This is a genomic window from Thioalkalivibrio sulfidiphilus HL-EbGr7, from assembly GCF_000021985.1.
Classification (GTDB): domain Bacteria; phylum Pseudomonadota; class Gammaproteobacteria; order Ectothiorhodospirales; family Ectothiorhodospiraceae; genus Thioalkalivibrio_A; species Thioalkalivibrio_A sulfidiphilus.
This window is the reverse complement of sequence record NC_011901.1, coordinates 2,609,028-2,663,665: the sequence shown is the minus strand read 5'-3', so window position 1 is coordinate 2,663,665 and position 54,638 is coordinate 2,609,028. Positions and strand designations below refer to the sequence as shown.

Sequence of the window (54,638 nt, the reverse complement as noted above, 5' to 3'; positions counted from 1 at the left end):
CTGTTCGTGGGTGGCAGTCACCTGCTGACGCTCACACACACCCCCGCCGAGCGGGGCAAGACCCAGGGGGCCAATGACCTGGCCATCTTCGCCGTGGTGGCCTGCGCCTCGCTCCTGTCCGGCGTGCTCATTCACCAAGTGGGCTGGGCGATACTCAACCTGGCCATGATGCCCTTCGTGCTGATCGTTTTGCTGGCAGTGCTGTGGTTGCGGGGCAGGGGATTGGGTGTCAGGAGTGAGGGGTGAGAAGAGAGAAGCGTGTATGGAAGCGTGCGAAGCAAAAAGCCTGACATGTTGTCGCGCGTGGCAGGCCGCATGAGTTGCTTCACACCTTTCCCCTGATGCATCACGCCTCCCTCTCCCCCCAGCCGTTATCGCTCTCTCATCATGGGCCCACCCATTCCCGGCATCATCCCCATGCCGTGGGGACCCGAGCGCAGGCGCTCACGTTGTTCCTCGGTGAGCAGGGCGCGCATATCGTTCATGGCCTTGACGCGCGCCTCGATGAGGGGGCGCTTGAGTTCGGCGATGCGTGCGTGGCCCTGACCTATAGCTGCGGGATCAGGCGTCTCGGAGGCCATGAGTTCCTGCAGATCCTCTTGGGCCTCCATGAGCCGGCCCATGTTCTCCCATTGCTGGCGGCGCATCTCCCGCTGAATGCGGCGCATCTGTACCTGTTGCTCACGCGTCAGGTCCATGCTGTAGCCCATACCCATACCCATACCCATACCCATACCCATACCCATACCGGGTCCCATGCCCATACCGGGTCCCATGCCCATACCGGGTCCCATGCCCATGCCGGGTCCCATGCCCATGCCGGGCCCCATGCCCATGCCGGGCCCCATGCCCATGCCGGGCCCCATGCCCATGCCGGATCCCATCATGGGGCATCCGCCCATCATGCCCATCCTGCCCTGCATGCCGGGCATCATGCCCATGCCGCCACGTTGTTGTTGCTGCATCATGGGCATATCGTCGCGCTCGCCCATGGGCATGCCATGCTGGGTGGTCAGCGCCGTTGCCGGTGCGAGGATCAGTGCGAGCAAGCCACTGGCGGCCAGGTATCTGATCTGTCGGTTGGTCTTCATGTGGAGATCTCCTCTTGTGTCGTCAATGTCAAGGAACACTGGCGGCGGTGCCGCCGGTGATCCGGGGCTCATCTCGGTGGATGAACATAGGTGAATCGCACGATTGCCGGCGTGTCTGCACCGGGTCGTGCGATCGTGATCTGGATGTCGTAAGGACCTTCGCCGCGCAGGGTGAAGTAGTTGCCATAGGTGATGGTGTCGTCGATGCGCATGGACTCGAGCGGTCGGCTTACGCCGGCCAGACCCAGGGCCGCAACACGCGCCTCCACCTGCGCATCCTTGATCTGGTCACCGCTTTCGGCGTCGAACACGGCCGCCATTACGTGAAAGACGTGTCGACCGCGCGGGATGCCGTTGTGCATCACCGCCTCGGGGTGATCCTCGTGATGGCCTCGAACCATTGCCGCCGGCAGCACCCCCAGGTACACGACAGTACCGTTCGCCACCTGTCGGTATCCGGGATCAGCTGTGGCCGTATGGAAGCCCAGCAGCGCCACCCAAAGTGACACGGCGATCATGCTGGAGAAGATATGCCGAATATTCATGGTGTCCTCCTCGATTGTCTGAAAACATCGCTCCGGCCCGTGCTTCTCTCATCGCGCAGGGAGGTTGTGGCCGCGCGTAAGGCGGCTTCAGAACGATGCGACACGTACCACAGATACGACAGCACCACCGGGCAGGAGAGCATCACGGCGACCAGGAGCAGGGTCCAGAGCGACCAGCCCCACCACCACACCACCAGCGCGGCGGTACCGGGCATCAGCACAAGACAGACGACTTTGTTGACGGTGCGTATCGAAGGCATGGGAATCACCCTGTCGACAGTCTTGCGCGCTTGAGCAGCATCGAGTTGCCGATCACCGAAAGCGAACTGGCGGTCATGGCAATCACGCCGATCATGGGGTGCAGCAGGCCGACGGCGGCGATGGGGATCGCGGCGCCGTTGTAGAACCAGGCCCAGAACAGGTTCTGCACGATCTTGCGGAAGGTCAGACGCGAGAGCAGGATCGCCTCAACCACCTTGGTGAGTTCGCCGGACACCAGGGTGACATCGGCGGCCTCGATGGCCACGTCGGCACCGGCGCCGATGGCGATGCCCACGTTGGCCTGCTTCAATGCCGGGGCGTCATTGATGCCGTCGCCCACCATCGCCACATGGGGACCGAAGCGCGCCTGAAGCTTGCGGATCTCGTCCACCTTGCCCTCGGGCAGGACGCCCGCGAGCACCTCGTCGATGCCCACCTCCTCGGCCACGGCGCGCGCCGCCCGCTCGTTGTCGCCGGTGACCATGGCCACCTTGAGACCGAGGGCGTGCATGGCCTCGATGGCGCGCTTCGACTCGGGCTTCAACGCATCGGCCACGGCGACGATGCCGACGGCATGGCCGTCCCGGGCCACCAGCACCGCGGTGCGGCCCCTGGATTCCAGTCGGTCGAGCGCCGTGTCCAGTGTCTCCAGGCCCCGGACGCCGGATTCCTCCAGCAGGCGCCGGTTGCCGATCAGGATACGCGCACCCTCGACGGTGCCTTCCACGCCCCGGGCGGTGACGGATCTGAAGCTCTCCACGGGCGCGATCTCCACGCCGCGGCCTTTCGCGCCATCCACAACGGCCCGGGCGAGGGGATGTTCGGAGGCGTTCTCCACGGCAGCCGCGAGCCGCAGCACCGCCTGTTCATCCCTGTCGGCGGCCACCACGTCGGTGAGTTCCGGCTCGCCCCGGGTGATGGTGCCGGTCTTGTCCAGCACCACCATGCGGATGTCCTTCAGCGTCTGGATGGCCTCGCCGGAGCGGATCAGCACGCCGCGTTCGGCGCCGAGCCCCGAACCCACCATCAGCGCCGTGGGCGTGGCGAGCCCCAGGGCGCAGGGACAGGCGATCACCAGCACGGCGATGGCGGCGAGCAGGGCCAGGATCACCGGTCCCCGTCCCGGGTCCACCCAGGGCAGGAAGCCCGCGCCCCAGTCGAGGATCGGACGCAGGGTTTCGGGCAGGAACAGCCAGGCAAACAGACTCGCCAGTGAGATCACGAGTACCGCCGGGACGAAGCGGGCCGTCACCCGGTCGGCAAACTCCTGGATGGGCACTTTCGAGGACTGGGCCTGCTCCACCAGCTTGATGACCTGGGAGAGGAAGGTGTCCGCGCCCACCCGGGTTGCGCGCACCTTGAGTCGGCCCTCCTTGTTGATGGTCGCCCCCAGTACCGGGGCGCCGGGGGACTTCTCCACCGGTATGGACTCCCCGGTGGCGATGGACTCGTCCACGTGGCTGTCGCCTTCCACCACTTCACCGTCGGTGGGGATCTTCTCGCCCGGACGCACGATCATCACGTCGCCGATGGCCAGTGCCTTGACCGGGACTTCCACCTCCTCGCCGTCGCGCTCGACACGTGCTGTCTTCGCCCCCAGGGTGAGCAGCTTGCGGATCGCCTGGGAGGCGCGGCCCTTGGCGCGGTTCTCCAGGTAGCGCCCCAGCAGGTGGAAAGTCATGATGGTGGCGGCCATCTCGATGAACGAGGTCATGGGGTAGACAAAGCCCACCAGGCCGATGAGATAGGGCGGCAGGCTGCCCATGGAGATGAGCACGTCCATGTTCGCGGTGCGGTTGGTCAGCGAGCGCCAGGCGGAGACATGAGTGGCCCAGCCGCCGTGGAGAAACACCACCGGGAAGGCCAGTGCCGCGATCACGGCGAGATATCCGGGTATGGGGGCGACGAACATGTGCACCATCATCAGCACCATGATCAGCGTGGCGGGCACCGCCGCGATCACGAAGCGCCGCCAGGCGCGGGTCAGGTAGGCCGACTCCACGTCCGCCTCTTCGCTGGGTGCGTCGGTGGAGACCGAGGCCACCTCGTAGCCGGCCCGCTCCACGGCCGCCCGCAGTGCCTCCGGCGCGGGACCGTCGTCTGTCAGCCTCACGATGACCTGGTGACTTGAGATGTTGGTGCGGATCTCACCTACGCCGGGGAGGCGTCGAAGGGAGTCCTTGACCAGACCCGCGCAGTGGTCGGAGCCCATGCCGGGCACGATCAGCCGCACTTCGGTGCCGGAAGATGCCGCCTTGCCGGAATCGGGGTCCGTGGCCACTTCGTAACCGGCTCGCTCCACCGCCTTGCGAAGCGCGTCGTGGTCGACGAGTGTCGGATCGAAGTCTATCTCCACATGGTGGTTTGCGATGTTGCTGTGTACCTCGCTCACGCCCGGCAGCCGTCGCAATGAAGCGGAGACGATCCCTGCGCAATGGTCGGAACCCATACCCGGCACGCTGAGCGAGGTCCTCTGGTGCGGCCTGTTCGATTCTCCGGAATCGGAGCGGACTTTGCGGGTGTCCAGATCGATTCTGTTCATTCAGCCTTGCTCCTCGCCCGTCAGGGCGGCGGTGGCCTGGTCAGCGGGGCACCACGGCCATCTGGTGGCCTTCACCCGCCGGCAGTGCGATGGTCGCGGTGACCTCGAGGGATTGCTGGTCGATCACCCAGATCACGGGATCCTGACGGCTGGACACATACACGAAACCGGTGCCGGGGATGGCATTGAGGTGATAGGGCGCGGGCGCGAGCGGCACCGAGCGCATCTTCCCGCTGCCGGTGTCCAGGGCCGTCAGGGTCTCGGCCTTCTGGCTGCTGATGAACAGCGTCCTGCCGTCATCGCCCATGTCCAGACCGTGCACGTTGGCACCGATCTCGTAGGTCGTGGTCACCTGCCCGTTGTCCAGTGATACCGCCGATACCGTGCCGGCCCGCGGGTTGCTCACGTAGAGGGTGCGTTGGTCGGATGCGAAGACCATGTGTTCCGGGGACGGGCCGGCCTCCAGTGTGCGCAAAGGCTTCCAGGTCGCCAGATCGATCTCGGTGATCGTGTTGTTGCCGCTGTTGCTGACATAGGCGCGATCGCCTTCCCGTGTGATCAGTGCGTAATTGGGCGCCGGGCCGGTGGCGATGCGCTGGATGATCGTGTTGTTCGTCAGGTCGAGCACGCTGATATCGCCTCGGGTCGTGTGGGTGGAGATCACGTAACGCCCGTCCGGGGTGATGGCCTGGTGATGGGTCCAGCCGGCCACGGCTATGGTAAGCATCACGTGTCCGTGTGCCGGGTGAATCAGGTACAGGCGGCTCGTGGGCGTTTCGTGGGCGGTGCCCGGAGGCGCCGCTGTCTCCGCAAGGCTTCCGGCGATCAGGTATTCGCCGTCCGGTGTCACCACGAGCCCGTGAGGATTCTCGACGCCCTCGTAGCGCGCCGTGATCCGATGCGTGGCCGCATCCACGGCGATCACCAGGTTGCCAGCGCCCAGCGGAATGTAGACGGTGGGGCCCCCCATGGCGGCGAGTGGCCAGGCAAGCGATGCGAGCAGGATGAGAATGCGTAGGGAGGGAATCATGGCCGTCTCCTGTCCCTGATTCGGGACTTGGGGTCGACCACCCGGTGGTCGACCCGTGAGGGCGTTCACTTGTCGCTGAAGAGGTACTTGATCACGGCCGCAAGTCCCAGGACGAGCAGCGCGAGGATCAGGATCCAGATCAGTGAGTGTCCGAGGCCGAAGCCCCACATCCAGCCGGTGCCTTGTTCGTGCATCATGGTGTTGTCCTCTGTCACGTAAGAGTGCGCCCCGAACGGATGACCCATGGGGCGGTGATCTCGGTGGATGCATCACCCGGTGTTGCCGGGTGCGAATCCGATTGGATCAGAGGGATCTGGGTGGACGCTGAATGCGTTCGGGGGTGTATCCGGCGTGAGTTCCGGGAAGGGAGGTGAAGCTGATGGAACGGCTCTCGGTGCCGACCGGAGGCTGGCTTGGAAGGCTCAAGCCGGGACAGTGCCCGCATTGACCGCAGGGCAGATCACAGCAGTGCAGTTGGGACTGATTGTCTGTTGCCTGGGTGTTGTTGGCATCACTCGATGCGCCACTTTGACCCAGGGCAGTTTCCGGGCAGTGGGCGTGGGCCGCAGAGTGGGAGGACTCGCTAACAGGGACGAGGGCCAGCGCGCCCGTCACCGGCGCCAGCACCAGGGCGCAGGTGATCAGCAGACTCAGTAACTGGCGGGCAAGGTCGATGGACAAGGCACTCGATCCGATAAGCTGTGGTCAGTATAGAAGTCTAGCAAGCGGGTAGGACATTGCCAGTCGAAAGGCAGCTAATCATGACCTGGATCATGATTCACAAGACCGGCGCAAACAGATAGGCGGCGCGTGCGGCGATGCGATGCCACAGGGGCAGTTGGTGCAGTTCGGCCAGCCGCATCTCCCGCGAGCGGGCGTAATCTGTCTCGAACATCGCCTCCAGCTCCCGGGCGAAGTCCGGATCCATGACCAGGGCGGTGACCTCGAAGTTGAGCCGGAAGGAGCGATTGTCCAGGTTCACGGTGCCCACCGCGCCGCCCACCTCATCCACCACGAAGGCCTTGCCGTGCAGGAAACCGTCCTGATAGCGGTAGATGCGCACGCCCGCCTCCAGCAGCGGCCCGACGAAGGCGTAGGCGGCGTAATAGGTGAGTAGGTTGTCCGGACGCTCGGGGATGAGGATGCGCACGTCCACACCGCTCAGGGCCGCCAGCTTGAGCATGCCGATCACACCTTCATCGGGGACGAAGTAGGGACTCGCGATCCAGATGCGATGGTGGGCGGCGTGAATGGCCTGCTGCATCATCAGGCTGGCGGTCTCGAAACGGTCCGCCGGGCCGGAGGGCAGGATCAGCACGGGATCGCCATGGTGGGAGCGCACGACCGCCTCCCAGAGCAGGTCCGGGATTTCCTCCGTCGCCCAGTGCCAGTCCTCGATGAACACCGACTGCAGGGCCAGGGCGGCGGGGCCCTGGATGTGCAGGTGGGTGTCGCGCCAGGGACCGATGCGGGGATCGCGGCCCAGGTATTCCTCGCCCACGTTGAGCCCGCCCACCCAGGCGTGTACGCCGTCGGCCACGACGATCTTGCGGTGGTTGCGGAAATTGAGCTGGAAGCGGTTGCCCCGGCCACGGGTGGAATGGAAGCGGTGCACGCGCACGCCAGCTGCCTCCAGGCCCTGCAGGTAACTGGATGGCAGTCGATAGCTGCCGATCTCGTCGTAGAGGAAATAGACCTCCACACCCGCCTGGGCCCGTTCGATGAGACGCCGCTGCAATTCAAGTCCCAGGGCATCGGCGCGCACGATGTAGAACTGCACCAGCAGATAGCGTTCGGCGGCATCGATGCCCCGGAAGATGCTCTCGAAGGTGGCCTCGCCGTCCACCAGCAGTTGCACCTCGTTGCCGCCCAGGATGGGCCACTTGGCCAGCGTCTCCACGCCGTAGAGATGCTTGTCCGGCTGTGCCGGCTGGTGCCGGTGGGACCAGAGTTCCGCGGTCTTCGGGGCAAGGGCCATCGCCAGGGCAGAGTCCTCGTCCCGGCGGGCGATCATGTAGCCCTGGAAGCGGTCGCGGCCGAAGACCCAGTAGGCGGGCACGGCCACGTAGGGTACCGCATTGAGGGAGACGATCCAGGCCACCGCGCCCTGGGGCGTGCGGGTGGACATGAGCGCGTCGATGGAGGAGGCAAAACCTACCAGGTGAGCAATCACCAGGACAGCCACCCACTTGCGCCAGCGTCGACGCCGGTGTGCCGAGGGTTTGCCCGCAAGGGAGGTATCGGCGGTCATGGGTCGGATTGTAGCCGCGTCAACGGCGTGCCCACCACAGGCCGGCGATCGGCAGCATGATCCACTGGAGCATGGGCGTGAGCCCCGCGTTGACCAGCGGTACGACGGGCATGAGGTCCCGGTAGGCCCAGGCCTCGCGCACTTCCACGTTGAGCCACTCGCTGAAGATCGTGTAACCGAGGCCCACGATCACCGCGACGATGCCCACGCGTATATAGCCTTCGCCTGGCCACGCCTGTGTGCCGAACACGAACAGCGCGATCACCAGCGCGCTCAGGGCGATGAGGACGTCACCCACCGTGCAGTGCAACCCGTAGAGAATCATCTGCGCCGTGGTGCCCGTTTCCCAGACTGTGTAGAGCGGCATGTGGGCGAACTCCCACACCAGGTTGCCGAGCGCCATGAACAGAAGGTATCGCTTGAGCACCTGCAGCCAGTTGCGTGTGCCGGACAGGGAGATCACCGCGAACCATGCCCCTGGCAGCGCCGCCGAATCAGCCAACTCACGGCCGCGCCCACAGCCAAGGTCAGGAGTGACACGATGATCAGGGCGGGCACGGCCTGCCAGGGCAGCCAGTGTTCGAGGGTCATGCCGGGGTCATGGGACATGTCCGCTGCATCCTCCGTGCTTCAAGCTTTCAGTCAGTGAATCCCTGCGGCCCGCTGTTCCTGGCGGATCCAGGCGATGATGTGCGCGGCGTCCTCGCCGTCCACGGCGGGGATAGGCGGCATATCGCCGAAGTTCCAGTGATGTTGGTGCACGCCCCGCGCCATGGCGATATAGAAGGCGAGGTCGGAGTGGTGGGAGGGCTCGTAGATGCGATGGATCAGGGGTGGGCCCTGGTCCGTGCCCCGGGCCTCGGCGCCGTGGCATTGCATGCAGTTGGCCTGGAACAGTTCCCGGCCCCGACGTGGGTCGGTCTGGAATCCCTCGGGGGGGATTCGGAAGTCGGCGCGTGGGGTGACGGTCTCGGCCGGTGAGGTGGTGCGTGTCGGCTCGGTGCTCGTCGCCGGTGGGGTGTTCTCGGGCGATTCGCCGCAGGCAACGAGCAGGCCGAGCAACGCGCTGAGCAGTACGGTGGTGTGAATCTTCATCGACATCATTCCTGTGCTGGGTAGTCAAACCGATCCGGCTGGCAACGGGCAGCGCGCGACCGCCCGGGCCGGACTAAGGCTCTATGCATCAGGCGATGTCGGGTGGCCTGAGGCTGCCCGGCGGGAGATGTTCGATCGTGGATTGAAACAGCTTGGAGGCGATGACGAAGCGGCCCGGGTGCGGGTCGTTCAGCAGGGGCCACAGGCTGGCGGACAGGCAATGTCCGCAGGAGCCGCAGTGATCGCAGGCGTGATCGGTGGTGACCTCTCCGTCGGTGAGTTGTCCGTTCGGCACCTGTGCCGGGTGGTCAGCGCAGTGCACCGTGCCAGCCGTGGGATCCATGCTCGATGCCATGGACCACGCGCCGCCCACGGGGGCCAGGATCAGCGTCCAGGCGATCAGCAGACTGAGCAGGATGCGAAGGCGTCGGGACATGAACGGTTCGGTCGATGGGATCTCGGATCACGCCACTGTACCACAGCGGCCCGACAACTCAGGTTTCCTCGTGTCCTGATCCAGACCCCAAGCAAAAAGCCCCGGCGCGAATGCGCCGGGGCTTTTTGCTTGGGCGTTAGGGACGTCCCAGTCCCGGACTGGATCAGGCCGCGTGACGGGCCTTGGCTTCCCGGGCGGCCTTGGCCTCCTCCTCGGAGTAGCCCTTGCCGGCCCATAGCATGTCGTAGGCGATCTCCTCGTTGCCGTTCTCGCACAGGGCCAGCACGTCCTGGAACAGGGGCTGGAAGGTCTCGCTGCGATGGGAGTCCTCGTGCTCTTCCATGCTGCGCCAGAAGGTGACGATCAGCGCTTCCTTGCCCTTCAGCGGGCTCTCCACGGCCTGGCCCACGGTGGAGCCCTCGTTGGAGACATCACCGCTGTTGAGGCACACGAAGCCGCCCACGAAACCGGTGTCGGAGTGGTAGGTCTTCACGTTCTCGCACAGCACGGCCACCCGCTCCTGCAGGTCGTCCACGGTAAAGCCGTCCTTGAGGATCACGCGATTCACGGTGACCACGCCGTCGTGGGGGAAGTTGGGGATCAGGCTGCTCATGATGTCTCTCCTTGCTCAGAGTGAGTGGACTGATAAATACATCAGTTGATGCTAATATAAAATTCCTAGTAAATAAGTCAACTATTGCCGGGTTCTCTGTGGGGAGATCGCGCGCAGCCCCCCACAAATTGTGTTCGCGAGCCCCAAAAAGCCCTATATGGCGTGTTAAGCTTGCGGCCACTGACCGGCCTGGCCGGTTCATCCGTCACCAGATCCGAACCAGAGGAGAGACATCATGCGTATGGCAAGACTGATCGCCGCCGCCCTGTTGGCCGGCGCTGCCACCACCGTTCAGGCCGCCGGCGTTGAGGCCTACCTGAGCAACAAGACCGCCCAGCTGACCTTCACGGGTGATGCGTCCGGCATCGGCCTGCCGGGGGCGGAGATGTCCTTCGGCCTGTTCTACGGCGACGACAAGGACTACATGGGCAGCTTCGGCCTGCATGCCGCCGGCACCCCGGCAGGCGACATGCCCCTCACCTTCGGTCTGGGCGGCAGGATCTACGTGGGCAGCACCGACCGCCCCGACCAGAACTTCCAGGCACTCGCCCTGGGTGGCGAGGTGCGCTACACGATCCCCGCCAACATGCCCATGGCCATTGCCGCCGACATCCACTTCGCCCCCTCGGTCACCAGCTTCGGTGATGCGGATCAGCTGGTCGACGTGGGCGTGCGTTATGAACTGGAAGTCACCCCGGGCGTGTCCGGCTTCCTGGGCTATCGTGAGTTGACCCTGGATCTGGATCGGGACAGCAGCTACAAGGTGGACAAGCACGTCCATTTCGGCGTGCGCTTCAGATTCTGATCCATGTCCAGTCATGACCTGCCGGAGGACCCCCTTGAGCGGGTGCTGGCCATCATGGCCCGCCTGCGGGGATCCCGAGTCAGGCTGTCCCTGGGACCTGAGACAGACCTGGGAGACCATTGTCCCCCACACCCTGGAGGAGGCCTACGAGGTGGCCGATGCCATCTCGAGAAGGGACTTCGAGGCCGTGCGCGGGGAACTGGGGGACCTGCTGCTGCAGGTGGTCTTCTACGCCCGCATCGCCGAGGAGGAGGGGCGCTTCGACATCCACGACGTGGCCCGGACCCTGGCCGAGAAGCTGGTACGCCGCCATCCCCACGTGTTTGCCGATGTCCGCTACGACAGCGAGGCCGAGCACCACGCCGCCTGGGAGCTGGAGAAGGCCCGCGAGCGGGTCGAGGCCGGCGAGGGTCGTGGTCATCTGGACGGTGTGGCCCTGGCGCTGCCCGCGCTCACCCGCGCGGTGAAGCTGCAGAAGCGCGCCGCCCGGGTGGGTTTCGACTGGGACAGGCCGGGCCCGGTGCTGGCCAAGGTGCTGGAGGAGTTCGACGAGCTCCGCGCCGAGATCGAGGCCGATGCCCCCGAGGCCCGGCTCGGGGACGAGGTGGGTGACCTGCTGTTCTCCGTGTGCAATCTGGCCCGGCACCTGGGCGTGGATCCCGAGGCCGCCCTGCGCGGCACCAACGCCAGGTTCGAGGACCGCTTCCGCTTCATGGAGCAGGCCCTGGCCGCCCAGGGCCGGCGCCTGGAGGACGCGGACCTTCAGGAGCTGGACGGACTGTGGGAGCAGGCGAAACAAAAGTAGGAAGTGGGAAGCAGGAAGCAGGAATTGGAAAGTGCGAAGTAAGGTCTTTTATTTCCTACTTCCCAATTCCCCCTTCTTACTTCAATTCCCCCTTCTCACTTCCGACCCGATTCCCTGTTACCCTTGGGCCACACACCGATAGCCCGCGTCACGCCCAACATGAACCACATCGCCACCGCCCCCGAAGGGATGCTCCCCGCCACCATCGTCGAGATCCGGCAGGAGACCCCGCACATCAAGTCGCTGCTGCTGGAGGTGGGCGAGCGCTTCAGCTACCGGCCCGGCCAGTGGATCGACCTGGTGGCGCAGGTGGGCGGCGAGTGGGCCGTGGGCGGATACTCCCTGGTGTCCACGCCTTCCCTGCGGGGGCGCATCCAGCTGGCCGTGAAGGCGGCGGATCACCACGGTGTGACCCGCTACCTGCACGAGAGCGCCCGAGTGGGGGACACGGTGTACCTGTCACCGCAGGGGCAGGGCGGTTTTTATTTCGAACCCCACATGGCGGACAAGGTGGTGCTGCTCGGTGCCGGGATCGGGGTCACGCCACTCATCGGCATCCTGCGCGCCATTCACGAATCCATGCCCCAGGTGCAGGCCACCCTGGTCTACAGCGTTACCGAGAGTGCGGAGATCCTGTTCCGGGACGAGCTGGAGCGCATGGGGCTTGCGTCCAACATCCGTTGCGTGATGACCGTGACCCGGGACGCCGAGGACTGGCGCGGTCACACCGGGCGCATCAGTCATGACCTGCTCTCCGCCATGAACCTGCCGAAGGATGCCCTCTACTACTACTGCGGCAGCCGCGACTTCATCGAGGACATGACAGAACTGCTTGCCGGCATGGGTATTCCCAGGGAGCGGCTGGTGTTCGAGAAGTGGTGGTAGGAGGGCGCTAGAGACAAGAGGCAAGATACAAGAGGCAAGTGAAAACTGCTGGTTTCGTAGGTCGGCCTTCAGGCCGACAGCGTCGCCTGATGTATGCCCCTACCCCAAACGGGCGCGCAGTGCGCGTCCGCCCACCAGCAGCACGGCCAGCGCGAGCAGGGGCAGCAGGGACATCAACTCGATCTCCGTGCCCTCCGTGCCCGAGGTGAGCAGGGTGTGTACGGCGTAGGTGTAGATCGGCCACTTAAATGCCAGCCCGATGACCGTTGCCATCATGAAGGGACCGAGGGGCAGCCCCAGGGTCCCGGCGCCATAGTTGATCACCGAGTGGGGGAAGCCCGGCAGGACGCGCAGCGCCAGCTGGGTCCAGACATCGCCCTGTCGTGACAGCAGATCGAGCACCCGCTGCCCCGTGGGGCCCGGCTGCCAGAGACCGCCCAGCCAGCGGGAGGTGTAGTAGGCGGCCAGGGCACCCAGGGTGCTGCCGGCAGTGAGGATCGCGGCGGCGGTCAAGGGGTCGTAGAAGGGCGCCACCACCCAGAGCATCAGGGTGCCCGGCAAGGCCAGGGCCAGCAGCAGGGCCTGGAGCAGGATCAGCACCGGGATCGCGGCGGGGTGGGGGGCCAGGGACTGACCCCAGTCGATCACATCGGCCACGGCCACCGGCTGCCACAGGACCAGCCCGACGAGCAGCAGCACCAGCCCCGCGATGGTCATCAGGCGCATGCGGTGCCTGCGGCGCTCACCCTCACCAGCCAGGCCGCGGCCTTCCTCGCGATGCTCCGGGTCTGCACTCATTGCGGCCTCACCACATCAGGTCATCGGGGACCTGGTAGGCCGCATAGGGATCGTCGGCGTCCGGGGTCTGGGATTTGTCGTCGGTGGCGTCGATCAGGATCACGGCGGCGGGATCCCGCTCGCGCACCTTCTCAATCGCCTCCAGGGGCAGCAGTTCGTAGCCCCCGGCCAGGGTGACGATGCCCAGCTGGCCGAGGCCCAGGCGGGCCTGCTGGTCGCGGGTGACGTGAATACGCCGCACCTTGCCGTCATGCTCGAAATGGTAGGTGACGTCGGCCTCCCGGCGGGGCAGGCGATTGGCCTCGATGATCTGGCGCAGCTGCGCCTCCCGGGCTTTGCGCGCGGCTTCCACTTCACGCTGGCGGTTGAGTTCCCGGGAACGCTCCGCCTGCTGGCGCCGGGCCAGTTCCGCCTCGGACGTCTGCTGGCTGTTCCTGGCGCCCTTGGGTGCCTTCTGCTTCTTGTCCTGTTTGTTGCCCTGGCGCGCCTGGCGGAGTTTTTTCTCGTCCACCAGTCCGGCGCGCAGCAGCTGTTCCTGCAGTGAATTGGCCATGGTTTGTCCGAACACGTTGTACGCGCCCCAGGAGCGCGGATGACTGAGGGGCATTGTAAGCCCCGAGGCGGTCCATAGGAAAACGGCCCCGGGAAATGTCGGGGCCATTGGCGTGTTGGTCGGTGCGCGGGGCTCGCCCGGATATTGCATCAAGGACCGCGAATGATGGTGGTCTCCGAGTCTGTCTCGCGCCGTCGTCTCCCGGAGAAGCGTTCCATAGGGCGGGCCATGCCCGCCGACAGCCCAGGTTCGCCAACAGCCGCAGGTTCACGATCCACAGGCGGCCACGGGCCGCCCTATGCCAGCGAGACAGGCCGAGAGGTGCATGCATCGCGATAGGTCGGCGGTGGGGGACACACTGTTGGGCTTACACAGCTAGACTCGCCGTCCGCCCAGCAGGGAGATCACCAGCAGTGCCAGGAACACCAGGAACAGGACCTGGGCGATCCAGGATGCGGCGCCCGCCACGCCGGAAAAACCCAGCGTGCCGGCAATGATGGCGACGATGAGAAAGATCAGTGCCCAGCCAAGCATATGGGTCTCCTTGGTCTCGGGTTGTGTCTCGGGTCAGAGCACGGCCCGGTCAGGGCGCGGCTCAGTTGCCGGTGGCCTCGTCCACGGCGTCGTCGATCTTGCGTCCGGCCTCCTCGGCGGGACCGGGTGGACTGATGGCGTCCTGGGCATCCTGGACCGCATCGTCGATGCGCTCGCCGGCCTCCTCCGCGGGTCCGCTGTCCGAACAGCCGGCCAGCAGGGCCAGCGAGAACAGGGCGCAGAGCAGCAGTGTTCGGGGGGTGGTGGATGTCTGGACGTCTGTCATGAAGTGTCCTCCTGGGGAATGGGGGGTGATAGCTTTGCCTCCCAAAAAGGGGAGCTCGTCACCGGTCTTCCTGCCGGTGACGGCCCAAACGCCGTCCTAGTGACGGCTCGGCGGGCCAGGGAGAGATCCAGGTCGGATCAAGGGGGGAGGCGCGCCCGCCGAAGGGGATCGGGGTCATCCTGACCCCGTTTGAGACTGTGGATTGCCTGGCCTGGGCTCAGGGTCTCGCATGTGGCCTGTGTGTTGACCGGGGATGCCGCGTGCTCGTTGCAGGCCCCCTGAACAACAGCGCAAGCAGACAAAACACGGCGAAGGCCGCGGACAGGATCTGGGTGATGCCAGAGGCCACGCCGGCCAGTCCGGTGAGGCTCGCCAGGGCCATGATCACGGCAATGGCAAAAAACCAGGCTGCGAGTTCCGTCATGGCAGGATCCTCCTGAGTTTCCTGTAATGATTGCGGTGCTGATCGCACGTCCTGCTGGAATGCATTTGCATGAGCCATGCCAGGTACTCGCCCCGACGGGTCTGTGTGGCGATAAATGATCTTATTTATCAGCTGGATATCTGATTTCGCATGGGTGATCAGGGCGTCGGGTGGACGTCGTGACACCGGAATCGTGCTCAGGACGCTGAACCCGTCGTGGGGGGGGCGATCGGCCGCAAATCCAGGCGGCATGCGGCCTCCCGGTGATCGCCCCCGAACGCCCGGTAACGCGGCAGGGCGAACCTGATTCCGTCGGGTGTCGGGCTCAGGAAGCGCACCCTGGCGGGGTGTGTCTCCTCAGAGAGACAGTCGAGAAAATGATTGAAAACAGTGGCATAGGAATGGCCCTGTACGATGCCTGTCGTTTGTCGGCGACAGCCTGGGGTTGCTGGGTACAGGCCTTGAACTTTCTAACTTTATGTTTTTTAAAAGATAGTTGATGTTGGCACGATGATCGCAATGGTGACTCCCGAAGTTCATGACCTGCGTCCTGCGCAGGTCCTATCCACCAAGAACCACTCAATCAGGAGTCTCATCATGAGCACGCGTACTTCCATGAAATCCCTGCTGATCGCCATGATTGCCGCCGGTGCCCTGGGTGCCGGTACCGCCTCTGCCGCCTTCGTGGCCTCCGCCCAGGAAGAACAGGGCAAGGACAAGGAGACCCGTGACTACCAGGATCTGCGTGGCAGCCTGCAGCTGAGCAGCGCCACCGGCGCTGAAGAGAAGGACAAGGACAAGGAGCGCCAGAACCGCGCCGACTCCGCCCTGCAGCTGAGCAGTGCCTCCGGTGCCGAGGAGAAGGACAAGGAGAAGGAGCGTCAGAACCGCGCCGACTCCGCTCTGCAGCTCAGCGGTATGCACGAGAAGGACAAGGATGAGGACAAAGACAAGGAGCGTCAGAACCGCGGTCTGCCCCACGTGGGCTAAAGGCTGACGGCCGCGCCTTGATCTGGGCGCGGGACATGCCGATGTATCTGGCCGCCTCCAAACGGAGGCGGCCAGTTTGTGTTTGGGCTCCGAGCCGCCAGGGGCCTGGAGACCTGTTTGACCCGCGCGCAAACCCCTTGCTATAAGTCCCTCCATCGTGGCCTCACCACTGTCCTTCTACCGTTCCCTGACCATCCTGCAGCTGATCCTGCTGGGGTTTTCCCTGGTGACACTGCCGCTCGCCTATGCGCTGACCACGGCGCTGCTGTCGGTGGAACGGCTCACGGACCAGAGTCAGCAGGCGGTGCTGGATGCGGTGCAGGCCATTCAGGCAAGCCGGACCCTGGTGGAGGATGTCACCGCCCTGGAGCGTCACGCCCGGCAGTACCAGGTGCTGGGCGACCCGGCCCTGATGGAGGCCTACGAGGCGCGCCGCGAGACCCTGGGGGCCGCCCTGGAGCGCCTCTACCGGCTGGACCTGGGGCCTAGGGTGTGGGAGCAGCTGAGGCTGCTGGAGCGCCGCGAGACCGGCGCCTTCGAGGTGCTCCAGGGGCAGGCCCACGACAGTGAGGCGGTACGCGAGGCGCTCTCTGTCTATCCCGTCCTGGGTGAACTGGCCCGAGGGGTGTTCCAGGACAGTACCCGCGCCGTGTCCCGCGAGGTCGAGGCCATGCAGGCCCACTCCGCCGAGGTGAGTCAGACCCTGCTCTGGCAGGCCTCCGCCCTGATCCCCGCGGTGCTGGCCCTGGCCGCGGTGTTCACCGTGCTCATCGCTAGGCCCCTGCGTCAGCTCAAGTTCTCCATCCGCGCCCTGGGTGCCGGGCGTTTTGACCGTCCCATCCGGGTGACTGGTCCCTATGATCTGGCGGACCTGGGCGCGCGCCTGGACTGGCTGCGGCGGCGTCTGGTGGAACTGGAGCAGCAGAAGGTGACCTTCCTGCGCCACATCTCCCACGAGCTCAAGACCCCGCTCACCAACATCCGCGAGGGCGCAGACCTGCTCTCGGACCAGGTGGTGGGCCGGCTCAACGATCAGCAGGCGGAGATTGCCCGCATCGTGCACGACAACAGCCTGCAGCTGCAGAAGCTGATCGAGGACCTGATCCGTTTCAGCGTCGCCAACACCGCCATGCCGGTGATCGAATCCCGACCCATCCGCCTGGATGCTCTCATCGCTGAACTGGTGGAGCAGCACAAGCTGGCCGCCCGCAGCCGTGGCGTGGAGATCGAGCTGGCACTCAGTGGCGAGACGGTGAATTCGGACCGGGAAAAGATCCGGGTCATTCTGGATAATCTCCTGTCCAATGCCATCAAGTTCACCCGGGAACACAGCAGCGTGCAGATACATACGGGCCATTACGGCGAGCATGTCTTCGTGGAGATCCTTGACCAGGGTCCGGGCATCCCCCCGGCCGACCGGGAGCGGGTGTTCGAGGTCTTCTACCAGGGCGATGTGCGTCCCAGGGGGCATGTGCGCGGCAGCGGCATGGGGCTTTCCATCGCGCGGGAATATGCCAAGGCCCTGGACGGCAGGCTCATGGTCATGGACGCGGACAACGGTGCCCGATTGCGTCTGGAACTGCCCAGGCTGGGGATGGCGCCGCCGGACCAGGCCGGTACGCAGGCGCAGGCATCGGGGCGCGCGGCATGAATCCGGGTCGCTGCACACGCGCCGCCGCGGCCCTGCTGTTGCCCTGGTTCCTGGCCGCCTGCGTGCTCGGCCCCGAGGGGCCGTCCGCGCCGGAACCCTGCGCGCTCAAGGCCTCCGAGCCCCGGGCCACACCGGTGCAACTGTGTCCGCCCCGGGCCGGCGAGACCCTGGGGCTACTCATGGAGGAGGTTGCGGCCCTCGGCGCCGGGGGCGAGGCCGCCCTGCGCGGCGCCCTGGCCGAGGCACACAACGGCGAGGCCCCCCTGCTGCGGGAGGCCCTGCTGCGCCTGGCCCTGGCAGACCCTGCCGAGGAGGGCCGGGCGCTGGAGTTGCTGGAGCGGCACCAGGCACGGAGCGACACGCCGCCCGGCGAGGCCCTGCTGGCGGGCCTGTTGCGGGACCAGTTGCGCGCCCGTCAGGGACTGCGCACCAGCCTGGCAGGGGCGCGCGGCGAGCGTGATGCCCTGCAGCGCCAGCTGGATGAGCTCAGGGCCATCGAGCAGCAGATCCGCGACCGCACCCGCACCCCCGAGATGGAGTTGAGGCAGTAGCCATGGCCGAGGCCGCACGCATCCTGCTGGTGGACGATGACGAGGGTCTGCTGCGCCTGCTTTCCCTGCGCCTGAGCGCGGCGGGCTACCAGGTGAAGACCGTGACCAGCGCAGAGCAGGCGCTCGCGACGCTGCCCCATTACCAGCCCCGCCTGGTGATCACCGACCTGCGCATGGGCGGCATGGACGGCATGACCCTGTTCGAGACCGTGCACAAGGATCAGCCGGCCCTGCCCATCATCATCCTCACCGCCCACGGCACCATCCCCGATGCCGTGGAGGCCACCCGGCGCGGCGTGTTCGGTTTTCTCACCAAGCCCTTCGACAGCCAGGCCCTGCTGGACTACGTGTCCCAGGCCCTGCGGCTGGCGGGCCCGGGCCAGGAGGCGGGCGGCGACGAGGCCGTGGCCGGCGACTGGCGAGAGGGCATCATCAGCCGCAGCGCGGTGATGGAGGAGGCCCTGCGCCAGGCGCGCCTGGTGGCCGACAGCGAAACCAACGTGCTCATCCAGAGCGAGAGCGGTACCGGCAAGGAGCTGCTGGCCCGTGCCCTGCACCGGGCCAGCCGGCGAGCCGGGAGGCCCTTCGTGGCGGTCAACTGCAGCGCCATCCCCGAGGCCCTGCTGGAGTCGGAGCTGTTCGGCCACAGCAAGGGGGCCTTCACCGGCGCCACCCAGAACCGCAAGGGGCTGTTCGAGGCCGCCAACGGCGGCACCCTGTTCATGGACGAGGTGGGTGACATGCCGCTGCCCTTCCAGGCCAAGCTGCTGCGCGTGCTGCAGGAGGGCGAGGTGCGGCCGGTGGGGGCCAACAGTTCGGTGCCCGTGGACGTGCGCGTGATCTCCGCCACCCACCGGGACCTGGAGCAGGCGGTGGCCGACGGGGATTTCCGCGCCGACCTCTACTACAGGCTCAACGTGGTGCGCCTGGACCTGCCGCCGCTGCGCGAGCGCCGGGACGACATCCCGCTGCTGGTGCGCTTCTTCCTGGACCGGGTCAACGAGCGCAACGGCCGGCGCGTCGAGGGCTTCGCCCCCGAGGCCATGGAGGCGCTCATGGCCGCCTCCTGGCCCGGCAACGTGCGCCAGCTGCAGAACGTGGTGGAGCAGTCCGCGGCCCTGTGCACCACGGAGATCGTGCCCCTGAGCCTGGTACAGCGCGCCCTGCGCAGCGACCCCAGCGAGATCCCGCCCCTGGCCGAGGCCCGGGACCGCTTCGAGCGGGAGTACCTGGAGGAACTGCTGCGCATCACCGGCGGCAACGTCAGCAGCGCCGCGCGGCTCGCCGGCCGCAACCGCACCGAGTTCTACAAGCTGCTCAAGCGCCATCACCTGGAGCCGGAGATGTTCCGCGCCTCCTGAGGCCGACGCGGCCGGGCGGTGGAGAAGAATCTGCCGTGCTCAGGGAAACCGATGCAGAGTTCTGCTGGACTAAACTTCAGGTCGGTATCAGATCGGTTTGACTGGAGGCGTTCCATGCTGCGATTCACAGCTCCTCGTGTCCTGGGCATCGGCCTGCTGGCACTCGCGGCCGCGTTGCTCATTTCCCCTGTGCAGGCCCAGACCTCGGGTCCCGTGGAGGTCAAGCACCCCACCTGGTTCAAGGACAGCCTGCTGGACATGCCCGCCGACCTGCGGGAGGCCCGGGAGGCCGGCAAGACCGGCCTGATGCTGTTCTTCGGCACGCGCACCTGCAGCTACTGCCATGCCTTCCTGGAAAACACCTTCGGCCGGCCCGAGATCGTCGATCGGGTGCAGGCCAGCTTCGATGTCATTGGCTTCGAGGTGATGAGCGACGACGAGGTGGTGGACTTCCAGGGCAAGACCCTCTGGGCCAAGGACTTCGCGGTGCAGGAGCGGGCCCAGTTCACCCCCACGCTGGCCTTCTACGGCGAGGACGGGCGGCTGCTGCTGCGCATGGTGGGTTATGTGGGGCCTGAGCGCTTCACCGCAGCGCTCGACTATCTGCAGGATGGCGCCTACGAACACCAGAGCCTGCGCGCCTACCTGGATGCACGGGAGGCGGCCCGGGCCGAACCCGCCCGCCCCGTGATCCGCGACCAGGCCCTGTTCGGCACCGCCCCGGTGAACCTGGACCGGCGCGGCGGCGACGCGCAGCGTCCGCTGCTGGTGGTGTTCGAGCGCCCCGACTGCGACACCTGCGAGCGTCTGCACCGCACCGTATTGACGGTGCCCTCGGTGCGCGAAGGCATCGGCCAGTTCGAGGCGGTGCAGCTGGACATGAGCGACGCGGACGCCCGGGTGATCACGCCCGACGGCGAGACCCTGAGTCCCAGGGACTGGGCAGCGCGGCTGGGGCTCACCCACGCGCCGGCGCTGGTGTTCTTCGACGTGCAGGGCGACGAGGTGCTGCGCACCGACACCGACCTGCTGGTGGATGCCCACGGCCGGCCGGTGGACGAGGTCAATCCGCGCATCACCGCCAACGTGCAGGCCCGGCTGGACTATGTGCTCGAACAGGGCTACCTGGAACAACCCCAGTTCCAGCGCTGGCGTGCCGCCCGGGCGCGGGATGGCGCCGGATTGTGATGAAACATTGAGTTCGCCCGTCTCGCAACGATCAAAAGCCCAGGCCCCGGACATCGGGGCCTGGGCTTTTTGATGGGCCTCAGGCCGAGGCCAGGCGGGAGGTGGCGATGGGCTGCCGGGGCTTTGAGGACAGCTGAGCGGGCGCCCCGTCCAGGCTGAACCGGGCGGCGGCGTCGCGCAGTTCCGCCGCCAGGCGATCCAGTTCCGCGCTGGCGTCGAACATGTCCTCGGCGCCCCGGGTGGTGAGGTTGGCCAGCTTGCTGATCTCGGTGATGTTGCGGTTGATCTCCTCGGCGGTGGCGCCCTGCTGCTCGGAGGCGCTGGCGATCTGGGTGTTCATGTCCGCGATGGTGGACACGGAGCCCGTGATCGCCTCCAGGGCCTGGCCGGCGCTGCTGGCCTGACCGACGCTCTCGTCGGTGCGCTTGAGTCCCCCCTCCATGGCCTGGGCGGCGTTGCGCGCCCCCTGCTGCAGACGCTCGATCATCTCCTGGATCTCGCGGGTGGAATCCTGGGTACGGGAGGCCAGGGTGCGCACCTCGTCGGCCACCACTGCGAAGCCCCGACCCTGTTCGCCGGCCCGGGCCGCCTCGATGGCGGCGTTCAGGGCCAGCAGGTTGGTCTGCTCGGCGATGCCCCGGATCACGTCCAGCACGCTGCCGATCTGCTGGCTGTCGGCGCCCAGCTGGTCGATGGCCTGGCTCACCCGGCGCACCTCGTCGGCCAGGCTGCCGATGGTGGTGACGGTGCCATTGACCACCTTGCGGCCGTTGTCCGCGTGGCCGCTGGCCTGGCGGGTGGCCTCGGCGGCCTGGGCGGCACTGCGGGCCACGTCCTGGACCGTGGCGGTCATCTCGTTCATGGCGGTGGCCACCTGGGCGGTCTCGGCTTCCTGCTGTGAGACTGCCTGGCGGGTCTGCTGGCAGATGCTGCCCACCCGCTGGGCGTTCTGCAGCAGGGCGTCGGTGGCCGTGATCACCCGGGAGACGATCTCGCGCACCCCGTCGACCATGGCGTTGAAGTCTTTCGCCGCCGCGCCGAACTCGTCGTGGCCCCGGTCATCGGCCCGGGCGGAGAGATCGCCCTCGGCGAGCCGGTGACTGGCCTGACGCAGGTCTGCGACCGATGCGGTGATGCGCCGGGTGATCACCAGGGTGAGCCCCAGGGACAGCAGGATGGCGAGGATCAGCGCCACCAGGGTGGCGTTGCGCACCCAGGCGCTGTTCTCCACCATGCGCTGGAAGTCCGTCTCGGCCAGCTCCCGCTGGTTACGGGTCACGTAGCGGATGTCGTCGCGCAGCAGGCCGAAGGCCTTGTAGAGTTCGTTGCCCATGCGCTGGTTGGCCTCGGTGACCCGGCGCGCGCGCAGTTCCGCCACGGTGTCCAGCAGGCCGTCCCGGGTGTATTGCTGCAGGTGGGTCTCGAACTGGGCGAGGCGTTCCGGGTCGGTGCCGCCGGAGGCCAGGGTGGGCCGGATGGCCTGGAAGCTGGCCTCCATGTCCCGGGCCATGTCCTCCACCCGGCCCACGCGCCGGTCGATGCCCTCGGGGGAGCCGTCGCGGATGGCGTTCATGAGCTGGATGCGGCTGTTCATGGCCATGAACATCATGTCCGCCAGTTCCGTGAGCGGCACCAGGCGGTAATCGTAGGTGTCCTGCATGCCCTGTTCGGCCTGGCCGAGCCCGCGGATGCCCAGCAGGCCCACGATCAGTACCAGGATGCAGGTGGAGAAACCGAGCAGGGTGAGACGTGCCCGGGTGGTGGAAAGCAGTTGAAGCACGCGGTTGGAACTGGCCATGGGTGGAACTCCCTGTCGATGTCCGAATGTGTTGAGTTCTCTTCCTGTAAACCCCGGAGTCTTGTCCGCATGCTCCGTTCAACACAGTCTAGCGGCAGCCAGCGCCAATGTTTGAGGCCGAAATGGGTCTCCTGAATCGCTAAAATTCAATGGAATAGGGTGGTTTTTGATCGAACGTATCCGCAAACCCGATTGAATCGGGAAAGCCGATCAAAATGGGCCGATTAAGCCCGGATTACCCGATGAATGTTGGGCTCGGGAGGCGTGGAAATGGGGGTCAGCGCCCGGACTTGGGTCCCAGCAGCAGCCAGAGAATGAAGCCGATCAGCGGCAGGATCAGGATGAGCACGATCCACAGCACCTTGCTGCCCACGCCCGCGCGGCTCGACAGGGTGCTGACGATGGCCCAGATGTTCAGGATCAGGAGGATCAGGCCCAGCAGGCCGCCGACTTCGATACCCATAGTTGTTATTCCCTGGAGTTGGTGGAGGGCTGGAGATCGTTGCTCACCAGTATAGCGGTGCGCGGGCCGGGTTGCCCCTGCCTGGGAATATCCTGTAACTGCCCTGCATCTTTTTGATTTGCACGTGACTGACCGCGAGGCAGTCGAGGAAGACGAAACCATGTCCATGAATTTCCGGCTCGCGCTCATGGCGGGCGTGATGCTGATTCCGGCCACCTGCCTGGCGCAGGCACTGCCGGCACCCTGGGGCGTCGCCACCGAGGTGCATCAGTCCTATGACGGCCAGAAGGTGGTCTATGACGCCGACTCGCCCACACCGGACAAGCTGCGCAGCGTGATCGACCGGGCCAGCTATTTGAGCCGCATGAACGGCGCCAATCCTTTCGACACCCGGGTTGTCGTGGTGGTCCACGGCGAGGCCCTGCATGCCTTCGCGCGCCAGAACTACGCCGAGCACGCGGAGCTCATGGCCCGCGCCCAGAGCCTGTCGGTGGGCGACGTGGTGGAGTTTCGTATCTGTGCCGCCGGTGCCCGCCGCCGCGGCTACGCACCCGAGGATTTCCACGGTTTCGCCACCGTGGTCCCCATGGCCGATGCGGAGATCGTGCGCCTGCAGCAGGAAGAGGGCTTCGCCTTCATGCGTTAGAGCAACATCCGTTCTCTCGCGGAGACGCTGGGGCGCGGGAAAAAACAGAGTCAAAGGAAGTTCTATTGCCCGGGCGCCAGGAAAAGCCCAGTCATCCCGACGAGCCTGTCAACTGATGTGTTCTCTGAAATACATAGCGGCCCAGCTTGCACTCTTTGGCATCGCTGTGTCCGCATTCCTGTGGAGCGACGCGCTGGGGGTTGCGGCCTGGACGAGTCTGATCGTTGCGGGTGCTGTGATCGGCTTCTTTGTCGTGTTTCTGTTGTATCGCCGGGATGTCCTGAGGCGCGGCTCAGATGAGAAACATGGTCTGAAGCGCAGCAGGCAGCCTTGGGAGTAGGTGCCAGGAGAAGTGTGACGGCGAGTCCCGCTGATCGCGGCCGCGCACGGACTCAGCGCCGCGCGCCGAACAGCACCAGCGCGAGCCCCGCAGCCACGGCCACGCCGCCGGCCACCAGGTAGCCGGTGGTGGTGTCGGAGTAGCGGCCGGTGATGGCCTCGTGGGCCTGTTCGGTGAAGGTCTCGGTGGCGCCAAAGCCCATCCAGAGCAGGAGGCCTCCACCGACCAGCAGGGCGATGCCGAGAACACGTGTCCAGTGCATGGGTTCCCCCAGACGGTGCATGAGCGTGGAGAGTAGGTCAGGGGGCCTGGGTCTGCAAGCAGTTACCCGGCGCCCGGGCGTCAGTCCCGGCGTCCCAGTGCAGGGCGAGCCAGAGACTGTTCTCCTCCGGGGTGGTCCAGCTGACACGGTGCGCGGTGCCGGCGGGGATGAACAGCCAGTCCCCGGGTGCCAGGCGTCGTCGAGCGGGCGGATCCCGGTATTCGAGTTCGGCTTTGCCCTGGATCAGCAGCACCCACTCGTCCCAGTCCTGCTGGTACCAGTGGCCCGGCGGCGAGGCGTGTCCCCGGGAGACGATGCGTTCAATGCGCAGGCCCCGGTGCACCAGCAGGTCCTGCAGCCACTCGGCGGGCAGGTGTTCGGGGATCTCCGTGAACAGGTTGTCCATGGCCCTATCGGCGGCCTACTGGCTGGCCGCCTCCAGCTCCAGGATCTCGATCAGGCGCTCGGCGGTGACGTGGCCGTACAGCACCCGGCCCCTGGGGGTGACGATGGCGGGCGTGCCCAGGAACCGGTTGCTCAGGGCGATGTCCAGCTGGTCATCCACGGCCCGGCTCTGGCATCCCTCCACCTTGACGATCTCGTTGCGCTTGGCCTTGCTCATGGCTGACTTGCGGTCCTCGCTGCACCAGACGCCGTGCATCTGCTCCAGGGCGTTGTTGATGTTGGGAAATGCCGCGTAGCGAATCTCGATGTCGAACAGCAGGTAGTCGTCCATCTGGGTGTGCAGGCGCCGGCAGAAGGGGCAGTTCACATCGGTGAACACCGTGACCCGGTGCTTGACCTCGGCCGGGCTGTAGATGATCAGGTCCGCTTCGGGCAGTGCCTCCACCTGCTCGGCCAGGGCTGGGTTGGCGGGGGGCAGTCCGCTGGCGCCTGCGGTGGCGCCGAGCAGGGCCGCGCACAGGGCGAGGAGCCAGAAAGCGGGTTTTTTGACCATGATGCACTCCTGTGTTTGGATGGGGTGGATTATCCCGGGCCCAGTGCATGAGTCCGTCATTCCGGCACGAGGTTCCCGGTAACCCGGATCATTAGACGCGCGGTAGCCGGGATTTCATCCCGGCAGGGTTGTCACACAGGATATCAGGAGGGTTTATGAAACAGCGTCGCACGGACACCGGCCTGGTGCTGGTGGGGCTGGGTCTGCTGGGGGTCGGCGGTTACGTGTTGCTCAGCGGCGAGATCTTCCTGAGCCGGCTCACGGTGAGCGAGGGGCAGTCCATGTCCGGGACCGGTGCCCTGGTGGTGGGGGTGATCTTCGTGGCTCTGGGGCTGTATTTCCTGAAGGAGTCCCGGCGCTGACCCGCACGTCGCGCCGAAGTCTTCCGGAAGAATCATCGCCATAGGACGGGCCCTGCCCGCCGTCTGCCGCAGGTTCGAGGTCAGCAGAGGCGGCCACGGGCCGCCCTATGAATTGCTGCCCACGGGCTAGTGGCGCGCCTGGGCCCATTCCACGGCCCTGCGGCGACCCTCGCCGACGGTCGCGTCGTCCAGGGTCGCTTCCAGTTCCAGCCGGGTCCGGTTGCCGAAGGTGTCCCCGCCGGCGGCCGCCAGGCTCGCCCACTTGAGGGCCTCCGCCGGGTCGGGCTCCACGCCGTCCCCGTCCGCGTACATGCGGCCCAGCCAGCCCTGCATCTGGGCGTGCCCCAGTTCCGCGGCCATGCGGGTGTAGGCAAAACCCCGGGTCATGTCCCGTTCCACGTCCCCGATGCCTTCCACGTACAATCGGGCCAGGAAGTAGCTGACCAGCATGGGCTCATCTTCCAGCGCCGGCTGCAGCAGGGCCTCTGCCTCCAGGGCGCGTTCAGGGTGCTGGCCGCCGAAGGCATCGGCGATCAACACCGAGGCCAGGGCCACCCTGGCCTGGGGATAATCCGCGTCGATGCCCTTGTGGAACCAGGCCTCCGAAAGCGCCCGGTCCCGGGGTACCAGATCGCCGCGCAGGTAGGCCCAGCCCAGGCTCAGGGTGTGCTGGATCTCGCCCGCGTCCACGGCCTGTTCATACCAGTACACAGCCTGCTCGCCGTCCTTCTTCACGCCCAGGCCTTCGGCATGCAGCCAGGCCAGGTGGGCCATGGCCGTGCCGGAACCGGCCTTCGCGGCCGATTCCAGCCACAGGGCGGCCTGGGCCGGGTCCGGGTCTTCCTTGTCCAGGTGGGCATGCGCCATGGACTCCAGGGCTTTCGCGTCCCGTCCCGCCGTGGCCTGCTCGCTCCAGGGCAAGGCCTCGCCGTGGGCGTTCAGGGCGAGCCCGAGGGTCAGCAGGAGGATGAGAATCAGGGTGTTTTTCATGGGAGTGTCATGGTAGGTGCGGTTTGTGACGGCGTGATGACAGTGGGCTGCGCCCAGTGGCAAGTCTCAAGTGGCTAGTGGCAAGGTGTGAAAAAGGATAGGCAGGAGTATTCTGGGTTTACTTGCCACTTGCCGCTTGCCACTTGCCACTTGCCACTTTAATGCCCGAAGCATCCACAGCCTCCAATCCACCCCCGGCCCCCCGTCGCTTCGGCTGTCTGCAGGTCGCCATCCTCATGCTGGAGGGGGTCAGCGTCATGGGCGTGCCGCTACCGTCCGCCTGGTGCGTCCCCGGGTGAAGACCCTGTCCCTGGGCATGCGCAATTTCCGCATGGCGCTTCAGGATGAAGAGGGGCAGGTCTCGATGCTGGGGTGTGGCTCCGAGCGCATCACCGTGAGCATCGGTGCGGGCACCGCCTCCAGCTTGGATGAAGAAAGCCCGGATGCCCTGCTGCACCGGGTGGACGAGGCCCTCTACCGGGCCAAGGCCGAGGGCCGCAATCGGGTGGTCCTGGCTGCTGGGGAGTCCATGTCGTCGTGAACCTGTCGAGAGATCTGTCCATGCCTTACCTGCCCCTGGCCTTGTGCCTTCTGTTGCTGACGCTGCTGCCGGGCCGCGCGCTCGCCCAGGCCGAACTGACGGTGCTCAACTGGCCCGACTACCTGGATGCCGAACTGGTCGAGGCATTCGAGCGCGAGCACGGCGTGGGCCTCAACCTGATCTATTTCGAAACCGACGACGACCGCGACGCCCTGCTGGTGGAGACCCAGGGCCGCGGCTACGACGTGGTACTGGTGAACGGCTCGAACCTGGCGAGCTATGTGCGCCGAGGCTGGCTCGAGCCCCTGGATCCGGTGGCGCTGACCCAGCTGGAACACCTCGATCCCCGCTGGCGCGCCGCCTACGAGGCAGCGCAAAGCCATGGCGTGCTCTACCTGTGGGGCACCCTGGGTGAGGGGAGACAGTTAGAAGGCGAAAGAACCGGGATTGGCCGGGATTTGGCGACGGATAGCGGGAGAGCTAGGCGTGGCGCGGGCTTCGGCGGGGCTCGCCGTAATCGGCTGATTTGGACGCTAGAAAAGCGAAAGCGGCGCATCTGTTTACCAACCCTTTCAAGATCGTTTAAACGGCCGTCACATGCGGCGGCCGGACCACACCACCCGGCCGATGATAGCCAGGTCTTCGCCTGGGGTGTCCAGCGCCAGCTCGAAGGGCTCGTAGGCTGGGTTGTCGCTGGTCACCTTCACCTTGCGGCCCGGTAGGCGCTGGAGGCGCTTCACCAGCAGGCTGCCGTCCATCCTGAGCACGTAGATGCCGTCACGGGGTACGGCCTGGGCGCTGCGGCGGTCCACCAGGATGACATCACCGGGGCGGAGCGTGGGCTCCATCGACTCGCCATCCACATATATAAGGTACAGGTCCGCCGGGTTGGCGTGAAGCTCCTGGTGTATCCATTGGCGCTTAAAGGCCAGCGAATCAGTGACTTGCTCCTCCTCCACCACGGCGCCGTGGCCTGCGGCGGCGCGCACGTCGTAGAGCGGCACCAGGGCGTACTCCTCGCCCACCTCCTGGATCATGTGCTCCGGCGCGGCCTGTGGCGCCGCAGGCTCGGGCTCGCCTAGTCGCATCGGGCCTTCACCCGTAATCACCCAGTTGGCGTTGTAGCCAGCGTCCATGAGCTTGCGAAGAAAGTCCGCGTCCGGCGTTCTCTCGCCACGTTCGTAGTTCCCGATGGAGTTTTTATGGACGCCAAGCTGTTGGGCTAGCGCGGCCTGGCTCCGCGAGCCACGTATGTGGGCTATTCGCTCTCCAATCGTGGTTGTCACTTCCAATCCTTAAAGCATCAACCTGCCGGTTGTTAGTTCTTGCGGGGTTGATGCTTTCTGTTTTCGTTAATTAATTCAGTGTCTTAGGTGCTATAGCCCCGCTTGTGTGGGGCGAGCGGAAGCATCAACCCACAACCGGGGTTGACGTAGTCCGCAAACGTGGGCATCATGTCCACCCATGAGCACACGACAGCACCCAAAAAAACCGCCTCGCGGCGACTGGCATCCGGCGGATATCAAGGCGGCCCTGGAGAAGGCCGGCTGGAGTCTGCGCCGGCTATCGCTGCACCACGGTTACAAGTCGGCAACGACCCTCAAGGAGGCGCTGCACCGGCCCTACCCGAAGGCGCAGCGGTTGATCGCGGAGGCGATAGGTGTGGACCCGGCCAATATCTGGCCGGGCCGGTATCCGCAGGATACCGCGACGGGTGGCGCGCAGTCACTAGAAAAGCGAAAGCATCAGAAGGCGGCATAGCGATGTTTTCCCTGTGTTTTCGTTCGACGTGTACAGCCTAACCAGGGCCAGGAGCCGCCGGGTGCAGGACATCCACCAGCGCGTGCTGCGTGAGCCCGGTGCCTGACATGGGGACATCCGTGCATCGTCAGGACACGGGCCAGCCATGAGCGATCGCCACCCCGATCGCCGCCGGCCCCTGCGCGGCGGACTCAGGCTGCAGACGCGTGTGACGCTCTGGCTCCTGCCCATGATCGTGGCGCCCCTGCTGCTGCTCGGCTGGCTGGCCTACGTGCAGTTGCACGACCAGCTGAGGGAGCAGCACCTGGCGCGCATGGACACCCTGCTGGAGCAGATGGATCTGCACATGCAGTCCAAGATCCGCACCGCCGAGGCCAATGCGCGCCTCATGATGAGCAATCCCCTGTTCCAGAATTACATGCGTGCGGATGATGAGTTCGAGCGCTATGAGCTGCTCTACGGGCCGCTGCTGCGCCTGCTGGACAGTTATCAGCAGGCCCACCCCGACCTGCGCGAGGTCCGCCTGGCCCTGTCCGACGGCACCGAGGACGTGCGCTGGGTGCGCGCCGGCCGTGCTTCCAGCGAGGGTCTGCCGACCGCCTCGCTGCTGGGGCTCGAGGCTGATGGTGTGCAACTGGTGCATGATGCGCAGCTGGGGCAGAGCCTGCTGATGGTGAGCCGGCCGGTGATGCTTCGCGACGTGCGCACCGATCCGGTGGCGACCCCCTTGCAGCATTACGGCTACCTGCTGCTGCTCATGGACCTGAGCCTAGTACAGGAGCAGATGTTCGCCTACCAGCGGGCAGGCCAGGGCAATCTGCTGGCGGTCAATCACGGCGGTGAGGTGCTGCTGGCCGCCTGCGGCGTGGACGCGGGTGCCGAGGCCCTGCTCGCGGACCTGCCGAAGATCGCGGCCGAAGGTCTTGCCGACCTGCGCACCGGCGACGCGGATCCGGTGATCCGGCAGGGTCGTGACTACATCCGTGTGCGCGCCCTGTACCCGGACCATCTCTGGCTCGGCCACGTGCCGGGAGAACAGATCGCCCAGGCCACCCGGGGCCTTGGCTGGCTGGTCCTGCTGGTGGTGTTTGTGGCCACCGCCGGCACCTTCCTGATGGTGCAGCTCGCCCTGCGCGTCCTGGTGCTCAAGCCACTGGCCACGCTTGAGCGCGCGGCCTTGCGGATCGGGGAGGGCAGCTGGGATTTTCCGGCCCTGCACCGTCGCGGGGACGAGATCGGCGGTCTCATGCAGGCCTTTGAGCAGATGGTCGACAGGCTTCAGGACAGTCATCAGCAGATTCACCACATGGCCTACCACGACGAACTCACCGGCCTGGCCAACCGCAAGCAGTTCAACGATCACCTGAGCCGGGCGGTGGATCTGGCACGCCGGCAGGGTGAACGCTTCGCGGTGCTGTTCCTGGACCTGGATCGATTTAAGGACATCAACGACACCCATGGCCATGACATGGGTGACCGGGTGCTCAGGCACTTCGCGGAGCTGGTCAGTGCCTGCGTGCGCGACCAGGACTACGTGGCCCGCGGACAGCCCGTGCCGTCACCCGGCTCCCGGGAGGCCGACGGGGAGATGGTGGCGCGCCTGGGGGGCGATGAGTTCATCGTCCTGCTGCGCGGCCTGCATGCACCCGCCGACGTACTCAGGGTGACGGGGCGGATCCTCCAGGGACTGGAGCAGCCCTTCGTCCACGAAGGGGTCACGCTGATGCTGCGCACCAGTATCGGCGTGGCCTTCTATCCCCAGGACGGCGACAACGCCGAGCAGCTCATGCAACGCGCCGATTTCGCCATGTACCGCGCCAAGCAGGACGGCACCCACCGCGTGTGGTTCTACCGGGATGCCCTGGTGGAAGAGCACCGGGATCTCATGGATCTGCAGTGAAGGTATCGTGAGGGGTGAGGGGATCGGTGACAGGCGCGTGAGCCGTAGGTCGGCCTTCAGGCCGATGCCGTTGCCCATCGAAGCCGCGCTGTCGGCCTGAAGGCCGACCTACGGCGGGACGCTCGTCCCTTGAGTCGAACGTCTAACGCCCTCGTTCGTCCAGCCGCAGGCGTCGTAGATCACCATCCGTCAGGTTGCCCAGATGCCGGAATCCCTCCGCGCCCAGGGGCTGGAACACGGCGAGGTCCCCTTCCTCGATGTGCACCCTGGCCGCCTGCTGGAGGTTGAGGTTGTGGCCCACCAGCACGGTGTTGCTGGCGGAGTCGATCGGCGGGGTGGCGAGCATCTCCTGCAAGGCAGCGACCAGCTGGGGCTTGCGCTCGGCGGAGGCCGGGGGCCAGTTGTACAGACCCTCGTCGAGGCTGTGCCGGCCAAAGCCCAGCCGGGCGGTCTCCACGTTGCGGCAGAACGGGCTCGAGATCACCTCGCCCACCGGGATGCCGAGGGTGTGGATGTCCTCGCCCATGGTGCGCGCCTGTTCACGTCCCGCCTCGGAGAGGTTGCGCTGACGCTCGCAGCGCGCCATGTCACTCAGGTCCTGGTCACGGCGGCTGCGGTCGGTGATGGCGTGGCGCCAGTAGATCACCAGTCCGCCGGCACGCAGCTGTTCGAGCAGTGCCCGGTGGGGGTCGTCGGTACCTGCATGCACGGTGCCCAGCAGCCAGGGCAGCAGGGCGCCGGCCAGCAACAGCCTGCGTCGCAGGTGTTTCATGCCACGTGCTCCCTCAGCGCAGCGCTTCGGCCTTCACGCCCAGGGCCAGGGCGGTGCCGCTCACCTGCACCCGCAGGCGCGAGGTGCCGGCCTCCACCGCCGGGGCGGACTCCATGGCCGCATCCATGGCGCGTGCCATCAGGGGACGTATCGGCGGGCCGTCCAGCTCATCCTGCAAGTGCAGTTCCGCGGGCCGCCAGTGACTGGCCTGCACCCGTGCCGCCGCGGCGGCGGCCTTGGCGCGCCACAGGTCGATGGCCTGTTCACTGAGCACCTTGCGCACCCGTTCGCGGGTCTCGTCGGAGACCGCAAATCCCATCTGGATGACCCGCAGCTCACCCTCCTGCAGCTTGCCCACCAGGGTGGTGGCCGATTCCAGGTCGGTGCTTTCCAGCTCCAGGGTCTGGATGATGCGCCAGCCGGTCTGACGGGTCTGGTTGTCCCGGTGCTCGTAGACCGGCTGGGTGGTGTAGGCGGGGGTACGCAGCTTCACCGTGGGGTGGTCCCGGCCGGTGCGCAGGGCCCGGTCCATGATCTCGCGCACCTCCCGGGCCAGGCGGGCAGTGTCCCTGCCGCTGCGCTCCACCTGCAGGGTCACGCGCATCAGGTCGTTGTCCACCTCCTGTTCGCTGAAGGCGGACAGGTGCAGGCGCACGGCGTCGTCGTCATCGGCCAGTGCGGTCAGGGGCAGCAGGAGCAGGCAGAGCAGGAGACTGGTCAGCAGGGGGTGTGGACGCATGGCGGGACTCCGGGTGGTTTAGTGCTTTGTGCTTTGTGCCGGGCACTTGGTTCCCGAAGCATAGGGCGGGCCGCGCCCGCCGTCATCCATCACTCGCCCGGATCGAGATCCAGCCGGTGATTCTGCGGCGGCGTGCGCGGATCCTCGATCACCGTGCCATCCAGCAGTCCCTGGTCCAGCATGTAGCCGGTCACCGCGTCGCTGACGCCATTGATGATGAACTGGATGGCCAGCACGGCCAGGATCAGGCCGAAGATCTTGGTGAGGATCTGCTTTCCGGTCTCCCCCAGGAATCGCACGATGTGCCGTGAGTGGACCATGGCGAAGTAGCAGGCCACGGTGGTGGCCAGTACCGCCAGGTACACCAGGCCGGTGTGATAGATGGTGGGCGCCTCGCTGGTAAGGATCATCACCGTGGCGATGGAGCCGGGTCCGCTGATGAAGGGGATGGCCAGCGGGATCACCGAGATGTCGTCGGAGAGCCGGCTCTGCTCCGCACGCGCCTCCTCGGCCTTTTCCTCGTCCTCGTCGCCTCGCTTGCGGATCATGTTCATGGCGATGCCGAACAGGATCACGCCGCCGGCGATGCGAAACGCCGCCAGGGTGATGCCGAACAGCTGGAAGATGATGCCGCCGATGGTGGCGAACACGAAGAACAGCGCCGTGGCGATCTTGGTGGAACGCAGCGCGATCATGCGCCGGCGCTCTTCGGAGGCCCGCGGCAGCAGCGCCATGAACACGAAGGCCGTGGTCAGCGGATTGACGATGACGAACACCGCCAGGAAGGTGATGACGAGGTATTCGAGGAGGGTGAGCATGGCCCCAGCCTAACAAGGCGGGGGGTAGGAATTCAAAATTCAAAATTCAAGATTCAAAGGTGAGGCCATGGGTTTCCCTTTGAATTTTGAATTTTGAATTTTGAATTTTGAATCTTGGATTTTCCTACCAGGCCAGTCTGAGCCCCGCAAACACGTGGCGTTTTTCCGGTGTGTAGAAGTTGCGAAAGCTGCAGCGGCGGATGTCGCGGCGGGTGTGGCGACTTGCGCCGCGCAGGGTGTAGTGCTGTCCGTCGAACCAGGGGAGAGAGTATTCGTCGTATGGGAAGGGCTTGAAGCCTGGATAGGGAAAGAAGCTGTTGGCGCACCATTCCCACACGTGGCCGCTGTCATACATGAGCCCCAGTCGGCAGGCGACCTCCCACTCATGTTCGTGGGGCAGGCGTGCGCCGGCAAAGCGGGCGAAGGCACGGGCCTCGTGGTGGGAAAGACCGTGCACCGGCATGTCTGGGTCAAGGTCGTGGGGACCGTCCTGGTCGATGCCGTACCACCAGCCACGATCATCCTGGCGCCAGTGATCCGGTGCCCGTGCCGGATGTTCGGAAAGCCAGGCCCGGCCGGCCTCGTCCCAGTGCCCGGGATCTTGATAGCCGCCTGCCTCGATGAAGCACAGGTACTGGGCGTTACTGACCGGTTTGGCGCCCAGGTAGAAGGCGTCCTGGGAAAAGGTATGCACAGGCAACTCGTTGTCGAAGGCCTTGGGGGCCTCGCCTCCCACCGGGAAGTCGCCGGCCGGAACCCTCAGGCGTACCAGGGAGGCATCATCCGACTCCAGCCGACGCTGGGGATGAAAATCCCCAGGATGCTGCTTGATGGCCCGCTGGTTCAGCACCATGAGCATGGTTTCGTAATGCTGGCAGTGGTGCTGGATCAGGAACAGGGGCAGGTATTCGTGTTCCAGCAGGGGATGAGCCGGCAACGGCTCGGCCAACCCGGAGAGCAGCAGGATGTTGTCATCCTGCTGCTGCATGACCTGGTCCAGCAGGCGCTGTTTGTCGGGCAGCTGCGGACCGCGTCGTGGTTTGGGACTGGTTTCCGGGGTGTAATAGTCCCGTAGCTTGCGGGTCAGCCGGTCATCGCCCAGCACCACGGCACGCAGCCAATGGTTTTCCACGTACACGCAGTGGCCCAGATGCCAGCCGAGGGGGCTCAGGTCCCCATGGAACTGCTGGCGGCAGGTGGCGTCGTCCAGGGGGGCGATCAGCGCCCGCAGCCGATGCTGGACCGCGCGAAGGCGGGTGAGAGTGGCGAGAGAGGTGGTCACAGGGCGAGCAGCTCGGGTGGTGCCTGGGGGTCAAGGATCAGCACGTGGTGCTCGGGCACCGCCTGCCAGAGGCCGCCTTCGGTGAGGCGCTCGGAGGCCACCAGCTGGGCGTCCTCCGGAAAGGCGTCGTCGTCGGTGGTGTAATAGAGGCTGGGACACTCGTGATTGATGGCGTGGCGTGTGGCGTAGATGCGCTTACCGTCGCTCATCAGTACGTTGAGCAGAGCCGTGCCTTCATCAAGCCATTCGCCCACCAGGTTGAAGGCCTCTCCCAGGGCCGCCTCCACGGGCAGGTCGTCCTCTGCGATCAACTGGCGGATCACCGCGAACAGGTATTCAGAGTCGGTGCTGCCCTGGATGCCGGATTCCGTTTCCGGTGTGAGCCAGGACTGGATGGCGGGGCGCACCTGCTGCACAAAGTGCTCCAGGTAACCGTTGTGTGAGAACAGCAACCCATCCACGGCAAAGGGCTGGGTGTTGGCGGGGCCACTGGCAAAGCCCGAGGTGGCGCTGCGCACCGCCGCCAGCCACAGGGGGCTGGTGAGGGTCTCACCCAGTGTGGGCAGATTGACGTCGGACCAGATGGGCATGGGGTTAACGTAGCGCCGCGCCACGCCGTCGGGTGCGTGCCAGCCGAAGCCGAAGCCGTCGGCATTGAGCCTTGCGTAGCGCAGCTCCCGGGGCGCCCAGGATTGCACTTCGAGGCTGTGGGCGGGCGTCAGCAGGAACTGGCCCAGGCAGATGTTCGTGCCCAGATAGGCGGCGTGTCGGCACATGATGTATCCCGATCAAAACGGCAGGACTTGTGGGGTGATGAAACCCGCCGGCAATGGAGGCATGTTAGCCTCTTGGGCTTGCAAGCGCATCCAGGGGACTGTCCATGGACAGACTGCAACAGACTTCGCTTGCCCTCGGGCCAGCTTCAGGACGATTCGATTGTCACGTGGTTGAGCCGGGCCGTGCAGTGCCCAGTCTGGAAGAGGACGTGCGTGAGGGCCTGCTCTTCGCCCCGCGCAGCCTGCCGCCCAAGTATTTCTACGACGCCCGGGGCTCAGTCCTGTTCGACCGCATCTGCGAGACTCCCGAGTACTACCCCACCCGCACCGAGGATGCCCTGCTGGCCCGATGCGCTGACGCGGTCATCGCCGAGGCCAGGCCCGATCACGTCATCGAACTGGGCAGCGGTGCCTCGCGCAAGACCCGTCACCTGCTGGATGCCGTCGAGCGTGCCGGCCTGAGGCACTGCCGTTACTGGCCCTTTGATGTCTGCGAGCCCATGCTCAGGGAAGCGGGGGAGCGCCTGCTGGCGCGTCACCCCTGGTTGCGCATCGATGCCCTGGTGGGTGATTACCTGGCGGGGCTGGACGGCCTGCCGAGGCCGGAGGGCCGGCGTCTGTTCGTGTTCCTGGGCAGCACCATCGGTAACTTCGAGCCGCAGCAGGCGCGGGACTTCCTGGCGGGGCTGGCCGCCTGCATGGGGGGGCGGGACAGCCTGTTGCTGGGTGCGGACCGGGTCAAGGATCCAAGTGTGCTGGAGGCGGCCTACAACGATGCCGCCGGGATCACCGCGGACTTCAACCTCAACCTGCTACGGGTGTTGAATCGGGAGCTGGCGGCGGACTTTGAGCTGGGGGCCTTCCGGCACCGAGCCGTCTATGACCCGTCGCTGCAGCGTATTGAGATGCACCTGGTCTCCACCTGTGACCAGGTGGTGAAATTCGGGCATCTGGGGGAGAGCCTGAGGCTTGAGGCGGAGGAACCCATCCTCACCGAGATCAGCCGCAAGTTCACGCGGGGATCAGTAGATCAGCTGCTCCATGACGCTGGTTTGACGGCCTTTGCCCACCACGAACCGGAGAATGGCTACTTTTCCCTGATTCACGCACAATTGTCACGGGTCTGTCACAAACATCCGTTGTAATACCGCTGTCTCAAACATGGACAGATGCCCACAGTGATGAATGCCAAGACCGTACTGATCGTGGAAGATGAGCCGGCCATCCGTGAGATGGTGAGCTTTGCCCTGGCCCGCGCAGGATTCGAGGTGGATGAGGCGGTGGACGGGGGCGAGGCCCAGGAGCGCATCGCCAGTCGCCTGCCGGACATGATCCTGCTGGACTGGATGCTGCCCGGCACCAGCGGCATCGATCTCGCCCGGCGCCTGAAGCGTGATGAATACACCCGGGACGTGCCCATCATCATGCTCACCGCCCGGGGCGAGGAGGATGACCGTGTGGGCGGCCTGGAGGCCGGTGTCGACGACTACGTCACCAAGCCCTTCTCCCCCCGCGAGCTGGTGGCGCGCATCAAGGCGGTCATGCGCCGCACCGTGCCCGAGAATGAGGACAAGCCCCTCGAGGTGGATGGTCTGACCCTGGATCCCGGCAGTCACCGGGCCAGCGTGGATGGCAACGCACTGGAAATGGGGCCGACGGAATTCCGCCTGCTGCAGTTCTTCATGACCCACCCGGAGCGTGTGTATTCCCGCTCCCAGCTGCTGGACCGGGTATGGGGTCGCAACACCTACGTGGAGGAACGCACCGTGGACGTACACATCCTGAGGCTGCGCAAGGCCCTCGGCCCGTCCGGGCTATGACCGCTACGTGCAGACCGTGCGCGGCGCCGGGTACCGGTTCTCGTCCCGGAGTTGAGGCTTGTCGACACCCTGGTCGGTGGAGGTCTGGCGCCTGGCGGGATTCGTGCTCGCCGGCCTGCTGGTGGACTGGCTGTTCGGACTCTGGCCCTGGGGCACGCTGCTGGTCCTGGCCGCCTACATCGGCTGGCAGTTCCGGCAGCTGTACCGTTTCATCACCTGGATCCGCTACGGCAAGCGCGATGAGCCGCCCGAGGCCAGCGGGGTCTGGGGCGACCTGGTCAGCGAACACTATCGGCTCTACCAGCGCAACCGGCGCCGCAAGAAGAAGATCGCCAAATTGCTGAACCGTTTCAACGAAACCAGCGCCGCCATGCCGGACGCCACGGTGATCCTGGGCCCCCGGCTCGAGATCGAGTGGTTCAACGACGCCGCCGTGCGTCTGCTGGAGCTCAAGTCCCCGGACGACGTGGGCCGGCGCATCACCAACCTGCTGCGCCACCCGGCCTTCCTGGGCTACCTGGAGAAGGGGGATTTCACCGAGCCGGTGGAATTCCCCGCCGGTCCCGATACCGACCGCCAGCTCAGTGCCCGCATGGTGCCCTATGGCAACCGCCAGTTCCTGCTCTCGGTGCGCGACGTGACCCGAATCCATCGTCTTGAACAGATGCGCCGCGATTTCGTGGCCAACGTCTCCCACGAACTGCGCACGCCGCTGACGGTGATCGCCGGCTACCTGGAGGCGCTTGCCGAGGACGCCCAGGACGATCCGGCCCTGCTGCGGACCTACCGCTCCATGGAGGGGCAGGCCACGCGCATGCGCCAGATCATCGAGGACCTGCTCACCCTGTCGCGCCTGGAGGCCGCCGAGACACGGCCCGGGGACGGCGAGCCGGTGTCGGTGCCGGCCATGCTGGCGAGCCTGGTGGAGGATGCCCGAATCCTGGCCAGCGAGGCCAGGCTGGACATCAACCTGGAGTCCGACACCGGCCTGTGGCTCAACGGGGTGGAGCAGGAACTGCAGAGTGCCTTCTCCAACCTGGTGAGCAACGCGGTGCGCTATACCCCCGCCGGGGGCAGCATCAGCGTGCGCTGGTACGAGGACCGCAACGGCGCCCATTTCGAGGTCCAGGACACGGGCATCGGCATCGCGGCCCACCACATCCCGCGCATCACCGAGCGCTTCTACCGGGTGGAATCCGACCGTTCCCGGGCCACCGGCGGCACCGGTCTGGGCCTGGCCATCGTCAAGCACGTGCTGCAGCACCACGACGCCCGCCTGCGGGTGGAAAGCCGCCTGGGCGAGGGCAGCCGCTTCATCTGCGACTTCCCCGCCGAACGCATCATCCGCCGCGCCAACCCGGCGACCGCCCTGGCCGCCGGGGCCGAAACCGCCTCCTGATCCTGCCCGCCCATCCCGGGGCCTTCCCACGTCCATAATGTGACAGTTTTGTTACAATGCGCGCCTGATCCGCCATGCCCAGGTGCGTCCCATGCCGCCCAAGAATTTCGTCTATGACCTGTTCGGCCGCTCCCCGGTCCGTCCGCTGCAGACCCACATGGACAAGGTGCAGGCCTGCGTGGCCGAACTGCCCGTCTTCCTGGAAGCCGTGTGTGTCGCAGACTGGGCGCTGGCCGAGCGCCAGCAGCAGCTGATCGTCCGGCTGGAGAATGAGGCGGACGACCTTAAGAAGGCCCTGCGCCTGCAGCTGCCCAAGGGCATGATGCTCGCCATGTCGCGCCGCGATGTGCTGGAGGTGCTCACCGTCCAGGACCACATCGCCAACATCACCAAGGACATCGCCGGGCTGATCCTCGGCCGGCGCATGCGTTTCCCCGAGAACATGCGCGAGGACCTCAAGCACTACCTGGCGCGTAGCCTGGACGCCGTACGCCAGGCCGGGCGCATCGTCCACGAGCTGGACGAACTGGTGGAGGCCGGTTTCCGCGGCCACGAGGTGGACCTGGTCAACGACATGCTGCGGGAGCTGGACAGCATCGAGCAGGACACCGATGACGTGCAGCGGCGGGTACGGGAGACCCTGTTCGCGCAGGAGTCGCAGCTTCCGCCGGTGGACGTGATGTTCTTCTACCGGGTGATCGACGATATCGGTGATCTGGCCGACGAGGCCCAGCGGGTGGGCAGCCGCCTGCAACTGATGCTGGCCCGCTAGACCGGCAGCCTGGTCGAGGAGATCCCCATGCTGCTGGAATACGGCACCGTCTTCATCATCCTTGCCTGCGTCTTCGGCTTCTTCATGGCCTGGGGCGTGGGCGCCAACGACGTGGCCAATGCCATGGGCACCTCGGTGGGATCCCGGGCGCTGACGATCCGCCAGGCGGTGATCATCGCCGCCGTGTTCGAGTTCGCCGGCGCGTGGCTGGCGGGCGGGCAGGTCACCCAGACCATCCGCAGCGGGATGGTGGACCCCAACCTCATGGCGGGCACACCCGAACTGCTGGTGTTCGGCATGCTTGCCTCGCTGCTGGCCGCGGGCACCTGGCTGCTGATCGCCTCCCATTTCGGCTGGCCGGTCTCCACCACCCATTCCATCGTCGGCGCCATCGTTGGGTTTGCCGCCGTGGGCATCGGCGTGGAGGTGGTGGAATGGGGCAAGGTGGGGCGCATCGCCATGTCCTGGGTGGTCTCGCCCCTGCTGGCCGGCGTGATCGCCTTCGCCCTGTTCCGCAGCGTGCAGGTCCTGATCCTGGACACCCGCGAACCCCTGGCCAACGCCAAGCGCTTCGTGCCCGGCTACATCTTCCTGGCGGCCTTTGTCACCGCCCTGGTGACCCTGTTCAAGGGACTCACCCACCTGGGTCTGGAATTCACCATCCTGGAGGCCTACGTCATTGCCGCCGCCATCGGCATCGTGGTCAGCGCCTTCGGCGTGACCGCGATCCGGCGCATGCGCTTCGATCCCAGCGAGGACCGGGACTTCCATTTCACCAGCGTGGAGAAGGTGTTCGGCGTGCTGATGCTGGTCACCGCCTGCGCCATGGCCTTCGCCCACGGCTCCAACGACGTGGCCAATGCCGTGGGCCCGCTTGCCGCCGTGGTGAGCGTGGTGCAGAGCGGCGGAGTGGTGACCACCCAGGCCGCCATGCCCATCTGGATCCTGCTGCTCGGCGGACTGGGCATCGTGGTGGGCCTGGTGACCTATGGCCACAAGGTGATCGCCACCATCGGTACCGGCATCACCCAGCTCACCCCCAGCCGCGGTTTCGCCGCGACCCTGGCCGCCGCGATCACCGTGGTGATGGCCTCCGGCACCGGCTTACCCATCTCCACCACCCACACCCTGGTGGGCGGTGTGCTCGGGGTCGGTATGGCGCGGGGCATCGCGGCCATCAACCTGGGCGTGGTGCGCACCATCTTTCTGTCCTGGATCGTGACGCTGCCGGCGGGGGCGATTCTGGCGATTGTGTTCTTCTTTGGGTTGAAGGGGGCGTTTGGGTTGGCGGCGGGGTAAGCCGTTGGTTTTTTGCTGAAGGCAAAATCAAAGGCTTCCGATCCCCGTTGCACGGGGCTCGGGTTACTTTCTTTACTTGTCTAAAGAAAGTAACCAAAGAAAGGACACCCGAATTTCTCGCCCCTGCGGGGTGCCCTGCGCGCGGGGGTGTTCCGGGGAGGTCGGCTGACAGGCCGTCCCTGGCCTGGCAGCCGACGCGCCGCATCCTTGCGGCGCCCCTGACGGGCTTTAACCCCGGAACACCCCCGTGCTCGGCGAGAAAAACGGGGGGGACGTCAAAGGCAGCAACCCCCTTAACCTGGGTAGCTTGTTGTTCTTTCGTAGGAGCCCCGACCCCGGGGCGAATTTCCCATCATTCGCCCCGGGGTCGGGGCTCCCACCAGGAAAACCCAAAGCAACTCGAAGCGGTTTTGACCCGCCTCCCCCTTATGCCGCACCGAGTAGCGCAGGCTTCGAGGGAAATAGCCCGAAGGGGCGCCGCAGGGACGCGGCGCGTCGCCTGCCAGGCCAGGGACGGCCTGTCAGGCGACCCCCTCGAAGCCGAGCAACGCAGGGGACCCGCGAACAGCGGGTGCGGCATCGGGGTGTCCTTCTTTTGGTTACTTTTCTTGGACAAGCAAGAAAAGTAACCCGAGCCCCGTGCAACGGGGATCGGAAGCCTTTGATTTGGCCTTTGGCTTGGCCTTTAACTCAACTCAACACAAGTCCAAGCCCCCATCCGCTTGCCCCCACCCCACCATCCGTTGCACTGTATCCCCACACTCATCAGCACTGGCCGCCCCCATGTCCAATGACCAGAACCCCGGCCTGACCCTGATCATCGTGCGCCACAGCCAGGCCGAGGACGCCGAGCGCTTTGCCCAGACCGGGCGGCCGGACTGCGAGCGCCCGCTGACCGAGCAGGGCATCAAGCGCATGAACCGGGCGGCCAAGGGGCTGCGCAAGCTGCTGGGGGGCGCCGACCGGGTGCTGACCAGTCCCTGTGCCCGGGCCGAGCACACCGCGCGCATCCTCGCCCGGGCCCTGGACGACGGGGCGGTAGAGAGCATCGAGGTGCTGGCCCCGGGCGCCGAACCGGAGACGGTCGCGCAGGCGCTGACGGATGCCTCGGTGCAGGGGGTGGTCCTGCTGGTGGGTCACGAGCCCGACCTGTCACGCCTGATCGCCTGGCTGTGTACCGGCCGCAAGACGCCCATGGTGGACATGAAAAAGGGCGCCGCCTGCGCGGTGCATTTCGACGCGGCCGTGGACAAGGGACGCGGTACCATCCTGTGGCTCATGACACAGGCGCAATTGCGCAAGCTGTAACCTTAACTTCATCGTTGCGGATTCAATATGGAAGGCATCAACCAGCCACCGGCGTCGAGTCCTCCATGTCGAATCTTCAACCGCTTCTGGAACCACTGTTCATGTTTCGACGCCGCCTGACGCCAGAAACCGTTGCCGCCGTGGACCTGGGGTCCAACAGCTTCCACATGATCGTCGCGCGGGTGAAGGACGGTCATGTGCACATGCTCGATCGCCTGCGCGAGACCGTGCGCCTGGCGGGCGGCCTGGATGATCGCAATCAGCTCTCGGAAAAGGCCATGGAACGCGCCCTGGGCTGCCTGGAGCGCTTCGGTCAGCGGGTGCGTGATCTGCCGCCCGGCGCGGTGCGCGCGGTGGGGACCAACACCCTGCGTAAGGCGCGCAATGCGGCCGAGTTCATGGAGCGGGCCACCGAGGCGTTGGGGCACCCCATCGAGGTGATCGGCGGCCACGAGGAGGCACGCCTCATCTATCTGGGGGTCTCCCACACCCTTGCCGATGATGGCGGCCACCGCCTGGTGGTGGACATCGGCGGCGGCAGCACCGAACTCATTATCGGCGAGCGCTTCGAGCCGGTGTACGGCGAGAGCCTGTACATGGGCTGCGTGAGTTTCAGCCAGTGGTATTTCCCCGAAGGGGCGATCACGGAGACCGGCTGGCGCACCGCGGACATCGCTGCGCGACTGGAACTGCAACCGGTGGAGCGTCAGTTCCGGCGCATGGGTTGGCGCGAGGCCCTGGGTGCCTCGGGCACCCTGCTGGCGGTGGAGCGGGTGCTGCGTGAGCAGGGCTGGAGTACTGGCGGCATCACCCTGGAGGGGCTCAGGCAACTGCGCCAGGCCATGCTCAAGGCCGGTCACGTCTCGCGTCTCGAACTCAACGGCCTGAACGAGGACCGCAAGCCGGTGTTCCCCGGCGGGGTGGCGGTGATCATGGCCATCTTCGAGGCCCTGGACATCGCCAGCATGCAGGTCTCCGACGGCGCCCTGCGCGAGGGCTTGATCTATGACCTGCTCGGGCGCATCAGCCACGAGGACGTGCGCGCGCGCACCATCGAGGGCCTGATGCGCCGCTTCGGCGTGGACGAGGCCCACGCCCGCCGGGTGGAGACCACGGCGCGGCAATTGCTCGAATTCGCAGGCGAGGCCTGGAACCTGGACGAGGACGCCGCGGATACCCTGTCGTGGTCCGCGCGGCTGCATGAACTGGGTCTGGCCATCTCCCATTCCGGCTACCACAAGCACGGTGCCTACCTGCTGGAGAACGCGGACCTGGCAGGCTTCTCCCGCCAGGACCAGCGTCAGCTCGCGCTGCTGGTGCTGGCCCACCGGCGCAAGTTCCCCGCCAAGCTCATGGCCCAGGCCCTGCAGGACGAGGCCCTGGAGCGCATCACCCGCCTGGCCGTGCTGCTGCGTCTGGCGGTGCTGCTGCACCGAAGCCGGGGCGAGAATGCGCCGGCGCTGGAGAGACTCGAGGTCATGCGCAACGGTGTGAAGCTGTGCTTCCCGCCCGGCTGGCTGGAGACCCACCCCATGACCCGGGCGGACCTGGAACGGGAAAAGGGCTACCTGAAATCGGCGGGGATCAAGCTCAAGTTCGAGTGATGTCCTGAGCGGATGGCTGTGCCGCAAAGACGCACTGGCGCAGAGATCAAAGGCATTGCTCAGACAGGATTGACATGATTAACCGGATTGACGAAAACATTGCGCAACATGCGTCTTAAGAAATCATGTAAATCCTGTTAATCCTGTCCAATCCTTTCCTCTGCGCCTGCGCCTGCGCGTCTCTGCGGCGAAATGCCCTTATCCAGGTAAACCAGTGAGCTGCGCCAGCAGGTCGTTCTGCGCCGAGCGGGGTTTCTGGTTGGCGGGGGGCCTGATGCGCTTGTAGCCGCCGTCCTTCTGCAGCACCCAGGCCTGGGTGTTGTCGGTGAGATAGGCCACCAGGGATTCCTGGATCACCCGCTTGCGCAGGTTCTCTTCGGTGATGGGGAAGGCCACTTCCACGCGGCGGAAGAAGTTGCGCGGCATCCAGTCGGCGCTGGAGAGGAACAGCTCGTTGTCACCGGAATTCTCGAAATAGAACACCCGTGAGTGCTCCAGGAAGCGGCCCATCACGGAGCGCACCTGGATGTTGTCCGAGACCCCGGGTACGCCGGGGCGCAGGCTGCACACGCCGCGCACCACCAGATCCACCTTCACCCCCGCCTGGGAGGCCCGGTACAGGGCCTGGATGATGCGTGGCTCGATGAGCGAGTTCATGCGCGCCATGATGCGCGCCGGCTTGCCCGCCCGGGCATGTTCGGTTTCCCGCTCGATGCGCTCCAGCATGCCCGAGTGCAGGGTGAAGGGGGCCTGCAGCAGCTTCTTGAGCTTGGACACCTTGCCCAGGCCGGTGAGCTGCTGGAACACCTTGTGCACGTCCTCGCCGATGGTCTTGTCGGCGGTGAGCAGGCCGAAGTCGGTGTAGGCCCGGGCGGTCCCGGCGTGGTAGTTGCCGGTGCCCAGATGCACGTAGCGTACGATCTTGCCCTTCTCCCGGCGCACCACCATGGCGAGTTTGGCGTGGGTCTTGTAGCCCACCACGCCGTATACCACGTGGGCGCCGGCGTCCTGCAGGCGGTTGGCCAGCTGGATGTTGGCCTCTTCGTCAAAGCGGGCGCGCAGTTCCACCACCACCGTGACCTCCTTGCCCTCCTGGGCCGCCTCGATGAGGATGTCCACCAGCTGGGATCGCAGGCCGGTGCGGTACAGGGTCTGCTTGATGGCCAGCACGTCCGGGTCCCGGGCCGCCTGGCGCAGGAACTCCACCACCGGCATGAAGGACTGGTAGGGGTGATGCAGCAGCAGGTCGTTGTGGCGCACGGACTGGAAGACGTCCGCACCCGTGGGCAGGGAGGCGGGCAGCGACGGGGTGAAGGCCGGGAAACGCAGGTCCGGGCGCTCGACCAGGTCATGCACCGCCAGCAGGCGGTTCAGGTTCACCAGGCCGTTGACCTGGAACAGGTCCCCGGCGGCCAGCTTGAACTGGCGCAGCAGGAAGTCCGCGGTGCTGTCGGGGCAGTTGTCCGCCACCTCCAGGCGCACCGCTTCGCCGTAGTTGCGCTGGGGCAGTTCGCCCTCCAGGGCCATCAGCAGATCGTCGATCTCCTCCTCGCGCACGAACAGGTCCGAGTTGCGCGTCAGGCGGAACTGGTAGCAGCCGGTGACCTTCATGCCCTGGAACAGCTCCCCCACATGGGCGTGCAGGATGGAGGACAGGAACACGAAGTCGTAGTCGCCACGTGCGATCTCCCGAGGCACACGGATGACCCGGGGCAGGGAGCGGGGCGCCTGCACCACGGCCATGCGGCTCTCCCGCCCGAAGGCATCCTTGCCCTCCAGGGTGACGATGAAGTTCAGGCTCTTGTTGAGGATGCGCGGGAACGGGTGCGCCGGATCGAGGCCCAGTGGCGAGAGCACCGGCAGCAGCTCCTGGGTGAAAAACTCGCGGACCCAGTTGGCCTGGACCTCGTTCCAGTGGGTGCGGCGCAGGAAGCGTACGCCTTGCACCTCGAGCGCCGGAATGAGGATGTCGTTCAGGGTCCGGTACTGGTCGGCCACCAGTTCGTGCGCCCGGGCGCTGACCCGGGTGAGCTGTTCGGTGGCCGAGAGCCCGTCAGGCCCAGGGGTGTTCACGCCCAGCTGGACCTGCTGCTTGAGGCCCGCGACGCGCACCTCGAAGAACTCGTCCAGGTTGGTGCTGGAGATGCATAGGAATCGCAGCCGCTCCAGGAGGGGGATGGAATCATCCTTCGCCAGGTCCAGCACCCGGGCGTTGAACTCCAGCAGACTCAGTTCACGGTTGAGGAACAGCTCGGGATTGGCGAGATCGATGTCGTTCATGGCACCGGGCGCAGGCGTGGACGGGGTTCACGAAAGCTTAATAGTGCCACATGACGGGGTTGTGAATCCTGGAAAGGCCCTGCCGCAGAGACGCAAAGGCGCGGAGCAAAGGATTGGACAGGATTAACATGATTGACATGATTTCTTATGGCGCGTATTGGGCTATGTGTTCGTCAATCCTGTTAATCATGTAAATCCTGTCAGAACAATGCCTTTAATCTCTGCGCCTGTGCGTCTCTGCGGCAAGCCCTGAAAATCAGGCCATGAGAAATTCCAGCAGGGCCTTCTGGGCGTGCAGGCGGTTTTCCGCCTCGTCCCAGACTACGCTCTGGGGGCCTTCCAGCACCTCGGTGGAGACCTCTTCCTCCCGGTGGGCGGGCAGGCAGTGCATGAACAGGGCGTCGGGCCTGGCGAGCGCCATGAGTGCGCCGTTGACCACGTAGCGGGCGAAGGCCTGGCGGCGCTGGCTCTGTTCGTCCTCCTGGCCCATGCTGGCCCAGACATCGGTGACCACCAGGTCCGCGCCCCTGGCCGCCTCCCGAGGATCGCGAATGATGCGTGCACAGTCGCCGGCCTGCTGCATCAGGTCCGGGTCCGGGTCATAGCCTTCGGGGCAGGCGATGTGCAGGGTGAAGCCCAGGCGCTGGGCGGCGGTGATGTAGCTGTTGCACATGTTGTTGCCATCGCCCACGTAGCAGACCGTGCGCCCGGCGATGTCGCCCCGGTGCTCGAACCAGGTCTGCATGTCGGCGAGCAGCTGGCAGGGGTGTTCCAGGTCCGTGAGGCCGTTGATCACCGGCACCCGGGAATGGGCGGCGAAGCGCTCGATCTTCTCGTGTTCGAAGGTGCGGATCATCACCCCGTCCACCATGCGCGACAGCACCCGGGCGCTGTCCTCGATGGGCTCGCCGCGGCCCAGCTGGGTGTCCCGGGGAGACAGGAACAGGGCGTGGCCGCCCAGCTGGATCATGCCCACCTCGAAGGACACCCGGGTGCGGGTGGAGGACTTCTCGAAGATCATGCCCAGGGTCTTGCCCTTGAGGGGGGTGTGCTCGACGCCCTCGTAGTGCATGCGCTTGAGTTCCGTGGCGCGGGCGATGAGGCCGCGCAGTTCTTCGGTGGTGAGATCCAGCAGGGACAGAAAGTGACGCACGCTCATGGGGCCTCCGGTTGACTTCAGGCCGGGGTGGCAGTGTAGGACTGCACGAGTTCGGTGAGTTGATCGAGCAGCTGATCCGCTTCCGTGTCGCTGATGATCAGCGGCGGCAGCAGACGGATCACCCGCTCGGCGGTGACGTTGATGAGTAGCCCCGCCTGCAGGGCCTTGCCTACCAGTTCGGCGCAGGGACGATCCAGCTCAATGCCGATCATGAGCCCGCGGCCGCGGATCTCGCGCACGGCGGCATGATTGCCCAGGCGCTGCCGGAAACCGGCCAGCAGGTATTCGCCCATGTGCGCGGCCTTGCCCGGCAGGTCTTGCTTGTCCATGGTCTCCAGCACCGCGAGGGCGGCGCGGCACACCAGCGGGTTGCCGCCGAAGGTGGTGCCGTGGCTGCCGGGGGTGAACAGGGAGGCGGCCTTGCCCCGGGCAAGCGATGCGCCGATGGGCACGCCGTTGCCCAGTCCCTTGGCCAGGGACAGCACGTCGGGCAGCACGCCTTCGTGCTGGTAGGCGAACCAGCGCCCGGTGCGGCCGATGCCCGCCTGGATCTCGTCCAGCATCATCAGCCAGTCGTGCCGGTCGCACAATTCGCGGATGCCCTGCAGATAGCCCGCCGGAGGCACGCGGATGCCGCCCTCGCCGGTAATGGGTTCCACCAGTACCGCCACCACGTCCGGGTTGCCGGCGTGTTGCTCGATGGCGGCCAGATCCCCGTAGGGCACCCGCAGGAAACCGGACACCAGGGGCTCGAAGCCCTTCTGGATCTTCGCGTTGCCGGTGGCGGTCAGGGTGGCCATGGTGCGGCCGTGGAAGCTGCCTTCCATGACGATCACCGTGGGATTGGCAATGCCACGGGCATGGCCGTGCAGGCGCGAAAGCTTGATGGCCGCCTCGTTGGCCTCGGCGCCGGAATTGCAGAAGAATGCCCGCTCCATACCGGACAGCGCGCACAGGCGCTCGGCCAGCTGCTCCTGCAGGGGGATGCGGTAGATGTTGGAGGTGTGGATCAGGGTGTTGGCCTGATCGCACAGGGCGCGGGCCACCGCCGGGTGGGCGTGGCCCAGGCCGCAGACCGCGATGCCCGAGAGGGCATCCAGGTAGCGACGGCCCTCGGTGTCCCACAGCCACACGCCTTCCCCGCGCTCGAAGGCGACGGGCTGGCGACCATAGTTGTGCATCAGGGCGTCCGACATGGCGATATCCGGGAAAGTGGTGTCCAAAAAACGCAAAACGGCAGCGATATAGAGCTGCCGCGTCGGGTTCATTATACGCGTGGGGGCGCGGCGTTCAATTCTTGTCTGGCGTGTTGGAAAGCGGACCGCGAAGGACGCCAAGGCATGCGCCAAGGTCGCAAAGGAAACCCTGCAAGCTGAAAAGAACCTTCGTGCCCTTCGCGCCTATCTTGGCGTCCTTCGCGGTCCGCTTTGGGGCCAAAAAAAACCGGCAGGAGTTCCCCCCCTGCCGGTTTTCTGTCAGCCCCCGGAAGGGGCCGGGGTACTTCAGGCGTAGTTCTTGGCCACGAAGTCCCAGTTCACCACGTTCCAGAACGCCTCCAGGTACTTGGGGCGGGCGTTGCGGTAGTCGATGTAGTAGGCGTGCTCCCACACATCGGCGGTCATCAGGGGCTTCTTGTCGGTGGTCAGCGGGGTGGCGGCGTTGCTGGTGTTGACGATCTCCACGCTGCCGTCGGCATTCTTCACCAGCCAGGTCCAGCCGGAACCGAAATTGCCGGCGCCGGAGGCGGCGAACTTCTCCTTGAACTCGGCGAAGGAGCCGAAGGCCTTGTTGATGGCATCGGCCAGGGCGCCGGTGGGCTCACCGCCGCCGTTGGGGCCCATGCAGTTGAAGTAGAAGGTGTGGTTCCACACCTGGGCGGCGTTGTTGAAGATGCCGCCGGCGGGGGCCTTCTTCACGATGTCCTCCAGGGACATGTTCTCGAACTCGGTGCCCACGATCAGCTTGTTCAGGTTGGTCACGTAGGTGGCGTGGTGCTTGTCGTGGTGGAACTCCAGGGTCTCCGCGGAGATGTGCGGGGCCAGGGCGTCCTTGGCATAGGGCAGGGCAGGCAGTTCGTGGGCCATGAGTGTTCTCCTGTTCTTCTTGAGTGAATGTCAGGCCTTGCGAAGGTTGAAGGCCCGAAGTGAATCCTGAGGAAAGTCGTTAAGATTAGGGCAGGGCCTCCCGCCAATGCAATAATGTCCACTCTGCATACCGTTGAATGCTGCCATGCTCGATCCTGTTGAACTCAGCCTGTTCGCCAGCCGGGTGGACTCCATCTGCGGCGAGATGGGCGTGCAGCTGGCCCAGGCGGCCTTCTCGCCCAACATCCGCGACCGGCTGGATTTCTCCTGCGCCCTGTTCGACGCAGACGGCGGGCTGTGCGCCCAGGCGGCCCACATCCCGGTGCACCTGGGTAGCATGGCCTATGCCATGGCCGACATCGTCGCGGGGCTTGAATGGGCGCCGGGCGACATGGTGATGCTCAACGATCCCTTCCTGGGCGGCACCCACCTGCCGGATGTGACCGTGGTGGCGCCCCTGTTCGCGGGGGATGCACTGGTGGCCTTCGTGGCCAACCGTGCCCACCACGCGGACATCGGCGGCGAGGCGCCGGGTTCCATGCCCCTGTCCCGCAGCCTGATGGAGGAGGGTATCCTGATCCCGCCCGGGCACATCGTGCGGGGCGGTGCGCTGAACCGGGCACGGCTCGCCGAGATCACCGCCGCCACCCGCAATCCCCGGGACGCAGAGGGGGATTTCGCCGCCCAGATCAGTGCCAACCGCCGGGGTCTGGAACGCCTCGCTGCCCTGGTCGAGTCCCTGGGTGTAGAAGCTTGGTCGCAGGCCGTGTCTCAGCTCAACGACTACGGCGCGCGCCTGGCACGCAGCGCCCTGGCGGCCATCCCCGAGGGTCGCTTCGAGTTCGAGGATTGCATGGACGACGACGGACTCGGTCACGCGGACATCCCCATCCGGGTGGCCATCGAGCGTCACGGCGAGGACCTGCGGGTGGACTTCACCGGCACCGCGCCCCAGGTCCAGGGCAACATCAACTGCCCCCTGTCGGTGACCGCCGCCGGCGTGTTCTATGCCCTGCGCTGCCTCATGCCGCCCCAGACCCCCGCCTGCGCCGGCACCTTCAGCCCCATCCATCTTTCGGTTCCCGAGGGCAGCTTGCTCAACGCCCTGCGACCTGCGGCGGTGGCGGCCGGCAACGTGGAGACCAGCACCCGGGTGGTGGACGTGGTGCTCGGCGCGCTGGCACACGCCCTGCCGGATCGCATCCCCGCCGCCAGTCACGGCAGCATGAACAACGTCGCCATGGGTTATGGCGGCAAGCATCCCTGGGGTTACTACGAGACCCTGGGCGGCGGCATGGGCGCCGGCCGCAACGGCGGCGGACTGTCCGCCGTGCAGACCCACATGACCAACACCCGCAACACGCCCATCGAGGTGCTGGAGAGCCGCTACCCGTTACGGGTGCGCCGCTACGCCCTTAGACGCTGCTCCGGCGGGCAGGGCGCCCGTCCCGGCGGTGACGGCCTGATCCGCAGCTACGAGTTCCTGGCCCCCGCCCACGTGACCCTGCTCACCGAGCGCCGCCGCCACGCCCCCTGGGGCCTCGACGGCGGTGGTGACGGAGCGCCCGGCATCAACCGCCTCAACGACGAGATCCTCCCCGGCAAGGTCAGCCGCGAAGTGCAGCCAGGCGACGTGCTCACCATCGAGACCCCGGGTGGGGGTGCCTTTGGCACAGTGGCTAGTGGCAAGTAGCAAGTGGCTAGGAAAACCGGTGTTAGAATGCTTAGGCAGGTGATGCCGTCATCCATCGAGATGTGAGCGGCAGCCACTGCGCACTTCCTTGCCACTCGCCACTTGAGACTAGCCACTGCCCTTATGTGCGGCATCTGCGGTGAACTGAATTTCCACGGCGCGCTCCCCGAGCTCTCCTCCATCCGGCGCATGCTGGACAGGCTGGAGCGGCGCGGTCCCGACCACGAAGGCATGTGGAGCGACGGCTCGCTCGCCTTCGGCCACCGGCGCCTGTCCATCCTCGATCTCTCCGAACGTGCCCATCAGCCCATGCTGGATCCGGGGCTCGGCTATGCGGTGGTGTTCAACGGCACGATCTACAACTTCCGGGATCTGCGTGCGCAGCTGGAGGCGCGCGGGCACCAGTTCTTCTCCACCGGCGACACCGAGGTGATCCTCAAGGCCTACGCCGAGTGGGGCGGGGACTGCGTGCGTCACTTCAAGGGCATGTTCGCCATCGCCCTGTGGGACCTGCGCAACCGGCGCCTGTTCCTGGCCCGGGACCGCATGGGCATCAAGCCCCTCTACTACACCCAGGACGCCCAGCGCCTGCGCTTTGCCTCCAACAGCCAGGCCCTGCTGGCCGCCGGCGGCGTGGACACGGCCATCGACCCGGTGGCCCTGCATCACCACTTCACCCTGCACGCGGTGGTGCCCGCGCCGCGCACCCTGTTCAAGGGCATCCGCAAGCTGCCGCCGGCCCACACCCTGACCATCGAGGCCGACGGCCGCAGCCACCTGACCCGTTACTGGCACCTGGATGCCGTGCGCCCTTCAGAGCCGCGCAGCGAGCAGGAATGGATCGATGCCATCCACGAGAGCCTGCGCCTGGCGGTGAAGCGCCGGTTGGAGATCGCCGACGTGCCCGTGGGCGTGCTGCTCTCAGGCGGGCTGGACTCCAGCCTGCTGGTGGCGCTGCTGGCCGAGAGCGGCGTGCAGGGCCTGAAGACCTTCACCGTGGGCTTCGAGGACCAGCCCGAGGAGAAGGGCAGCGAGTTCGAGTATTCCGACCCGGTGGCCGAGCGCTACGCCACCGAGCATCACCGCTTCCACGTGCCCAACGCCGAGGTGCTCACCCGCCTGCCCGAGGCGGTGGACGCCATGGCCGAGCCCATGGTGGGCCAGGACGCGGTGGCCTTCTACCTGCTCTCGGAGCAGGTCTCCAGGCACGTCAAGGTGGTGCAGTCGGGGCAGGGTGCGGACGAGGTCTTCGGCGGCTATTTCTGGTATCCGCGCATGGCCGGGGAGACCGAGGGCAGCCGGGTGGAGCGTTTCCGCAAACACTACTTCGACCGGGACCACGACGAGTTCGCGCGCATGATCGACCCGGCCCTGGTGGACGGGGACCATACCGCCGCGCTGATCGGCGAGCTGCTGGACGCCCCGGGCGCGGACACCATGCTGGACGCGGTGCTGCGCCTGGACGTGACCACCCTGATCGTGGACGACCCGGTCAAACGGGTGGACAACATGACCATGGCCTGGGGCCTGGAGGCCCGGGTGCCGTTCCTGGACCACGAACTGGTGGAGCTGGCCGCCGCCATGCCGCCGGAGCTGAAACTCCAGGAGGGCGGCAAGTACGCCCTGCGCAAAATAGCCCGCGGCCGCCTGCCCGATGCGGTGATCGACCGGCCCAAGGGCTATTTCCCGGTGCCGGCCCTGAAATACGTGCGCGGCGAGTTCCTGGACTTCATGCGCGACATCCTGGATTCCCTCGCCTGCCGGGAGCGGGGCCTGTACCAGCGGGATTACGTGGAGAGGCTGCTCAAGGCCCCCGAGCAGCACCTTACCCGCATCCAGGGCAGCAAGCTCTGGCACCTGGCCCTGCTGGAGTTCTGGCTGCAGCGCAACGTGGACGGGCGGTGAGTCATCTGCCGCCGAGCGGGGCGATGGAATGGACAGGATTTGTCAGGACTCAGGATCGCGACATAAAGCTTTTTGACAGGATTAACATGATTAACATGATTAACAGGGTTTAAGGCGGCTTAAATCCTGTTAATCATGTTAATCCTGTCAGATCCTTTATCTTTGGCCCTTTTCTACAAGTCCTGAAAAATCCTGTCCATTCATTTCTCTGCGCCTCTGCGGCAGATTGCCCCACAGCCGGGCCGTTTATTTGCCGGGGGGTGGGGTATAGACTACCCGACCGGATACATCTTTTGATTTGAGAGGTTACAAGACGTGGACGCGCTCGAACGCATCAAGCAGCAGGTGGAAGGTCATTCCGTGGTCATCTTCATGAAGGGCACGCCCCAGTTCCCCATGTGCGGCTTCTCCAGCCGTGCCGTGGAGGCCCTGAAGCAGTGCGGTCAGGAGTTTGCCTACGTGAACGTGATCGCCGATCAGGAGATCATGCAGGCCCTGCCCCAGTATGCCAACTGGCCCACTTTCCCCCAGGTCTACATCGACGGCGAGCTGGTGGGCGGCTGCGACATCACCCTGGAGCTGTTCCAGAGCGGTGAGCTGAAGAAGATGGTCGACGAGGCGACTGCGAAGCGCAAAAGCGCGTAATTGAAGTGGGAAGGAAATCCGAAGTGTGAATTGAGAAGTGGGAAGTTAAAGCCTTTCACTGCCTACTTCCCGATTCGCACTTCCCACTTACCCCACGACCCTGTTGCGTCCCTCGGCCTTCGCCCGGTACAGGTTCTCGTCGGCGATCTTGAGCATCCCCTGGATGGTCACCATCTGCTCGCCGTGCCGGTAGCAACAGGCGCCGATGGAGGCGGTGACGGGGATCTGGCCCTCGGAGGTGGGGAAAGGGTCCTTGCTCACGGTGTCCAGCACCCGCTGGAAGATGCCCGGGTTGCAGTTGTCCACATCGTGGAAGTGCATCACCAGGGCGAATTCCTCTCCTCCCAGTCGCGCCACCATGTCCATGGGGCGCAATGCCAGCCGCAGACGTTTTGACAGGGTGGTCAGCACCTCGTCGCCCACGTCGTGGCCGTAGGTGTCGTTGATCTGCTTGAAGTGATCCACGTCCAGCAGGCCCACGCACATGCCGCCGCCGCGCCCCTGGGTCTCCAGCAGCACGGCCTCCAGGCGCTTGTTGAGCGCACGGCGGTTGGGCAGGCCGGTGAGCGGGTCGGTGGTGGAGAGATATTCCAGCTGCCGGTTGGCGGCGGCCAGGGCGGAGGAGGTCTCCAGTACGGTGTTCTGCAGCCGGGCGATGCGTCCGGCCGCGTAGACCCGGGCGGCCAGCTGGGTCTGGTTGACCGGCTTGGTGAGGTAGTCGTCCACCCCGTGGCGGAAGGCCTCCATCATGGGTTCGTCGCCTTCCTTGCCGGTGAACAGGATGATGGCGGTGTAGTGACCACGATCATCGTCCTTCTGGCGGATCGCGGCGGTCAGCTCCAGACCGTTCATCTCCGGCATGACCCAGTCCGCCAGCACCACCTCGGCGCGCCGGTCGCTGAGCATGGCCAGGCATTCCGAGGCGGATCCGGCCATGCGGATGTCGGTGTAACCGATGCGGTTGAGCGTGGTGCGCAGCACGGCACGGCTGTACTGCATGTCGTCGACGATGACGATGGCGAGGTCTTCGACCATCCCTTGTTCAGCCCTGGTTTGATTGTGTTTTGTCGTTGTCTCGGCCGTATTCGCTTCCATACCGGCTTCTCCTCTCCCTTGGGCCCTTATAACGGCTTGTTCAGGCCTTGTCCATGAGCGTATCGACGGGCGGCATGGCCACCGGTCCCCAGCGGTTGATCACGTGGCAGAAGAGATCGGCGGTCTTCTCGGCGTCGTAGACGGCGGAGTGGGCCTCGCTGTTGCTCCATTCCATGCCCGCCGCCTGTACCGCGCGGGCCAGTACCGTCTGGCCGAAGGCCATGGCCGACAGGGTCACCGTGTCCAGGCTGCTGAAGGGATGGAAGGGGTTGCGCTTGAGCCCGGCCCGTTCCGCGCCCTGGTGGATGAAGGAAAGATCAAAGCCGGCGTTGTGCCCCACCAGGATGGCGCGCTTGCAGGCATTGAGCTTCATCTCCTCGCGCACGCCGCGAAATACCGTGGCCAGGGCGTCCTTTTCGGGGTGGGCGATGCGCAGCGGGTGCCAGGGATTGATGCCGTTCACTTCCAGGGA

The 54,638-nt window shown here is 65.9% G+C and carries 57 protein-coding genes and 3 pseudogenes (2 of these 60 cut by a window edge); 24 read left to right on the top strand and 36 right to left on the bottom strand.

The features are described 5' to 3' along the window. Positions 1-246, top strand: partial view of an MFS transporter gene (locus tag TGR7_RS12645; RefSeq protein ID WP_012639070.1) — the final stretch only. It extends 948 nt beyond the left edge of the window; 246 of the gene's 1,194 nt are visible here — the last part of the coding sequence; the start codon falls outside the window, past its left edge; the stop codon is at positions 244-246. A 125-nt stretch (positions 247-371) separates the two neighbouring features. On the opposite strand, the gene TGR7_RS12640 is transcribed toward TGR7_RS12645, so the two are convergent. The 12 genes from TGR7_RS12640 to TGR7_RS12595 form a co-directional block, all read right to left on the bottom strand. Beyond that, on the bottom strand, positions 372-1,091 hold the full coding sequence (locus tag TGR7_RS12640) for a Spy/CpxP family protein refolding chaperone (protein WP_012639069.1): 720 nt from the start codon (positions 1,089-1,091) through the stop codon (positions 372-374). Positions 1,092-1,159: 68 nt separating this feature from the next. Beyond that, on the bottom strand, positions 1,160-1,636 hold the full coding sequence (locus TGR7_RS12635) for a hypothetical protein (protein ID WP_012639068.1): 477 nt from the start codon (positions 1,634-1,636) through the stop codon (positions 1,160-1,162). Next, on the bottom strand, positions 1,633-1,896 hold the full coding sequence (locus tag TGR7_RS12630) for a hypothetical protein (protein WP_012639067.1): 264 nt from the start codon (positions 1,894-1,896) through the stop codon (positions 1,633-1,635). Before TGR7_RS12630 ends, TGR7_RS12635 begins: the two co-directional genes overlap by 4 nt. Before the next feature lie 5 nt (positions 1,897-1,901). Beyond that, complete coding sequence (locus TGR7_RS12625; RefSeq protein WP_012639066.1) at positions 1,902-4,439, bottom strand: heavy metal translocating P-type ATPase; 2,538 nt, start codon at positions 4,437-4,439, stop codon at positions 1,902-1,904. A gap of 40 nt (positions 4,440-4,479) precedes the next feature. Further along, positions 4,480-5,469, bottom strand: coding sequence for a YncE family protein (locus TGR7_RS12620; RefSeq protein ID WP_012639065.1), 990 nt, complete (start codon positions 5,467-5,469; stop codon positions 4,480-4,482). A gap of 65 nt (positions 5,470-5,534) precedes the next feature. After that, positions 5,535-5,666, bottom strand: coding sequence for a hypothetical protein (locus TGR7_RS17915; RefSeq protein WP_281054567.1), 132 nt, complete (start codon positions 5,664-5,666; stop codon positions 5,535-5,537). A 581-nt stretch (positions 5,667-6,247) separates the two neighbouring features. Beyond that, the gene (cls, locus tag TGR7_RS12615; protein WP_012639063.1) at positions 6,248-7,720 is read right to left on the bottom strand and encodes a cardiolipin synthase; all 1,473 of its coding nucleotides are present in this window, start codon (positions 7,718-7,720) and stop codon (positions 6,248-6,250) included. A gap of 19 nt (positions 7,721-7,739) precedes the next feature. Continuing rightward, the gene (locus TGR7_RS12610; RefSeq protein ID WP_012639062.1) at positions 7,740-8,183 is read right to left on the bottom strand and encodes a hypothetical protein; all 444 of its coding nucleotides are present in this window, start codon (positions 8,181-8,183) and stop codon (positions 7,740-7,742) included. After that, on the bottom strand, positions 8,180-8,329 hold the full coding sequence (locus tag TGR7_RS17635) for a hypothetical protein (protein ID WP_012639061.1): 150 nt from the start codon (positions 8,327-8,329) through the stop codon (positions 8,180-8,182). The genes TGR7_RS12610 and TGR7_RS17635 overlap by 4 nt, the downstream gene beginning before the upstream one ends. 33 nt (positions 8,330-8,362) lie before the next feature. Then, positions 8,363-8,815 carry a c-type cytochrome gene (locus TGR7_RS12605; RefSeq protein WP_012639060.1) on the bottom strand — a complete coding sequence of 151 codons (453 nt, stop codon included), beginning with the start codon at positions 8,813-8,815 and terminating at the stop codon, positions 8,363-8,365. An 88-nt stretch (positions 8,816-8,903) separates the two neighbouring features. After that, a complete protein-coding gene (locus tag TGR7_RS12600) occupies positions 8,904-9,251 on the bottom strand; it encodes a hypothetical protein (RefSeq protein ID WP_012639059.1) in 348 nt (115 codons plus the stop codon). A gap of 163 nt (positions 9,252-9,414) precedes the next feature. Beyond that, positions 9,415-9,864 carry a hypothetical protein gene (locus tag TGR7_RS12595; protein WP_012639058.1) on the bottom strand — a complete coding sequence of 150 codons (450 nt, stop codon included), beginning with the start codon at positions 9,862-9,864 and terminating at the stop codon, positions 9,415-9,417. A 235-nt stretch (positions 9,865-10,099) separates the two neighbouring features. Between TGR7_RS12595 and TGR7_RS12590 the strand changes: the two genes are divergently transcribed. The 3 genes and pseudogenes from TGR7_RS12590 to TGR7_RS12580 all read left to right on the top strand — a co-directional run bounded on the left by TGR7_RS12590 (position 10,100) and on the right by TGR7_RS12580 (position 12,359). Further along, positions 10,100-10,669, top strand: coding sequence for a YfaZ family outer membrane protein (locus tag TGR7_RS12590; RefSeq protein WP_012639057.1), 570 nt, complete (start codon positions 10,100-10,102; stop codon positions 10,667-10,669). A gap of 3 nt (positions 10,670-10,672) precedes the next feature. Then, a pseudogene (gene mazG, locus TGR7_RS12585) lies at positions 10,673-11,474 on the top strand (nucleoside triphosphate pyrophosphohydrolase). A 159-nt stretch (positions 11,475-11,633) separates the two neighbouring features. Further along, positions 11,634-12,359 carry a ferredoxin--NADP reductase gene (locus tag TGR7_RS12580; RefSeq protein ID WP_012639055.1) on the top strand — a complete coding sequence of 242 codons (726 nt, stop codon included), beginning with the start codon at positions 11,634-11,636 and terminating at the stop codon, positions 12,357-12,359. 99 nt (positions 12,360-12,458) lie between these two features. Here the strand turns inward: TGR7_RS12580 and TGR7_RS12575 are convergent, their stop codons facing one another. From TGR7_RS12575 to TGR7_RS12555, 5 genes are all read right to left on the bottom strand, one after another. Further along, entirely contained in the window at positions 12,459-13,157 is a 699-nt protein-coding gene (locus tag TGR7_RS12575) for a TVP38/TMEM64 family protein (RefSeq protein ID WP_012639054.1), read from the bottom strand. A gap of 7 nt (positions 13,158-13,164) precedes the next feature. Next, positions 13,165-13,710, bottom strand: coding sequence for a DUF2058 domain-containing protein (locus tag TGR7_RS12570; RefSeq protein ID WP_012639053.1), 546 nt, complete (start codon positions 13,708-13,710; stop codon positions 13,165-13,167). Between the two features lie 375 nt (positions 13,711-14,085). Then, positions 14,086-14,244 (bottom strand): DUF1328 domain-containing protein, encoded by a 159-nt coding sequence (locus TGR7_RS17255; protein ID WP_012639052.1) that lies wholly within the window; start codon positions 14,242-14,244, stop codon positions 14,086-14,088. Between the two features lie 61 nt (positions 14,245-14,305). Beyond that, on the bottom strand, positions 14,306-14,530 hold the full coding sequence (locus tag TGR7_RS12560) for a hypothetical protein (RefSeq protein ID WP_012639051.1): 225 nt from the start codon (positions 14,528-14,530) through the stop codon (positions 14,306-14,308). Between the two features lie 217 nt (positions 14,531-14,747). Continuing rightward, positions 14,748-14,954: a hypothetical protein gene (locus tag TGR7_RS12555; RefSeq protein WP_012639050.1), complete on the bottom strand. Its 207-nt coding sequence runs from the start codon at positions 14,952-14,954 to the stop codon at positions 14,748-14,750. Positions 14,955-15,551: 597 nt separating this feature from the next. Here TGR7_RS12555 and TGR7_RS12550 point away from each other — a divergent pair. The 5 genes from TGR7_RS12550 to TGR7_RS12530 all read left to right on the top strand — a co-directional run bounded on the left by TGR7_RS12550 (position 15,552) and on the right by TGR7_RS12530 (position 20,695). Then, complete coding sequence (locus TGR7_RS12550) at positions 15,552-15,944, top strand: hypothetical protein (RefSeq protein WP_012639049.1); 393 nt, start codon at positions 15,552-15,554, stop codon at positions 15,942-15,944. A gap of 157 nt (positions 15,945-16,101) precedes the next feature. Beyond that, positions 16,102-17,595 (top strand): sensor histidine kinase, encoded by a 1,494-nt coding sequence (locus TGR7_RS12545; protein ID WP_012639048.1) that lies wholly within the window; start codon positions 16,102-16,104, stop codon positions 17,593-17,595. Continuing rightward, the gene (locus TGR7_RS12540) at positions 17,592-18,146 is read left to right on the top strand and encodes a hypothetical protein (RefSeq protein ID WP_012639047.1); all 555 of its coding nucleotides are present in this window, start codon (positions 17,592-17,594) and stop codon (positions 18,144-18,146) included. Before TGR7_RS12545 ends, TGR7_RS12540 begins: the two co-directional genes overlap by 4 nt. Before the next feature lie 2 nt (positions 18,147-18,148). Next, a complete protein-coding gene (locus TGR7_RS12535) occupies positions 18,149-19,507 on the top strand; it encodes a sigma 54-interacting transcriptional regulator (RefSeq protein ID WP_012639046.1) in 1,359 nt (452 codons plus the stop codon). Positions 19,508-19,621: 114 nt separating this feature from the next. After that, positions 19,622-20,695: a thioredoxin family protein gene (locus TGR7_RS12530; RefSeq protein WP_012639045.1), complete on the top strand. Its 1,074-nt coding sequence runs from the start codon at positions 19,622-19,624 to the stop codon at positions 20,693-20,695. A gap of 79 nt (positions 20,696-20,774) precedes the next feature. Here the strand turns inward: TGR7_RS12530 and TGR7_RS12525 are convergent, their stop codons facing one another. After that, complete coding sequence (locus TGR7_RS12525; RefSeq protein ID WP_012639044.1) at positions 20,775-22,493, bottom strand: methyl-accepting chemotaxis protein; 1,719 nt, start codon at positions 22,491-22,493, stop codon at positions 20,775-20,777. Between the two features lie 277 nt (positions 22,494-22,770). Beyond that, entirely contained in the window at positions 22,771-22,956 is a 186-nt protein-coding gene (locus TGR7_RS12520) for a PLDc N-terminal domain-containing protein (protein ID WP_012639043.1), read from the bottom strand. Between the two features lie 160 nt (positions 22,957-23,116). Here TGR7_RS12520 and TGR7_RS12515 point away from each other — a divergent pair, with 160 nt between their 5' ends. Next, positions 23,117-23,602 carry a DsrE family protein gene (locus TGR7_RS12515; protein ID WP_012639042.1) on the top strand — a complete coding sequence of 162 codons (486 nt, stop codon included), beginning with the start codon at positions 23,117-23,119 and terminating at the stop codon, positions 23,600-23,602. Positions 23,603-23,994: 392 nt separating this feature from the next. Here TGR7_RS12515 and TGR7_RS12505 read toward each other — a convergent pair whose 3' ends face one another. From TGR7_RS12505 to TGR7_RS12495, 3 genes are read right to left on the bottom strand one after another with little or no spacing between them, the layout of a single operon-like run. Beyond that, positions 23,995-24,204, bottom strand: a complete 210-nt coding sequence (locus TGR7_RS12505; RefSeq protein ID WP_041443056.1) for a DUF3185 family protein — start codon at positions 24,202-24,204, stop codon at positions 23,995-23,997. Between the two features lie 37 nt (positions 24,205-24,241). Continuing rightward, positions 24,242-24,610: a cupin domain-containing protein gene (locus TGR7_RS12500; RefSeq protein WP_012639039.1), complete on the bottom strand. Its 369-nt coding sequence runs from the start codon at positions 24,608-24,610 to the stop codon at positions 24,242-24,244. A gap of 15 nt (positions 24,611-24,625) precedes the next feature. Further along, on the bottom strand, positions 24,626-25,162 hold the full coding sequence (locus tag TGR7_RS12495) for a DsbC family protein (protein WP_012639038.1): 537 nt from the start codon (positions 25,160-25,162) through the stop codon (positions 24,626-24,628). Positions 25,163-25,317: 155 nt separating this feature from the next. Between TGR7_RS12495 and TGR7_RS12490 the strand changes: the two genes are divergently transcribed. Next, positions 25,318-25,524 carry a hypothetical protein gene (locus TGR7_RS12490; RefSeq protein ID WP_012639037.1) on the top strand — a complete coding sequence of 69 codons (207 nt, stop codon included), beginning with the start codon at positions 25,318-25,320 and terminating at the stop codon, positions 25,522-25,524. A gap of 126 nt (positions 25,525-25,650) precedes the next feature. Here TGR7_RS12490 and TGR7_RS12485 read toward each other — a convergent pair whose 3' ends face one another. After that, positions 25,651-26,514, bottom strand: a complete 864-nt coding sequence (locus tag TGR7_RS12485) for a tetratricopeptide repeat protein (RefSeq protein ID WP_012639036.1) — start codon at positions 26,512-26,514, stop codon at positions 25,651-25,653. Between the two features lie 295 nt (positions 26,515-26,809). On the opposite strand from TGR7_RS12485, the gene TGR7_RS17505 reads away from it, so the two are divergent. Further along, entirely contained in the window at positions 26,810-27,055 is a 246-nt protein-coding gene (locus TGR7_RS17505) for a diguanylate cyclase domain-containing protein (protein ID WP_081434295.1), read from the top strand. Positions 27,056-27,648: 593 nt separating this feature from the next. Here the strand turns inward: TGR7_RS17505 and TGR7_RS17240 are convergent. Together TGR7_RS17240 and TGR7_RS18040 are read right to left on the bottom strand one after the other, a co-directional pair. After that, positions 27,649-28,191, bottom strand: a complete 543-nt coding sequence (locus TGR7_RS17240) for a helix-turn-helix transcriptional regulator (RefSeq protein WP_245522982.1) — start codon at positions 28,189-28,191, stop codon at positions 27,649-27,651. A gap of 3 nt (positions 28,192-28,194) precedes the next feature. Then, positions 28,195-28,341: pseudogene (locus TGR7_RS18040) on the bottom strand (helix-turn-helix domain-containing protein); the annotation flags it as partial. A gap of 178 nt (positions 28,342-28,519) precedes the next feature. On the opposite strand from TGR7_RS18040, the gene TGR7_RS12465 reads away from it, so the two are divergent. Next, positions 28,520-28,816: a helix-turn-helix domain-containing protein gene (locus tag TGR7_RS12465; RefSeq protein ID WP_012639033.1), complete on the top strand. Its 297-nt coding sequence runs from the start codon at positions 28,520-28,522 to the stop codon at positions 28,814-28,816. Between the two features lie 145 nt (positions 28,817-28,961). After that, a complete protein-coding gene (locus TGR7_RS12460; protein WP_012639032.1) occupies positions 28,962-30,716 on the top strand; it encodes a GGDEF domain-containing protein in 1,755 nt (584 codons plus the stop codon). Positions 30,717-30,858: 142 nt separating this feature from the next. Here the strand turns inward: TGR7_RS12460 and TGR7_RS12455 are convergent, their stop codons facing one another. From TGR7_RS12455 to egtC, 5 genes are all read right to left on the bottom strand, one after another. Continuing rightward, positions 30,859-31,488, bottom strand: coding sequence for a histidine phosphatase family protein (locus tag TGR7_RS12455; RefSeq protein WP_012639031.1), 630 nt, complete (start codon positions 31,486-31,488; stop codon positions 30,859-30,861). Between the two features lie 13 nt (positions 31,489-31,501). Continuing rightward, a complete protein-coding gene (locus TGR7_RS12450; protein ID WP_012639030.1) occupies positions 31,502-32,227 on the bottom strand; it encodes an SIMPL domain-containing protein in 726 nt (241 codons plus the stop codon). 89 nt (positions 32,228-32,316) lie between these two features. After that, complete coding sequence (locus TGR7_RS12445; RefSeq protein WP_012639029.1) at positions 32,317-33,045, bottom strand: MarC family protein; 729 nt, start codon at positions 33,043-33,045, stop codon at positions 32,317-32,319. Positions 33,046-33,169: 124 nt separating this feature from the next. Then, on the bottom strand, positions 33,170-34,327 hold the full coding sequence (locus tag TGR7_RS12440) for an SUMF1/EgtB/PvdO family nonheme iron enzyme (protein ID WP_012639028.1): 1,158 nt from the start codon (positions 34,325-34,327) through the stop codon (positions 33,170-33,172). After that, entirely contained in the window at positions 34,324-35,103 is a 780-nt protein-coding gene (gene egtC, locus TGR7_RS12435) for an ergothioneine biosynthesis protein EgtC (protein ID WP_012639027.1), read from the bottom strand. The genes TGR7_RS12440 and egtC overlap by 4 nt, the downstream gene beginning before the upstream one ends. Positions 35,104-35,207: 104 nt before the next feature. Here egtC and egtD point away from each other — a divergent pair, with 104 nt between their 5' ends. From egtD to ppx, 7 genes and pseudogenes are all read left to right on the top strand, one after another. Further along, positions 35,208-36,248 (top strand): L-histidine N(alpha)-methyltransferase, encoded by a 1,041-nt coding sequence (gene egtD, locus TGR7_RS12430; protein WP_012639026.1) that lies wholly within the window; start codon positions 35,208-35,210, stop codon positions 36,246-36,248. 36 nt (positions 36,249-36,284) lie between these two features. Further along, positions 36,285-36,978, top strand: a pseudogene (phoB, locus tag TGR7_RS12425) (phosphate regulon transcriptional regulator PhoB). 3 nt (positions 36,979-36,981) lie between these two features. Then, a complete protein-coding gene (gene phoR, locus TGR7_RS12420) occupies positions 36,982-38,322 on the top strand; it encodes a phosphate regulon sensor histidine kinase PhoR (RefSeq protein WP_012639024.1) in 1,341 nt (446 codons plus the stop codon). Positions 38,323-38,413: 91 nt separating this feature from the next. Further along, positions 38,414-39,094, top strand: a complete 681-nt coding sequence (locus tag TGR7_RS12415) for a TIGR00153 family protein (RefSeq protein WP_012639023.1) — start codon at positions 38,414-38,416, stop codon at positions 39,092-39,094. A 33-nt stretch (positions 39,095-39,127) separates the two neighbouring features. Next, positions 39,128-40,393: an inorganic phosphate transporter gene (locus tag TGR7_RS12410; protein ID WP_041443049.1), complete on the top strand. Its 1,266-nt coding sequence runs from the start codon at positions 39,128-39,130 to the stop codon at positions 40,391-40,393. Positions 40,394-41,176: 783 nt separating this feature from the next. Continuing rightward, entirely contained in the window at positions 41,177-41,701 is a 525-nt protein-coding gene (gene sixA, locus TGR7_RS12400) for a phosphohistidine phosphatase SixA (protein WP_012639021.1), read from the top strand. 101 nt (positions 41,702-41,802) lie between these two features. Then, positions 41,803-43,305 carry an exopolyphosphatase gene (gene ppx, locus TGR7_RS12395; protein WP_012639020.1) on the top strand — a complete coding sequence of 501 codons (1,503 nt, stop codon included), beginning with the start codon at positions 41,803-41,805 and terminating at the stop codon, positions 43,303-43,305. A gap of 198 nt (positions 43,306-43,503) precedes the next feature. On the opposite strand, the gene ppk1 is transcribed toward ppx, so the two are convergent. The 4 genes from ppk1 to TGR7_RS12375 form a co-directional block, all read right to left on the bottom strand. After that, entirely contained in the window at positions 43,504-45,585 is a 2,082-nt protein-coding gene (gene ppk1, locus TGR7_RS12390; RefSeq protein ID WP_012639019.1) for a polyphosphate kinase 1, read from the bottom strand. A gap of 256 nt (positions 45,586-45,841) precedes the next feature. Beyond that, a complete protein-coding gene (gene argF, locus TGR7_RS12385; RefSeq protein ID WP_012639018.1) occupies positions 45,842-46,744 on the bottom strand; it encodes an ornithine carbamoyltransferase in 903 nt (300 codons plus the stop codon). A gap of 17 nt (positions 46,745-46,761) precedes the next feature. Further along, positions 46,762-47,940 (bottom strand): acetylornithine transaminase, encoded by a 1,179-nt coding sequence (locus TGR7_RS12380; protein ID WP_012639017.1) that lies wholly within the window; start codon positions 47,938-47,940, stop codon positions 46,762-46,764. 306 nt (positions 47,941-48,246) lie between these two features. Further along, complete coding sequence (locus tag TGR7_RS12375) at positions 48,247-48,828, bottom strand: superoxide dismutase (protein WP_012639016.1); 582 nt, start codon at positions 48,826-48,828, stop codon at positions 48,247-48,249. 145 nt (positions 48,829-48,973) lie between these two features. On the opposite strand from TGR7_RS12375, the gene TGR7_RS12370 reads away from it, so the two are divergent. From TGR7_RS12370 to grxD, 3 genes are all read left to right on the top strand, one after another. Next, on the top strand, positions 48,974-50,521 hold the full coding sequence (locus TGR7_RS12370; protein WP_012639015.1) for a hydantoinase B/oxoprolinase family protein: 1,548 nt from the start codon (positions 48,974-48,976) through the stop codon (positions 50,519-50,521). A gap of 123 nt (positions 50,522-50,644) precedes the next feature. Next, complete coding sequence (locus tag TGR7_RS12365; protein WP_012639014.1) at positions 50,645-52,426, top strand: N-acetylglutaminylglutamine amidotransferase; 1,782 nt, start codon at positions 50,645-50,647, stop codon at positions 52,424-52,426. Positions 52,427-52,741: 315 nt separating this feature from the next. Beyond that, entirely contained in the window at positions 52,742-53,071 is a 330-nt protein-coding gene (gene grxD / locus TGR7_RS12360) for a Grx4 family monothiol glutaredoxin (protein WP_012639013.1), read from the top strand. Between the two features lie 87 nt (positions 53,072-53,158). Here the strand turns inward: grxD and TGR7_RS12355 are convergent, their stop codons facing one another. Beyond that, positions 53,159-54,106: a GGDEF domain-containing response regulator gene (locus tag TGR7_RS12355; protein WP_041441827.1), complete on the bottom strand. Its 948-nt coding sequence runs from the start codon at positions 54,104-54,106 to the stop codon at positions 53,159-53,161. A gap of 100 nt (positions 54,107-54,206) precedes the next feature. After that, positions 54,207-54,638, bottom strand: the 3' portion of a protein-coding gene (gene rnt, locus TGR7_RS12350; RefSeq protein ID WP_012639011.1) for a ribonuclease T. 219 nt of this gene lie beyond the right edge of the window; the window shows 432 of its 651 coding nt (coding positions 220-651); the start codon falls outside the window, past its right edge — the gene reads right to left on this strand; the stop codon is at positions 54,207-54,209.

What these genes read in the sequence shown, in the direction of transcription:
- TGR7_RS12640 (WP_012639069.1), bottom strand. Translation starts at nt 1,091, where the DNA reads ATGAAGACCAACCGACAGATCAGATACCTGGCCGCCAGTGGCTTGCTC.
- TGR7_RS12455 (WP_012639031.1), bottom strand. Translation starts at nt 31,488, where the DNA reads ATGAAACACCTGCGACGCAGGCTGTTGCTGGCCGGCGCCCTGCTGCCC.
- TGR7_RS12500 (WP_012639039.1), bottom strand. Translation starts at nt 24,610, where the DNA reads ATGGACAACCTGTTCACGGAGATCCCCGAACACCTGCCCGCCGAGTGG.
- TGR7_RS12590 (WP_012639057.1), top strand. Translation starts at nt 10,100, where the DNA reads ATGCGTATGGCAAGACTGATCGCCGCCGCCCTGTTGGCCGGCGCTGCC.
- TGR7_RS12540 (WP_012639047.1), top strand. Translation starts at nt 17,592, where the DNA reads ATGAATCCGGGTCGCTGCACACGCGCCGCCGCGGCCCTGCTGTTGCCC.
- TGR7_RS12450 (WP_012639030.1), bottom strand. Translation starts at nt 32,227, where the DNA reads ATGCGTCCACACCCCCTGCTGACCAGTCTCCTGCTCTGCCTGCTCCTG.
- TGR7_RS12600 (WP_012639059.1), bottom strand. Translation starts at nt 9,251, where the DNA reads ATGTCCCGACGCCTTCGCATCCTGCTCAGTCTGCTGATCGCCTGGACG.
- TGR7_RS12630 (WP_012639067.1), bottom strand. Translation starts at nt 1,896, where the DNA reads ATGCCTTCGATACGCACCGTCAACAAAGTCGTCTGTCTTGTGCTGATG.
- TGR7_RS12620 (WP_012639065.1), bottom strand. Translation starts at nt 5,469, where the DNA reads ATGATTCCCTCCCTACGCATTCTCATCCTGCTCGCATCGCTTGCCTGG.
- TGR7_RS12505 (WP_041443056.1), bottom strand. Translation starts at nt 24,204, where the DNA reads ATGCACTGGACACGTGTTCTCGGCATCGCCCTGCTGGTCGGTGGAGGC.
- TGR7_RS12490 (WP_012639037.1), top strand. Translation starts at nt 25,318, where the DNA reads ATGAAACAGCGTCGCACGGACACCGGCCTGGTGCTGGTGGGGCTGGGT.
- TGR7_RS12495 (WP_012639038.1), bottom strand. Translation starts at nt 25,162, where the DNA reads ATGGTCAAAAAACCCGCTTTCTGGCTCCTCGCCCTGTGCGCGGCCCTG.
- ppx (WP_012639020.1), top strand. Translation starts at nt 41,803, where the DNA reads ATGTTTCGACGCCGCCTGACGCCAGAAACCGTTGCCGCCGTGGACCTG.
- TGR7_RS12555 (WP_012639050.1), bottom strand. Translation starts at nt 14,954, where the DNA reads ATGACGGAACTCGCAGCCTGGTTTTTTGCCATTGCCGTGATCATGGCC.
- TGR7_RS12415 (WP_012639023.1), top strand. Translation starts at nt 38,414, where the DNA reads ATGCCGCCCAAGAATTTCGTCTATGACCTGTTCGGCCGCTCCCCGGTC.
- TGR7_RS12370 (WP_012639015.1), top strand. Translation starts at nt 48,974, where the DNA reads ATGCTCGATCCTGTTGAACTCAGCCTGTTCGCCAGCCGGGTGGACTCC.
- ppk1 (WP_012639019.1), bottom strand. Translation starts at nt 45,585, where the DNA reads ATGAACGACATCGATCTCGCCAATCCCGAGCTGTTCCTCAACCGTGAA.
- TGR7_RS12560 (WP_012639051.1), bottom strand. Translation starts at nt 14,530, where the DNA reads ATGACAGACGTCCAGACATCCACCACCCCCCGAACACTGCTGCTCTGC.
- TGR7_RS12375 (WP_012639016.1), bottom strand. Translation starts at nt 48,828, where the DNA reads ATGGCCCACGAACTGCCTGCCCTGCCCTATGCCAAGGACGCCCTGGCC.
- TGR7_RS17240 (WP_245522982.1), bottom strand. Translation starts at nt 28,191, where the DNA reads ATGGACGCTGGCTACAACGCCAACTGGGTGATTACGGGTGAAGGCCCG.
- TGR7_RS12355 (WP_041441827.1), bottom strand. Translation starts at nt 54,106, where the DNA reads ATGGTCGAAGACCTCGCCATCGTCATCGTCGACGACATGCAGTACAGC.
- cls (WP_012639063.1), bottom strand. Translation starts at nt 7,720, where the DNA reads ATGACCGCCGATACCTCCCTTGCGGGCAAACCCTCGGCACACCGGCGT.
- TGR7_RS12550 (WP_012639049.1), top strand. Translation starts at nt 15,552, where the DNA reads ATGAGCACGCGTACTTCCATGAAATCCCTGCTGATCGCCATGATTGCC.
- TGR7_RS12570 (WP_012639053.1), bottom strand. Translation starts at nt 13,710, where the DNA reads ATGGCCAATTCACTGCAGGAACAGCTGCTGCGCGCCGGACTGGTGGAC.
- TGR7_RS12525 (WP_012639044.1), bottom strand. Translation starts at nt 22,493, where the DNA reads ATGGCCAGTTCCAACCGCGTGCTTCAACTGCTTTCCACCACCCGGGCA.
- TGR7_RS12485 (WP_012639036.1), bottom strand. Translation starts at nt 26,514, where the DNA reads ATGAAAAACACCCTGATTCTCATCCTCCTGCTGACCCTCGGGCTCGCC.
- TGR7_RS12580 (WP_012639055.1), top strand. Translation starts at nt 11,634, where the DNA reads ATGAACCACATCGCCACCGCCCCCGAAGGGATGCTCCCCGCCACCATC.
- TGR7_RS12575 (WP_012639054.1), bottom strand. Translation starts at nt 13,157, where the DNA reads ATGAGTGCAGACCCGGAGCATCGCGAGGAAGGCCGCGGCCTGGCTGGT.
- TGR7_RS12635 (WP_012639068.1), bottom strand. Translation starts at nt 1,636, where the DNA reads ATGAATATTCGGCATATCTTCTCCAGCATGATCGCCGTGTCACTTTGG.
- TGR7_RS12605 (WP_012639060.1), bottom strand. Translation starts at nt 8,815, where the DNA reads ATGAAGATTCACACCACCGTACTGCTCAGCGCGTTGCTCGGCCTGCTC.
- TGR7_RS17915 (WP_281054567.1), bottom strand. Translation starts at nt 5,666, where the DNA reads ATGATGCACGAACAAGGCACCGGCTGGATGTGGGGCTTCGGCCTCGGA.
- TGR7_RS12460 (WP_012639032.1), top strand. Translation starts at nt 28,962, where the DNA reads ATGAGCGATCGCCACCCCGATCGCCGCCGGCCCCTGCGCGGCGGACTC.
- egtD (WP_012639026.1), top strand. Translation starts at nt 35,208, where the DNA reads ATGGACAGACTGCAACAGACTTCGCTTGCCCTCGGGCCAGCTTCAGGA.
- egtC (WP_012639027.1), bottom strand. Translation starts at nt 35,103, where the DNA reads ATGTGCCGACACGCCGCCTATCTGGGCACGAACATCTGCCTGGGCCAG.
- TGR7_RS12445 (WP_012639029.1), bottom strand. Translation starts at nt 33,045, where the DNA reads ATGCTCACCCTCCTCGAATACCTCGTCATCACCTTCCTGGCGGTGTTC.
- TGR7_RS17255 (WP_012639052.1), bottom strand. Translation starts at nt 14,244, where the DNA reads ATGCTTGGCTGGGCACTGATCTTTCTCATCGTCGCCATCATTGCCGGC.
- TGR7_RS12530 (WP_012639045.1), top strand. Translation starts at nt 19,622, where the DNA reads ATGCTGCGATTCACAGCTCCTCGTGTCCTGGGCATCGGCCTGCTGGCA.
- argF (WP_012639018.1), bottom strand. Translation starts at nt 46,744, where the DNA reads ATGAGCGTGCGTCACTTTCTGTCCCTGCTGGATCTCACCACCGAAGAA.
- TGR7_RS12365 (WP_012639014.1), top strand. Translation starts at nt 50,645, where the DNA reads ATGTGCGGCATCTGCGGTGAACTGAATTTCCACGGCGCGCTCCCCGAG.
- TGR7_RS12515 (WP_012639042.1), top strand. Translation starts at nt 23,117, where the DNA reads ATGTCCATGAATTTCCGGCTCGCGCTCATGGCGGGCGTGATGCTGATT.
- TGR7_RS12535 (WP_012639046.1), top strand. Translation starts at nt 18,149, where the DNA reads ATGGCCGAGGCCGCACGCATCCTGCTGGTGGACGATGACGAGGGTCTG.
- sixA (WP_012639021.1), top strand. Translation starts at nt 41,177, where the DNA reads ATGTCCAATGACCAGAACCCCGGCCTGACCCTGATCATCGTGCGCCAC.
- TGR7_RS12625 (WP_012639066.1), bottom strand. Translation starts at nt 4,439, where the DNA reads ATGAACAGAATCGATCTGGACACCCGCAAAGTCCGCTCCGATTCCGGA.
- TGR7_RS17635 (WP_012639061.1), bottom strand. Translation starts at nt 8,329, where the DNA reads ATGTCCCATGACCCCGGCATGACCCTCGAACACTGGCTGCCCTGGCAG.
- TGR7_RS12595 (WP_012639058.1), bottom strand. Translation starts at nt 9,864, where the DNA reads ATGAGCAGCCTGATCCCCAACTTCCCCCACGACGGCGTGGTCACCGTG.
- TGR7_RS12465 (WP_012639033.1), top strand. Translation starts at nt 28,520, where the DNA reads ATGAGCACACGACAGCACCCAAAAAAACCGCCTCGCGGCGACTGGCAT.
- TGR7_RS12380 (WP_012639017.1), bottom strand. Translation starts at nt 47,940, where the DNA reads ATGTCGGACGCCCTGATGCACAACTATGGTCGCCAGCCCGTCGCCTTC.
- TGR7_RS12520 (WP_012639043.1), bottom strand. Translation starts at nt 22,956, where the DNA reads ATGGGTATCGAAGTCGGCGGCCTGCTGGGCCTGATCCTCCTGATCCTG.